55 protein-coding genes (1 of these 55 only partly in view) are annotated in these 54,855 nt (G+C 66.4%); 23 read left to right on the plus strand and 32 right to left on the minus strand.

The genetic code is table 11. The features are described 5' to 3' along the window. Positions 1 to 116 precede the first annotated feature (116 nt). The 18 genes from ACYCAX_RS18365 to desA all read right to left on the minus strand — a co-directional run bounded on the left by ACYCAX_RS18365 (position 117) and on the right by desA (position 23,673). Positions 117 to 1,475, minus strand: a complete 1,359-nt coding sequence (locus tag ACYCAX_RS18365) for an OprD family porin (RefSeq protein WP_015479468.1) — start codon at positions 1,473 to 1,475, stop codon at positions 117 to 119. A gap of 738 nt (positions 1,476 to 2,213) precedes the next feature. Continuing rightward, entirely contained in the window at positions 2,214 to 3,338 is a 1,125-nt protein-coding gene (locus ACYCAX_RS18370; protein ID WP_294971997.1) for a polysaccharide biosynthesis/export family protein, read from the minus strand. A gap of 42 nt (positions 3,339 to 3,380) precedes the next feature. Next, positions 3,381 to 4,781, minus strand: a complete 1,401-nt coding sequence (locus ACYCAX_RS18375) for an undecaprenyl-phosphate glucose phosphotransferase (protein ID WP_015479470.1) — start codon at positions 4,779 to 4,781, stop codon at positions 3,381 to 3,383. Between the two features lie 108 nt (positions 4,782 to 4,889). After that, positions 4,890 to 5,765, minus strand: a complete 876-nt coding sequence (gene rfbA / locus ACYCAX_RS18380; RefSeq protein WP_294972002.1) for a glucose-1-phosphate thymidylyltransferase RfbA — start codon at positions 5,763 to 5,765, stop codon at positions 4,890 to 4,892. 37 nt (positions 5,766 to 5,802) lie between these two features. Continuing rightward, positions 5,803 to 6,894, minus strand: coding sequence for a glycosyltransferase family 4 protein (locus ACYCAX_RS18385; RefSeq protein WP_294972005.1), 1,092 nt, complete (start codon positions 6,892 to 6,894; stop codon positions 5,803 to 5,805). A 32-nt stretch (positions 6,895 to 6,926) separates the two neighbouring features. Next, positions 6,927 to 9,551: a GH39 family glycosyl hydrolase gene (locus ACYCAX_RS18390; protein WP_460248554.1), complete on the minus strand. Its 2,625-nt coding sequence runs from the start codon at positions 9,549 to 9,551 to the stop codon at positions 6,927 to 6,929. Then, a complete protein-coding gene (locus ACYCAX_RS18395) occupies positions 9,520 to 10,755 on the minus strand; it encodes a glycosyltransferase family 4 protein (protein ID WP_015479474.1) in 1,236 nt (411 codons plus the stop codon). The genes ACYCAX_RS18390 and ACYCAX_RS18395 overlap by 32 nt, the downstream gene beginning before the upstream one ends. Beyond that, entirely contained in the window at positions 10,752 to 11,750 is a 999-nt protein-coding gene (locus tag ACYCAX_RS18400; protein WP_015479475.1) for a glycosyltransferase, read from the minus strand. Before ACYCAX_RS18400 ends, ACYCAX_RS18395 begins: the two co-directional genes overlap by 4 nt. 33 nt (positions 11,751 to 11,783) lie before the next feature. Next, a complete protein-coding gene (rfaH, locus tag ACYCAX_RS18405) occupies positions 11,784 to 12,290 on the minus strand; it encodes a transcription/translation regulatory transformer protein RfaH (RefSeq protein WP_015479476.1) in 507 nt (168 codons plus the stop codon). After that, positions 12,287 to 13,048, minus strand: coding sequence for a WbqC family protein (locus ACYCAX_RS18410; RefSeq protein ID WP_294972017.1), 762 nt, complete (start codon positions 13,046 to 13,048; stop codon positions 12,287 to 12,289). Before ACYCAX_RS18410 ends, rfaH begins: the two co-directional genes overlap by 4 nt. 21 nt (positions 13,049 to 13,069) lie before the next feature. Further along, positions 13,070 to 15,283: a polysaccharide biosynthesis tyrosine autokinase gene (locus tag ACYCAX_RS18415; RefSeq protein WP_460248555.1), complete on the minus strand. Its 2,214-nt coding sequence runs from the start codon at positions 15,281 to 15,283 to the stop codon at positions 13,070 to 13,072. Between the two features lie 31 nt (positions 15,284 to 15,314). Continuing rightward, positions 15,315 to 16,244: a glycosyltransferase family 2 protein gene (locus ACYCAX_RS18420; protein ID WP_015479479.1), complete on the minus strand. Its 930-nt coding sequence runs from the start codon at positions 16,242 to 16,244 to the stop codon at positions 15,315 to 15,317. Positions 16,245 to 16,246: 2 nt separating this feature from the next. Continuing rightward, positions 16,247 to 17,767: a lipopolysaccharide biosynthesis protein gene (locus tag ACYCAX_RS18425; RefSeq protein WP_294972022.1), complete on the minus strand. Its 1,521-nt coding sequence runs from the start codon at positions 17,765 to 17,767 to the stop codon at positions 16,247 to 16,249. A gap of 10 nt (positions 17,768 to 17,777) precedes the next feature. After that, positions 17,778 to 18,872, minus strand: a complete 1,095-nt coding sequence (locus ACYCAX_RS18430; protein ID WP_294972025.1) for a DegT/DnrJ/EryC1/StrS family aminotransferase — start codon at positions 18,870 to 18,872, stop codon at positions 17,778 to 17,780. A 53-nt stretch (positions 18,873 to 18,925) separates the two neighbouring features. Continuing rightward, positions 18,926 to 20,338 (minus strand): hypothetical protein, encoded by a 1,413-nt coding sequence (locus ACYCAX_RS18435; RefSeq protein WP_294972028.1) that lies wholly within the window; start codon positions 20,336 to 20,338, stop codon positions 18,926 to 18,928. 12 nt (positions 20,339 to 20,350) lie between these two features. Beyond that, a complete protein-coding gene (locus ACYCAX_RS18440; RefSeq protein ID WP_157883355.1) occupies positions 20,351 to 20,806 on the minus strand; it encodes a hypothetical protein in 456 nt (151 codons plus the stop codon). Positions 20,807 to 21,383: 577 nt separating this feature from the next. Next, positions 21,384 to 22,355: a GGDEF domain-containing protein gene (locus ACYCAX_RS18445; RefSeq protein ID WP_015479483.1), complete on the minus strand. Its 972-nt coding sequence runs from the start codon at positions 22,353 to 22,355 to the stop codon at positions 21,384 to 21,386. 136 nt (positions 22,356 to 22,491) lie between these two features. Beyond that, positions 22,492 to 23,673: a delta-9 fatty acid desaturase DesA gene (gene desA / locus ACYCAX_RS18450; protein WP_460248556.1), complete on the minus strand. Its 1,182-nt coding sequence runs from the start codon at positions 23,671 to 23,673 to the stop codon at positions 22,492 to 22,494. A gap of 168 nt (positions 23,674 to 23,841) precedes the next feature. Between desA and ACYCAX_RS18455 the strand changes: the two genes are divergently transcribed. The 6 genes from ACYCAX_RS18455 to ACYCAX_RS18480 all read left to right on the plus strand — a co-directional run bounded on the left by ACYCAX_RS18455 (position 23,842) and on the right by ACYCAX_RS18480 (position 30,438). Continuing rightward, positions 23,842 to 26,115: a putative bifunctional diguanylate cyclase/phosphodiesterase gene (locus tag ACYCAX_RS18455; RefSeq protein ID WP_460248557.1), complete on the plus strand. Its 2,274-nt coding sequence runs from the start codon at positions 23,842 to 23,844 to the stop codon at positions 26,113 to 26,115. 138 nt (positions 26,116 to 26,253) lie between these two features. After that, positions 26,254 to 26,436 (plus strand): sulfur starvation response protein OscA, encoded by a 183-nt coding sequence (oscA, locus tag ACYCAX_RS18460; protein WP_015479486.1) that lies wholly within the window; start codon positions 26,254 to 26,256, stop codon positions 26,434 to 26,436. A gap of 166 nt (positions 26,437 to 26,602) precedes the next feature. After that, positions 26,603 to 27,613 carry a sulfate ABC transporter substrate-binding protein gene (locus tag ACYCAX_RS18465; RefSeq protein WP_460248558.1) on the plus strand — a complete coding sequence of 337 codons (1,011 nt, stop codon included), beginning with the start codon at positions 26,603 to 26,605 and terminating at the stop codon, positions 27,611 to 27,613. Between the two features lie 123 nt (positions 27,614 to 27,736). Further along, positions 27,737 to 28,555: a sulfate ABC transporter permease subunit CysT gene (gene cysT / locus ACYCAX_RS18470; RefSeq protein WP_015479488.1), complete on the plus strand. Its 819-nt coding sequence runs from the start codon at positions 27,737 to 27,739 to the stop codon at positions 28,553 to 28,555. A 10-nt stretch (positions 28,556 to 28,565) separates the two neighbouring features. Further along, positions 28,566 to 29,438, plus strand: a complete 873-nt coding sequence (gene cysW, locus ACYCAX_RS18475) for a sulfate ABC transporter permease subunit CysW (protein ID WP_460248559.1) — start codon at positions 28,566 to 28,568, stop codon at positions 29,436 to 29,438. 10 nt (positions 29,439 to 29,448) lie between these two features. Further along, positions 29,449 to 30,438: a sulfate/molybdate ABC transporter ATP-binding protein gene (locus tag ACYCAX_RS18480; protein WP_015479490.1), complete on the plus strand. Its 990-nt coding sequence runs from the start codon at positions 29,449 to 29,451 to the stop codon at positions 30,436 to 30,438. A 111-nt stretch (positions 30,439 to 30,549) separates the two neighbouring features. On the opposite strand, the gene ACYCAX_RS18485 is transcribed toward ACYCAX_RS18480, so the two are convergent. Continuing rightward, the gene (locus ACYCAX_RS18485) at positions 30,550 to 31,131 is read right to left on the minus strand and encodes a TetR/AcrR family transcriptional regulator (RefSeq protein WP_460248560.1); all 582 of its coding nucleotides are present in this window, start codon (positions 31,129 to 31,131) and stop codon (positions 30,550 to 30,552) included. Positions 31,132 to 31,222: 91 nt separating this feature from the next. On the opposite strand from ACYCAX_RS18485, the gene ACYCAX_RS18490 reads away from it, so the two are divergent. Together ACYCAX_RS18490 and ACYCAX_RS18495 are read left to right on the plus strand one after the other, a co-directional pair. Then, positions 31,223 to 31,954, plus strand: a complete 732-nt coding sequence (locus ACYCAX_RS18490; protein WP_015479492.1) for an SDR family oxidoreductase — start codon at positions 31,223 to 31,225, stop codon at positions 31,952 to 31,954. A gap of 35 nt (positions 31,955 to 31,989) precedes the next feature. Continuing rightward, positions 31,990 to 32,580, plus strand: a complete 591-nt coding sequence (locus ACYCAX_RS18495; protein WP_015479493.1) for a 2-hydroxychromene-2-carboxylate isomerase — start codon at positions 31,990 to 31,992, stop codon at positions 32,578 to 32,580. 105 nt (positions 32,581 to 32,685) lie between these two features. On the opposite strand, the gene ACYCAX_RS18500 is transcribed toward ACYCAX_RS18495, so the two are convergent. Next, a complete protein-coding gene (locus ACYCAX_RS18500) occupies positions 32,686 to 33,087 on the minus strand; it encodes a hypothetical protein (protein ID WP_015479494.1) in 402 nt (133 codons plus the stop codon). Positions 33,088 to 33,231: 144 nt separating this feature from the next. On the opposite strand from ACYCAX_RS18500, the gene ACYCAX_RS18505 reads away from it, so the two are divergent. Then, a complete protein-coding gene (locus tag ACYCAX_RS18505) occupies positions 33,232 to 34,020 on the plus strand; it encodes an MmyB family transcriptional regulator (protein WP_460248561.1) in 789 nt (262 codons plus the stop codon). A 6-nt stretch (positions 34,021 to 34,026) separates the two neighbouring features. Here ACYCAX_RS18505 and ACYCAX_RS18510 read toward each other — a convergent pair whose 3' ends face one another. After that, positions 34,027 to 34,551 (minus strand): Mpo1 family 2-hydroxy fatty acid dioxygenase, encoded by a 525-nt coding sequence (locus ACYCAX_RS18510; RefSeq protein WP_015479496.1) that lies wholly within the window; start codon positions 34,549 to 34,551, stop codon positions 34,027 to 34,029. Between the two features lie 74 nt (positions 34,552 to 34,625). Between ACYCAX_RS18510 and ACYCAX_RS18515 the strand changes: the two genes are divergently transcribed. Next, on the plus strand, positions 34,626 to 35,315 hold the full coding sequence (locus tag ACYCAX_RS18515) for a Crp/Fnr family transcriptional regulator (RefSeq protein ID WP_460248562.1): 690 nt from the start codon (positions 34,626 to 34,628) through the stop codon (positions 35,313 to 35,315). A 143-nt stretch (positions 35,316 to 35,458) separates the two neighbouring features. Next, positions 35,459 to 36,226: a hypothetical protein gene (locus ACYCAX_RS18520; protein WP_460248563.1), complete on the plus strand. Its 768-nt coding sequence runs from the start codon at positions 35,459 to 35,461 to the stop codon at positions 36,224 to 36,226. A 4-nt stretch (positions 36,227 to 36,230) separates the two neighbouring features. Here the strand turns inward: ACYCAX_RS18520 and ppk2 are convergent, their stop codons facing one another. Both ppk2 and ACYCAX_RS18530 read right to left on the minus strand, forming a co-directional pair. Further along, complete coding sequence (gene ppk2, locus ACYCAX_RS18525; protein WP_162140841.1) at positions 36,231 to 37,112, minus strand: polyphosphate kinase 2; 882 nt, start codon at positions 37,110 to 37,112, stop codon at positions 36,231 to 36,233. 164 nt (positions 37,113 to 37,276) lie between these two features. After that, on the minus strand, positions 37,277 to 38,245 hold the full coding sequence (locus ACYCAX_RS18530; protein ID WP_460248564.1) for a magnesium transporter CorA family protein: 969 nt from the start codon (positions 38,243 to 38,245) through the stop codon (positions 37,277 to 37,279). Between the two features lie 87 nt (positions 38,246 to 38,332). Here ACYCAX_RS18530 and ACYCAX_RS18535 point away from each other — a divergent pair, with 87 nt between their 5' ends. The 3 genes from ACYCAX_RS18535 to ACYCAX_RS18545 all read left to right on the plus strand — a co-directional run bounded on the left by ACYCAX_RS18535 (position 38,333) and on the right by ACYCAX_RS18545 (position 41,852). After that, on the plus strand, positions 38,333 to 38,608 hold the full coding sequence (locus ACYCAX_RS18535) for a hypothetical protein (RefSeq protein ID WP_015479501.1): 276 nt from the start codon (positions 38,333 to 38,335) through the stop codon (positions 38,606 to 38,608). Positions 38,609 to 38,676: 68 nt separating this feature from the next. Further along, the gene (locus ACYCAX_RS18540; RefSeq protein WP_015479502.1) at positions 38,677 to 38,910 is read left to right on the plus strand and encodes a TIGR02647 family protein; all 234 of its coding nucleotides are present in this window, start codon (positions 38,677 to 38,679) and stop codon (positions 38,908 to 38,910) included. Between the two features lie 92 nt (positions 38,911 to 39,002). Continuing rightward, positions 39,003 to 41,852 (plus strand): class I adenylate cyclase, encoded by a 2,850-nt coding sequence (locus ACYCAX_RS18545; protein WP_460248565.1) that lies wholly within the window; start codon positions 39,003 to 39,005, stop codon positions 41,850 to 41,852. A 47-nt stretch (positions 41,853 to 41,899) separates the two neighbouring features. Here ACYCAX_RS18545 and rnk read toward each other — a convergent pair whose 3' ends face one another. The 4 genes from rnk to ACYCAX_RS18565 all read right to left on the minus strand — a co-directional run bounded on the left by rnk (position 41,900) and on the right by ACYCAX_RS18565 (position 44,052). Next, on the minus strand, positions 41,900 to 42,304 hold the full coding sequence (rnk, locus tag ACYCAX_RS18550) for a nucleoside diphosphate kinase regulator (RefSeq protein WP_294973672.1): 405 nt from the start codon (positions 42,302 to 42,304) through the stop codon (positions 41,900 to 41,902). 170 nt (positions 42,305 to 42,474) lie between these two features. Next, positions 42,475 to 42,681, minus strand: a complete 207-nt coding sequence (locus ACYCAX_RS18555; protein ID WP_294973670.1) for a DUF1289 domain-containing protein — start codon at positions 42,679 to 42,681, stop codon at positions 42,475 to 42,477. Then, entirely contained in the window at positions 42,659 to 42,994 is a 336-nt protein-coding gene (gene cyaY, locus ACYCAX_RS18560; RefSeq protein ID WP_015479506.1) for an iron donor protein CyaY, read from the minus strand. The genes ACYCAX_RS18555 and cyaY overlap by 23 nt, the downstream gene beginning before the upstream one ends. After that, entirely contained in the window at positions 42,991 to 44,052 is a 1,062-nt protein-coding gene (locus ACYCAX_RS18565; RefSeq protein WP_460248566.1) for an AraC family transcriptional regulator, read from the minus strand. Before ACYCAX_RS18565 ends, cyaY begins: the two co-directional genes overlap by 4 nt. A 153-nt stretch (positions 44,053 to 44,205) precedes the next feature. Here ACYCAX_RS18565 and lptM point away from each other — a divergent pair, with 153 nt between their 5' ends. From lptM to ACYCAX_RS18595, 6 genes are all read left to right on the plus strand, one after another. Further along, complete coding sequence (gene lptM / locus ACYCAX_RS18570) at positions 44,206 to 44,346, plus strand: LPS translocon maturation chaperone LptM (RefSeq protein ID WP_015479508.1); 141 nt, start codon at positions 44,206 to 44,208, stop codon at positions 44,344 to 44,346. Between the two features lie 11 nt (positions 44,347 to 44,357). Continuing rightward, on the plus strand, positions 44,358 to 45,605 hold the full coding sequence (lysA, locus tag ACYCAX_RS18575; protein ID WP_460248567.1) for a diaminopimelate decarboxylase: 1,248 nt from the start codon (positions 44,358 to 44,360) through the stop codon (positions 45,603 to 45,605). A gap of 13 nt (positions 45,606 to 45,618) precedes the next feature. Then, on the plus strand, positions 45,619 to 46,449 hold the full coding sequence (gene dapF, locus ACYCAX_RS18580; RefSeq protein ID WP_460248568.1) for a diaminopimelate epimerase: 831 nt from the start codon (positions 45,619 to 45,621) through the stop codon (positions 46,447 to 46,449). Between the two features lie 52 nt (positions 46,450 to 46,501). Next, positions 46,502 to 47,203: a DUF484 family protein gene (locus ACYCAX_RS18585; protein ID WP_015479511.1), complete on the plus strand. Its 702-nt coding sequence runs from the start codon at positions 46,502 to 46,504 to the stop codon at positions 47,201 to 47,203. Positions 47,204 to 47,291: 88 nt separating this feature from the next. After that, positions 47,292 to 48,209, plus strand: coding sequence for a tyrosine recombinase XerC (xerC, locus tag ACYCAX_RS18590; RefSeq protein WP_460248569.1), 918 nt, complete (start codon positions 47,292 to 47,294; stop codon positions 48,207 to 48,209). Further along, on the plus strand, positions 48,206 to 48,898 hold the full coding sequence (locus ACYCAX_RS18595) for an HAD family hydrolase (protein ID WP_294973660.1): 693 nt from the start codon (positions 48,206 to 48,208) through the stop codon (positions 48,896 to 48,898). Before xerC ends, ACYCAX_RS18595 begins: the two co-directional genes overlap by 4 nt. Positions 48,899 to 49,121: 223 nt before the next feature. On the opposite strand, the gene sutA is transcribed toward ACYCAX_RS18595, so the two are convergent. The 4 genes from sutA to glnK form a co-directional block, all read right to left on the minus strand. Then, the gene (sutA, locus tag ACYCAX_RS18600) at positions 49,122 to 49,454 is read right to left on the minus strand and encodes a transcriptional regulator SutA (RefSeq protein WP_015479514.1); all 333 of its coding nucleotides are present in this window, start codon (positions 49,452 to 49,454) and stop codon (positions 49,122 to 49,124) included. A gap of 78 nt (positions 49,455 to 49,532) precedes the next feature. Then, entirely contained in the window at positions 49,533 to 49,958 is a 426-nt protein-coding gene (locus ACYCAX_RS18605; RefSeq protein WP_294973657.1) for a secondary thiamine-phosphate synthase enzyme YjbQ, read from the minus strand. A 106-nt stretch (positions 49,959 to 50,064) separates the two neighbouring features. Beyond that, the gene (locus tag ACYCAX_RS18610; RefSeq protein ID WP_015479516.1) at positions 50,065 to 51,399 is read right to left on the minus strand and encodes an ammonium transporter; all 1,335 of its coding nucleotides are present in this window, start codon (positions 51,397 to 51,399) and stop codon (positions 50,065 to 50,067) included. 41 nt (positions 51,400 to 51,440) lie between these two features. Next, positions 51,441 to 51,779 carry a P-II family nitrogen regulator gene (gene glnK, locus ACYCAX_RS18615; RefSeq protein ID WP_003457590.1) on the minus strand — a complete coding sequence of 113 codons (339 nt, stop codon included), beginning with the start codon at positions 51,777 to 51,779 and terminating at the stop codon, positions 51,441 to 51,443. Between the two features lie 403 nt (positions 51,780 to 52,182). On the opposite strand from glnK, the gene ACYCAX_RS18620 reads away from it, so the two are divergent. Both ACYCAX_RS18620 and ACYCAX_RS18625 read left to right on the plus strand, forming a co-directional pair. Next, complete coding sequence (locus ACYCAX_RS18620; protein WP_015479517.1) at positions 52,183 to 52,467, plus strand: accessory factor UbiK family protein; 285 nt, start codon at positions 52,183 to 52,185, stop codon at positions 52,465 to 52,467. A 54-nt stretch (positions 52,468 to 52,521) separates the two neighbouring features. Further along, a complete protein-coding gene (locus ACYCAX_RS18625) occupies positions 52,522 to 54,012 on the plus strand; it encodes a YifB family Mg chelatase-like AAA ATPase (protein WP_294973647.1) in 1,491 nt (496 codons plus the stop codon). Between the two features lie 157 nt (positions 54,013 to 54,169). Here ACYCAX_RS18625 and ACYCAX_RS18630 read toward each other — a convergent pair whose 3' ends face one another. Next, positions 54,170 to 54,400: a DUF1127 domain-containing protein gene (locus tag ACYCAX_RS18630; RefSeq protein WP_015479519.1), complete on the minus strand. Its 231-nt coding sequence runs from the start codon at positions 54,398 to 54,400 to the stop codon at positions 54,170 to 54,172. A 186-nt stretch (positions 54,401 to 54,586) separates the two neighbouring features. Between ACYCAX_RS18630 and ACYCAX_RS18635 the strand changes: the two genes are divergently transcribed. Then, on the plus strand, positions 54,587 to 54,855 hold the start of the coding sequence (locus ACYCAX_RS18635; RefSeq protein WP_015479520.1) for an aminotransferase-like domain-containing protein. Its footprint extends 1,180 nt past the window's final position; only the first 269 of its 1,449 coding nucleotides appear in the window; it begins with the start codon at positions 54,587 to 54,589; its stop codon lies beyond the right edge, outside the window.

A 54,855-nucleotide genomic window follows, 5' to 3' on the forward strand; every position in this document is an offset into this window, starting at 1 on the left:
GGCCTGCGGCCGATACGGCGGGGTAGACATAGAATCTCCTACGAAAAGCAGCCGGCGCCCAAGAAAAAAACCGCCGCCTCTTGCGAGGACGGCGGCTTTCGGAGAGCCCGCCAGACTTACAGCAGCGGGATGGTGTAGCTGACGATCAGGCGGTTCTCGTCCTGGTCGCGCTGGGTCGCGGTGCCCGTGCCGCTGGTCGGCAGGCCACTGCGCAGGGCAGCGTTCTTCCAGGTGAAGCCCAGGCCCTTGAAGGTGCCGTCCGGGATCACGTAGGCCAGGGAGATGTCACGCTCCCACTCGCTCTTGTCGCCATACGCGGTGTCGATGTTGTCGCCGCGCAGGTACAGGGTCTGGAAGGTCAGGCCCGGCAGGCCGGACTGGGCGAAGTCGTAGCCGTAGCGGACCTGCCAGGTGCGCTCGCCGGCGCGCAGGAACTTGCCGATCTGCACGTCGGTGATCAGGTAGGCCGTGGCGCCGTCACCGTTGTTGATGAACGGGAAGTCGCTGTCGCCGCTGAGCTGCTGGTAGCCGGCGCCGAAACTGTGGCCGCTCACGGTGTAGGTGAACAGGCCGCTCCAGGCGCGGTTGTCGACCTCGCCCTTGGTCACGCCGCTGCCGTAGTAGCCGGTGGTGTAGAAGTTCTTGTCGTGGCCGTTCTTGCCGTCGTCGCTGCTGTGGAAGTAGCGCAGGTCGCTCTTGAGCACGCCCGGGCCGATCGCCCAGCTGTGCTGCAGGCCGAGGAAGTGCTGTTTGTAGAAGTCCTGCAGGTTGCCGTAGTAGTACTGCAGCGTCAGGTCCTTGGTCAGCTTGTAGTCGGCGCCGCCGTAGTAGAACTTGTTGACGAACTCGCCGGTGCGGGCGTTGTTGGCGCCGGCGATGGACAGCCCCTCGTTGTTGCTGGAGCTGCGGCCCTTCGTGTGTTCCAGCTGGCCGCCGATCAGGGTCAGGTCCTTGATCTCGTTGGAGGTGATCTGGCCGCCGTCGAAGGTCTGCGGCAGCAGGCGGCCGTCGTTGTAGGTGACCACCGGCAGCTTCGGCAGGAGGGTGCCGTAGCGCAGCTCGGTGGAGGACACCTTCACCTTGCCGGTGGCGCCCAGGTGGGCGAAATCGTCCACCGCACGGCCATCGCTGTCGGTGGGGAAGACAGTCCCGGAAAAGTTCGAGCTGCTCGGGTTGTAATGTGTGCCCTTGCCACTGTCGAGGCGAACCCCGAGCAGGCCCAGCGCGTCGACGCCGAAGCCCACGGTGCCTTCGGTGAAGCCGGAGGTGTAGTTGAGCAGGAAGCCCTGGCCCCACTCTTCCTGCTTGCTCGGCTCGTTGCTGCCGTTGCGGTTATCGGTGTTGATGTAGAAGTTGCGCAGGGTGAGGCTGGCCTTGCTGTCCTCGATGAACCCGCCGGCGACGGCCGACTGGGCCAGGCCTGCGGCAGCGATGGCGAGCGCCAGGCTCGATTGTGTGAGAGTGCGGCTTTTCATTGGAATTTCCCCATTTTATTGATCTTGAAAACAGGCCATTCAGCGCAACAGTCGGCTCCCCCGGAGCCCGCCCGAACGGCAAGCAGCGGCCACGGCGCGTACGGATGCGCGCGGCTGCGGTATTCACAGGTTTTCAGCGCTCCCCTAGGCAGGGGTGACGCGCAGGCAAGCAGGCGGGAAGGCGGAAGAAGGAAGGGAGTGCATGGATCGGGTCTCGTGTCTTGTTGTTGTGGCGCTGCACAGGGCATGCACCACTGGCTAGGCAATCCCCAGGCCAACCGGCCTCGCCTGCCCGATCCCCCGCCAGCTCAGCCTTTCAGGCTTGCCGGCCGACCCATTCCCTCGGACACATCAGCGGGAAACCGCCACGAACCTTGGTTCCGCTGGCGGATAACCGCCACCCCAACCGCACTGGCCAACCGTCCTCGCGGCAGCGCTGGGGTCACGATAAGAGATGCTCTATAAATCAAAAAAGAATTAATTATTAGAACGTAATATCCGTATGGAATATATGTTACCACGAGGCTCCGCCCGAGGCTGCTCCTCGGACGAGGTACCTCGAATCAGTACGAAATAGAGGGAAAGCGCGAAACAGCGCATAGCCGGATTCCCACGCCAATAGGCGGGATACCCTATGGCAGAAAAAAAGAAACCCGCCAACGCTGCAACGCTGACGGGTTATGGGCATTGCTAGGGGATGCCCAAGAAAAGACGGAACCGCGGGGTGGACGGTCCCGGTCAGTTATTTCCCACCGCCGAACTGGTGCCGATGAAGGACGCCGACGGCAGCAGTTGGCTGATGAAGCGGTTCCAACGGGTAATGTTGGCCGGCCCGATGAACACCACGTCCTGCGGCTGCATGGCGAAGTCGCGCGCCAGGGCGAAGGCCGTGGGCCGCTTCGCTTCCAGGTGGAAGACCTGTGCCGTGACGGCGGCCTGGGCGCCGTTGGCGCTCGGCTGCAACTGGCCGGCGCGGATCACGTAGACCGAGTCGCCGTCGGAGGTTTCCGGGCTGAGGCCGCCCGCGCTGCCCAACACTTCCAGCAGCGTCAGGCCGGTGGTGCGGTAGGTCACCACTTGCGGACGCTCGACCTCGCCCACCACGTAGACCTTCTTGCGATCGTTGTAGGGCAGGTGGATCTGGTCGCCGCTCTTCAGGTAGATGCCGCTCAGGGTGGAACCGGTGCGGTTGAGCGCATCGACGTCGATCAGGTACTCACGCCCACCGCGCCTGAGCGTCAGCCCCGACAGGTCGGCCTCGCCGGCGATCACGCCGGCCTTGCTCACGGCCTGCACCAGCGTCGTCGGCGTGTTGTTCAGCTCCATCTGGCCGCCGTTCTGGAAGGCCCCGGACATCACCACGTGCTGGCTCGCATAACGCAGCACGGTGACGTCCACCTGCGGGTCGACGATGCCCTTCCTGGCCAGTCGGCGGGCCAGTTCGCCGCGCAGCATCGTGGGCGTCCGGCCTTCCGCCGCCACGGTGCCGGCGTAGGGGAAGAAGATGTTGCCGTCGGCGCCGACCACGCGGCCGTTGGCTTCCATCTGCTGCGTCGAGCCGGGGCTGGTCAGTTCCGGGTGGTCCCAGACGGTGACCAGCAGGACGTCCCCCGCGCCGATCACGTATTCGCCCTGCTGCGGCCGGTACGACAGCAGCTCCGCCGGCAGCCCCGGATCATTGCCGCGGGCCATTTCCTGGCTTTGCAGCACTTGCGGCGTGATGGGGACGAGGGTGATGCGCATGCCCTCTTTCTGCGCCTCTTTTTCTATATCGGAATCCGTCATGTGCTGACCGGGGGAGAACACACAGCCTTGTAGCGTCAGACTGCCGACAACAAGACCGATCACGAACAGAGTTTTCATGGCGATCCTTCCTTGAAGCAGGGTGTTGGTAGGGGGACTGACTCAGAACGCGTTACGGTGGACGAACCCTTTGAACAGGGTCAGCCCAACGATCTTCAGGTCCCACCAGACGGACCAGTTCTCGATGTAGTCCAGATCGAACTCGATGCGTTTCTGCATCTTTTCCAGGGTGTCGGTCTCGCCACGCCAGCCGTTGACCTGGGCCCACCCGGTGATACCGGGCTTGACCTTGTGGCGCAGCATGTAGCGACTGACCTGACGGCGGTATTGCTCGTTGTGCGCGACCGCATGGGGCCGGGGCCCTACCACCGACATGTCGCCGCGCAGGACGTTGAAGAACTGCGGCAGCTCATCCAGCGAGGAGCGTCGCAGGAACGCGCCCAGGCGGGTGACGCGGCAGTCGTTGCGCGAGGCCTGGATCACCTGCGCACCGTCCTCCATGACGGTCATGCTGCGAAACTTCCACACGCGGATCGGCCGGCCATCCATCCCGTAGCGGGTCTGGCGGAACAGCACCGGGCCGCGCGAGGTGAGCTTCACCGCCACAGCGATCAGCAGCATTGGCACCGACACCAGCAGCAGGATCAGCGAGGCGAGGACCACGTCCTCGATGCGCTTGAGCACTGCGTTGGGCCCGTCCATAGGGGTGTCGAAGATGCTGATGGTTTCCAGGCCGTTGATGCTCTCGCTGCGCGCGTGCAGCAGGTCGAACATGAACAGGTCGGGAATCAGGTAGACCGACACCGTGGTGTCGGAGAGTTCGCGAATCAGTTCGTTGAGCAGCGGCTCGCGGGAGAGCGGCAGGGTCAGGTAGACCTTGTCGATCTGTCCGCTGCGCGCCGCCTCGATCAGCGCCAGGCGCCCGCCCTTGACCGCCACCCGCGTATCCAACGCCATCTGCTGCGGCCGGTCGTCGTAGAAACCGACCAGGCGCAACCCCATCCACGGTGCATCGAGGATGGTCGAGGCCAGGTGCGCGCCGACTTCCCCGGTGCCGTAGATGGCGACATTGCGGCTGTTGAAACCATGCCGGCGCGCCAGGCGCAGGAGGATGCGCAACAGCAGGCGGTACGCACACATCACCAGCAGCGCAACGGCGAACCAGACGAAGCGGGAGGCGTCGATGACGATGCCGTGGCGCACGGCCACGTCCAGCAGCAGCACGGCGAAGAACGTCAGCGACCAGTAGCTGGTGACGATCAGCGACTCGCGCAGCATCGATTCGCCGCGCCAGGAACCGTAGAGCCGGTTGAGCTCGCCCAGCCAGTGGAACAGCATCACGCACAGCAGCACCGACACCCAGGCACGGGAATCCGGCAGACCGCTGCCGTCACTCAGGAGAATCGCCCCGGAGAGGACGATGACCAGCAGATCGAGCAGACGGTGAGCCAGCGCCAGGAGTGACTGGTTGGCCCGCAGTATTCCCTTCGATCGAATGGACATGGAAAACCTCACAACACTCGGCGCCCATCCCGGCGCCGCTGCCACTCAAGGCAGACGGATCGATGACGCGCCGCCACGGCCGACCGGCCAGGGCGGCGGCGAGCGGGTTCAAGGGCGGGCATCCAGCAGCAGTTGCTGCAGGTAGCGGCCATAGCCGGTCTTGCCCAGGCGCTCGGCCTGCAAGGCCAGGCCCTCGGTGGAAAGCCAGCCCTGCTGGAAGGCGATTTCCTCCAGGCAGGCGACCTTCAGCCCCTGCCGCGCCTCGATGGTCTGGACGAAGTGACCGGCCTCCATCAGCGATTCGTGGGTCCCGGTGTCCAGCCAGGCGAAGCCGCGCCCCAGCAGGCTCACGCGCAGCTCGCCGAGCGCCAGGTAGGCATTGTTGATGTCGGTGATTTCCAGCTCGCCACGCGCCGAGGGGCGGATCTGCCGGGCCATCTCCAGCACCCGGTTGTCGTAGAAGTACAGGCCCGTGACCGCGTAGTTGGAGCGTGGCAGCCGTGGCTTCTCCTCGATGGAGAGCACGTTGCCGTCGTCGTCGAACTCCACCACGCCGAAGCGCCCGGGGTCGGCCACCTGGTAGCCGAACACCGTGGCGCCGCGCTCGCGCGAGGCGGCCTCGCGCAGGGTCTGGGTGAAGCTCTGGCCGTAGAAGATATTGTCGCCCAGCACCAGGCACACCGAGTCGTCGCCGATGAACTCCGCGCCGATCAGGAAGGCCTGGGCCAGGCCGTCCGGCGAAGGCTGCACCGCGTACTGCAGGTGCACACCGAAACGTTCGCCGTCGCCGAGCAGCGCGCGGAAGTTGGCCAGGTCGGCGGGCGCGCAGATCAACAGGATGTCGTCGATGCCGGCGAGCATCAGCACCGACAGCGGGTAATACACCATCGGCTTGTCGTAGATCGGCAGCAGTTGCTTGGACACCCCCAGGGTAATGGGATGCAGGCGGGTGCCGGAGCCTCCGGCGAGGATGATGCCTTTCATGGCAATTGCCTCCTTGGCGGAATCGCCCGGAACCGGGCTATTCGAGCGAGTTGAAGCGCGGCAGACAGTCCGCGCCTTCGGCTAGAAAGGAGTCGATCAGGCTGGAAAGACGCAGCGCGGAAAGGTCCCAGGAGTAGCGCAGGACGTTCTCCAACCCGGCGTTGCGCAGGCCGCCGCGCAACTTCGCGTCCCGCAGCACGCGGCGCATCGCCGTGGCCAGGGCCTGCGTATCGACGGGGTCGAAATACAGCGCCGAGTTGCCCAGCACCTCGGGTATCGAGGCGCTGCGGGCGGCGATCACCGGGCAGCCGCAGGCCTGCGCCTCCAGCGGCGGTATGCCGAAGCCTTCGTAGAGCGAGGGGAAGACGAAGGCCGCCGCGCCGCGGTACTCCTCGATCAGCCGGCGATCGTCGATGCGCCCCAGCCAGCGCACGCGTTCGTGCTGTTCGCTGGACTGCAGCCGGTAATCGACGAAGCTGCGGCTGGCCGAGCCGACGATATGCAGGTCGACGTCCAGGTCCCGCAGCAGGTCGAACGCCTCGATCATCCGGGCGAAATTCTTGTGCGCCGCCGGCGAGGACACCGCCAGCAGATAGGGTCGACCGCCCGTGGCCACGGGGCCGGGACAGAACGCGGCGGAGACCGCGTTGCCGATCACATGGATGCGCTCGGCGGGGAAGCGGTAGTGCGCGGCGATCTCCCGGCGGGAGAACTCGCTGACGCTGACCAGCGCCAGCACCCGCCGCAGCATCAGCGGGGTCAGCGTCCGGTACAGCGCGCGGAAGCGCCAGGAAAAGCTCTCGGGATGGCGCACATAGGCGATGTCGTGGTGCGTCGCCAACTGCCGGCCGTAGGCCAGCGGCGCGGTATTGCACAGCGACACCAGCAGCGGCCGGCCGTTGCGCGCCAGCCACAGCGGCAGGTCGACCTGCTCCCACAGGTGCCCGCGGTGACGCCCGATGCGCTCGACGTTCAGGCGCTGGGCGATCTCCTCCCGCGGCAGCGGGCCGGGTGGCGCGACGAAGCGCACATCGCCGCGCAGGCGCGCCAGCGACAGCGAGATCTGCTCGGCGAAGCGTTGCACGCCGCTGATTTCCTGGGACAGGAAACGCCCGTTGATCACGATCATGGAAGTCCTCTCGGCGAGTCGTCGCGTTGTGCTCAACGCAGCGACAGCTGGTAGCCCGGGGCGCTGCGCAGCAGCGTCGGAGCGTTATCGATACGGATGCTGGCCTGGCACGCACCACCGCCCGAGGGGCAGTCCCAGGGCACTTTCTCGCCCTGGCCGGTGCTCACGCCGTCGAAGTCGCGCAGGCGCCAGAGGGTGTCGGAACTGCCCGGCTGGCTGGTGATCTTCAGGCTCTGCTCGCGGCCCAGGGTCCAGGCCACCAGGATTTCGTCGTCGGCCTTGGCGAAACGCAGCAGATAGACGTTCGGGTCATCGTTGGGCACCCGGCCGGCGAAGCGGTAGTGGCCGATGATCGCGGCCACGCTGGTCATCGCGTGGTAGGCCGGCTTGGGCTGGCCGTCGGCGGTGAGCAGGCCGAAGTTGTGCTCCATGTCGCGGCGGTCGATGCCGTCGTCCACCAGGTCGTACCACCAGGAGCCCTTCACGTTCGGCAGGCTGCGCAACAGGAAGTAGGCGCGCGCCAGGTAGGCCGCCTGGCGTTCGCGGCTGATCCCGCAGGCGCCGTCATGGGCCGGCCAGCTGAACTCGGTGAAGTACAGCGGCACCGGCTTGCCGGCGGCGCGTTCGAGCGTCTGGTTGACGCCCTTGAACCACGCCAGCCAGTTCTCCGGCGTCGCCAGCTCGCCCTCGCAATACACCGACGGGTGCAGGGACAGGCCGTCGGCCACGTCCAGCAGCCCACCGGCGACCAGGCGCTCGGCGAAGCCCTGGCGGATGCCGCGCAGGGTCACCGCGCCGGCGATCACCTTGGCCTGCGGGTCCTCCTCGCGGATCGCCTGGGCGGTGGCGCGGACCAGGGTCAGGTAGTCGTCGCTGAATGCCTTGTCGGTGGGGTTTTCCACATCCCACTCGTTCCACACCTCGTAGATCGCCACCTGCCCCTTGAAGCTGCGCACCACGTAGCGCACATAGCGCAGGAAGGCGGCGCGGGAGGCCTCGTCGCGCGGCTTGGCGTTGCCGTGGAACTGATTCTCCAGGCCGAGGATCAGCAGGGTGCTGATACCCAGGCTGCGGGTGCTGCGCAGTTGCGCGCGCCAGCTGGCGTCGATGGACAGCACGTTGGCCTCGCGCTCGACGCTGGACCAGAAGGCGTCGTCGCGGAACGACAGGATGCCGGCCCGTTGCGCCAGGCGGTTGATGCCGTCGCGGTTGCCCGGACGGAGGTTCTGGTGCGTGCTGGCGCCGACGATGAATTCCGGCGCGTCCTGTCCGGCCGCCGGCGTCTGGCTGGCCAGCGCCTGGGGCGCCTGCCCTGCTCCGGCGAACAACAGTGCCCCGCCCAGCAGCAGGCTCAGCAGCCGTCCCTTGCCTTGCAGGCGCCAGGCCTGCGGCGCCGGCGGCGTGGCCAGCTCATCCGGCAGACGCAGCGCCCGGCCGATCGCCAGGCCGAGGAACAGGCTGGGCACCTGCGCCTCCAGCACGTCGCTGGTCCAGCCGACCAGCAGGGTGCAGTAGGCGATGCCCAGCAGCGCGCGCGCCTCGCTGCCCGGCTGGCGCTGCAGGCGCATCAGCATCGGTACCGCCAGCGCATAGAGCGCGACGCCGGCGACGCCGAACAGCAGCCAGAGGTACAGCAGCGAGTTGTCCGCCACCGCCAGTTGCTCGACGCCGAACACCGGGTACGCCCCGTAGGCGCTTCCGGTCATCCCCAGCCCGGCGCCGGTGACGGTCCAACCGTTGTATTCCATCACCTTGATCAGGCTCGGCCAGGTGTTGACCAGGCGATCCACCATCGAGCCGATCAGGTTGTCGCCGCTGGAGCTGGCCAGGTACGGCTCGATGCCCCCGAACAGGCCATAGAGCGGCAGCGCCAGCGCGCCGAGCACCACCACGAGGGCGGCCAGCAGGAACAGCAGGCGATTGCGGGCGACGCTCATCACCAGCAGGGCGATGACGAAGGCGACGGCGGAGGATTTGTTGGTGGTCAGGACGATCCCCGCCAGCGCCACCAGGTAGATCAGCCCGCGCACCAGCAACGGTAGCCGGAACGAGCCCAGGTACAGGCTGAAGATCGACAGCATGATCGCCAGGCTCGACGACATCCGTGAGAAGCCGGCGATGCGATCCAGTCCGTAGGCGCTCCAGGCGCGGTTGCCGCTGATCTCGACCCCGCCCATCGAGTAGGTGTATCCCTTCCACGGCACGTTGCCGAGGATGTCCAGCACGATGCCCGCCAGCGAGGCGACGAGACAGAAGACGATGGCCCAGCCTACCGCCTTGCGGTGCATCTCCAGGTAGGGTCCGCAGAGCAGGCCGAACAACAGCGGCGCGTAGATGAACACGCTGAACGCCCCGGCCTGCCACTGGGCGCCGTGCAACCGCCCGAGCATCAGCGAGGCGGCCGCCAGCACCAGCAGCAACCACAGGCCGCGCTGCTGCGGACGGGTGAACAGCTCCCAGCCCACCGCGATCACGCAGGCCACCTTCGGCAGGTAGACCAGCGCCGACAGACCGACCTGGTCGGCATAGAAACGCAGCGCCCCGCTGAACGTCTCCACCAGCAGCAGCGACACCAGCACCGCCAGCGCCAGCAGCGAGCGGTCGAAGGCGATCCCGCGCGAGGGCTCAAAGCGTGGATACGGCGATTGCAGATCCATGACGGACTCCACGGTTGAGCAGGGTGTGGCGCAGGATGGCTTCGTACTCGTCGAGCATCCGCTCGACGCTGAGCATCGACGCCACGCTGTCCCGCGCGCGGGAGGCCAGGCGCTGGCGCAACGGCGCGTCCTGGGCCAGGCGGCGGATCGCCTCGCCCAGCGAGTCGGGACGTTCGGGTGCGCAGTGCAGGCCGTTGAGCCCGTCGCGGACGATCTCGACGAGGCCGCCACGGGTCGAGACGATCACCGGCAGGCGATGGGCGCAGGCCTCCAGCGCCACCAGGCCGAAGGATTCGGGGCCGACGCTGGGCACCACGGCCACGTCGATCTCGGCGAAGAACTCCGAGGACTTGCGGTAGCCGACGAAGTGCACGCGCTGCGGGTCGGCGGAGGACTTCAGCGCATTCACGTAGGCCGCCTCGCCGCGCCCGGCGATCAGCAACGAGGCGTCCAGCGACTGTTTCTGGAACTGCTCGATCAGCCACTCCACGCCCTTGTTCGGGGTCAGCGAACCGATGAAGCCGAAGCGCAACGGGCGACGCGGCATCACGGCGGCCGGCGCACCCTGTGCCGGTGCGAACGGCGCGCTGTTGTAGACGACATAGCGCTGGCTGTGGGCGAAGTAGCCCGCCTCGACCAGGGCGGCCAACTGGTAGCGGCTGACACCGACCACCGCATCGACCCGCGCCGACGCCTCCGCATGGGAACGCCTGAGCAGCGCACAGGAACCGCACTGCCGCTGGCAATGCCGCCCCTTGTTGAAGCGCATCCCGCGCGGGCAGGTGAGGTACTGGTCGTGCAGGATCTGCACGATGGGCAGCCCGGCCTCGCGGATCGCATCCCAGGCGGCGATGGACCAGCCCGACAGGTTGTGGCACACCACCAGGTCCGGCTCGCTCTGCGCCAGCACCTGCGCCAGCACCTCGCGCATGCCCCGGTTGTAACGGTCCAGGGCATGCCAGGCGAGCCGCCGCAGCGGGCCCTGGCGCTGCTCGGAGAACGGCCAGTACAGGTTGCGCATCCCGGCGCGCAGCACCGGCACGCCATTGTGCGAGTCGCTCCGCAGGCCGGCGTCCGGGCCGGTGCTCAGGACCTGCACCGCATGGCCGCGCGCCTGCAGGCCCTCGACCATCGACTGCAGCATCACCTCCGCGCCGCCGCCGATGTGCGGGGCATAGAGGGTGTTGAGGAACAGGAGTCTCATAGCGGATACATCCGGCTCATGCCCAGCGCGCCGGCCTCACCGTCGCGAATGGCGCGCAGCAGCAGTTGCAGGCGTCCGTCGCGGCCATGCCGCCGGGCGAAGAAGTGCAGCAGGCGCAGGAACACCCAGCGGTTGAAGCGGTACATCAGCGGCGAGCTGACCCACAGGTTCTTGTCGAACCAGGCCTGGTTGCGCGCGGCGTAGTAGGCGCGCAGGTCCGAGCTGCCCAGCAGGTAGGTCTCGTAGATGTTGGAGGTGCGCTGCTTGAGGTTCCACGAGCGCTCCAGGTCATCCAGCCCGGCGTCGGGCACCAGGTAGAGATGCCCGCCCGTGGCGCTGATGCGGAAGGTGTATTCGGTATCGTCGGCATAGAGCACCAGCTCGCGGCGCGGCAGGCCGATGCGCTCGATCAGGCTGCGATGCGCCAGCAGTCCGCCGTAATAGGCGAACGGCAGTTCCAGCAGCGGCTCCACCGGACGCGGGTGCGGCTTGCCCCAGGGCGTGCGGCGCCAGAGCTTGTACGGCAGCTGGTGCACGTGGAAGCCGAAGTAACTGGAGCGCGGCGGCGCGATGAAGCGCGTCGGCACGCCGGCGACGACATCCGCCTGGTGCTCCGGGCGGAAGCCCAGCACCGCAGTCTTGTCCGCCCCGTGGCGTTGCATGCAGTCGAGCAGGCGCTGCTTGAGCAGGGGGAAGGCGCCCGGCATCGGCGCGTTGTCGTCGTCCATCAGCCAGATGTACTCGCAGCCGGTCTTCAGCGCGGCCGCGATGCCCACGCAATAGCCGTTGGCCGAGCCGGTGTTGCTGTCCAGCTCGATCACCTGGACGCGGTTGTGCCAGAGCCTGAACAAGCGGTCCAGTTCGGCCACCGAGGCGTTGCTGACGATGATCGCGCGGCCAATGTCCGGCTCCAGGAAGGCCCTGGCCAGCAACTCCTCCAGGTATTCCAGGCGGTCGCCATAGGTCAGCGTCACCAGTACAGTCGATCCACTCATGATGGTGCATCTCCCTCGTCGATTACCGGGCGCTCAGGCCCGCCATCTGTCCCCGTCGGCCGCCGAGAGCCGGCTCAGTGGAACGCGCACGCGCTGTTCGCGCTGCAACAGGTTGAGCAGGATCAGCGCCCGTTCGGCGCCGTCGTCGCAGAGGAAGATCGCCTCCACTTCGCAATCCCCGGCGCAGTGCAGCCGTACCGCCTGGCCTTGCTGGAAGCGGCTGGCCGGCCGCTCGGGCATCGCCCGCAGGCGCTGGCGGATGTCCTCCACCAGTTCGTCGGCCACCGGCAGCGGCTGCGGACCGAAGCTGACGATGCGCGCCACGCCGCGGGTCGAGCGGATCGGGAACCAGTTGTCGTGCTGCTGATCCAGGTGGATGAACAGGTAACCGGGGAACAGCGGCTGCGGCCGCGCACCCTGCCCGACCACCGGCCGGTAGCAGGCGAAGCCCTGGCGCGTCAGGTTTTCCTCGGCGCGCAGCTCCTGGTGCGGCTTGGTCTGGATCAGGTACCAGCGATGCAGCGGGTCGGCTTGGCTCATGATTCGTACTCCTCGACGCCGGGTCGGGCGCTGCCCGGGGACGGTGCGGGACGGTCCACGCTGTAGCGCCCCAGCAGGCGCTGCATTTCATCCGGCGGGTTGAACATCAGCACGTCGATGATCGACAGGCTGGGGACGAAGTTGTCGTCGAACTGCCGGTAGCTGAGCTCGTCCATGCGCAGGAAGCGCAGCTCGACGCCGTGGGTGTGGAAGAGGTCCGGGCAGTACAGGTGACGGCCGCCCTCCGGGTTCAGGTAGACGTCGCCGCCCGAGCGCCTCACCGCCTCGATCAGGCGCCGGTCGCGGTCGATGTCCGGAGCCAGGTCCAGCTCGGAGACCCGCTCGATCGGTGTGTCGATGCCCATGTAGTGGCAGATGCGGCGGATCGAGTGCTCGGCGAAGCGCGCCAGGTTGCGCTCCGGGTGCTCGAGGATTTCCTCCACCAGCGGGAACACCTGGCGATAGCACGGCGCCCGGCTGTAGGCGTGCCGGATGGTGTGCAGCAGACGCTGGCTGGTAGGGCGCATCTGCGTGCTGAGCAACCGCTCATTGATCGCCTGGCTGCGCGAGCCCTGCTCCAGCGGAAAGCTGAAGGACCAGGGCTGGCCACCGACCAGCAGGCGGTTGCGGTTGATCCATCCACGCCGCGTGTACTGCAGGCTGTCCCCCAGGAGGAACAGGCTGCTGGCGGCGATCAGCTGGAAGTACCCCAGGTAGGGGAACAGGTACGGCTGCATCAGGCTGACGATATGGGCCATGAGTTCATCCTTGTTCGCGTCTCAATCTCGCGAGTCGTAGCGGTAGGCGTAGGCGCCGTAGTCGTAGGCGGCCGTCGAGGCCTTGCGCTTGACCCCGTTGAGGATCGCGCCCTGCAGGTGGATGCCGTTCTGTCCCAGGCGGCGGCGTGCGGTGTCGATCTCGCTGGTCGGGCTCTGGCCGAAGCGGGTCACCAGCAGGCTGATGCCGCACAGCCGGCCGACCAGCGCCGCGTCGGTCACCGCCAGCACCGGCGGGGTGTCGATGATGACCAGGTCGTACAGCGCCGAGGCATCGCGCAGCAGCTGGGCGAAGTTGTCATGCATCAGTAGTTCCGACGGGTTCGGCGCGGCGAAACCGCAGGAGATGAAGTCCAGGTCCGGCACTTCGGTCGGCAGGATCACCTCGCTCAGCGGACGATGGCTGCTCAGGGCATCGGACAGGCCGTGCCGCGGGGTCAGGCCGAAGACGCGGTGCAGGTAGCCCTTGCGCATGTCGGCGTCGATCAGCAGGGTGCGCTGGCCGGACTGGGCGATGACCGCCGCCAGGTTGCTGGAGACGAACGACTTGCCTGCGCCGGGCGCAGGGCTGGTGAGCATCACCACGTTGTTGCGCGCTTCGAGCAGGGCGAAATGCAGGTTGGTGCGCAGGCTGCGCAGCGCCTCGTTGGCCAGGTCGCCCGGATGGGCGGCGGCCAGCAGCTTGGGCGTATGGGCGGCGATATCGCCCTTGCGCTCCCTTTCCAGGCGCTCCTGCTGGCGGGAATACGGCACCGCCGCGAGCACCGAGAGACCGAGCTGTTCGATCGCCTCGGGATTCTCCACGCCCCGGTAGAAAGCCTGGCGCAGGAACAGGATGCCCAGCGCGACGCAGAAGCCAAGCAGGGTGGCGAGCAGCACGATGACCTTGCGCATCGGCTTGGCGGGCTGTTCGACGTTGGCCTGGGCGGTGTCGATCACCCGTACGTTGCCGATGGTGCCGGCGCGCAGGATGTCCTGCTCCTGGGCCTTGTTCAGCAAGGTGGTGTAGGTCTGCTGGGTGACCCGCATGTCGCGGGAGAGGCGCAGCAGTTCCTGCTGGGTGGCCGGCAGGTTCTGGATGCGGCCCTGGAGCCCCTGCTTGCGGGCCTCCAGGCTGCCCATCTGCTTCATCAGCGCCTGGTAGGCCGGGTGGCTGGGAGTGTAGAGACGGTCGTACTCGGCGCGCTTGAGCTTGAGCTCGGAGAGCTGGTTGTCGATCGTCACCACCTGGTCCAGCACGCCACGGGTCTCGACGCTGATGTCGGCGGACTTGGCGCTGGTCTGGTAGGCGTTGTAGGCGCTCTCGGCGCGTTCCAGCTCCATGCGCACCATCGGCAGCTGCGAGCGCAGGAACTGCAGGCGCTGGGAGGCTTCGGCGGAACTGCGCTCGACGTTCTGCAGCACGTAGAGGTGGCTGATCTTGTCGAGGATGAGATCGGCCTGCAGCGGATTGGGGTCTTCCAGGGTCATGTAGATGATCCCGGAATCCTTGCCGGCCTCCACCACCTTGAGCAGCTTCTGGTAGGCCAGGGTGGAGCTGAGCAGGCGCTCGCGGGTGAGGACGAACTCGGTACCCGGATTCGCCACCAGTTGGTCCACCTCGATGGTGAAGCCCTTCTCGATCACGGTCTTGTTCAGCTCGCCGCGCAACAGCTGTTCACCGTCGGCATTGAGCAGGATATAGGCGTTGCCGCCCTCGGCGACCAGGGTCAGCGGCTCGCCGAGATAGTCCTCGGGCACCTCCAGCTGGAACACCTTGATCTGCTCGCCGCCCCAGCCATAGCTGCCCATGCCGAACAGCGGCGCGGCCAGCGGCTGCGCGGCGCTCGGTTTGAAGCGCCGCGCCAGGTAGTCGCCTATCAACGGCATATGCCTGGGCTTGGCAACGATATAGAGCTTGAGGATCTCCACCGCCTTGCCGAGCACCGCGCGGGACTTCAGCAGCTCGATCTCGGTGGCCGCCAGGGACACCGAGTCGGGACGGTTGATCACCTCGGGGGTGCCGTTGAGGCCGTTCTTCTTCTGCTCGACCTGGATCATCGCCCCCGATACGTAGATCGGGGTGGCGACCACCGCATAGAACAGCCCCAGGACCGCGAACAGTCCGGTGACGACGAGGATCATTCGCTTGTGGTCGAAGAGCAGGCGCAGCAGGCCGGCCACGTCGATACGGGTGTCCTGGAAAGTCTCCAGGGACGAGCGGGACATGATGCTCATGGATATCCATCCTCCGGTGACGTGACGCGGTTCAGCGCGCGTGGATCGGGTTCAGCCGCTTGAGCAGGTTCAGGCCGTGGTTGCCGACCAGCAGCAGGAAGGCCTCGATCTTGCGCGGCACGGGAATCGCGGCCATCGACAGGCGGCAAACCTGGACGAGGAAGTACTCGTGGAGCGCCTGGTCGCCGATGCGCTGGTAGTAGCGCGCCAGGCAGTAGTAGGTGTGCAGGGTCATCTGCTGCTGCACGCGCTCGGCCTGCATGGAGAAGATCCCGCCCTTGTGCCGGCGGTAGGCGGCGGGGCGGATCTGTTCGAGGAACTTGCCCTTGCCATAGGCGCCCAGCAGCGACCACCAGCACAGGTCCACCATGCGGGTAGTGCGCAGCTCCTCGGGCATCTCGCCCAGGACGTTGCGGAAGCAGGCGGTCAGGGTGGAAATCGCCCGCGCCTGCTGCAGCTCCCGACGGCTGGCGTCACGGCGGAAGCGACCGGTGAGCTGGCGCGGCTTGATCACGCCACCCTCGTTGAAGACGTAGGCGTCGTGATAGGTGATCACGTAGTCCGGGTTGCGCTCGAGGAAGTCGACCTGGAGCTGCAGCTTGTGCGGATCGGTCCAGAAATCGTCGCCCTCGCAGTAGGCGATGTAGCGGCCGCGCGCCTTGCGGAACGTCGCGATGCCGTGGGACAGGCCCTTGGAGTACTGGTTTTCCCTGTGCAGGATCGGCTTGATGATGTGCGGGTAGCGCGCGGCGTAGTCGGCGATCACCTCGGCGGTGCCATCGGTGGAGGCGTCATCGTTGACCAGCACCTCGAAGCGGAAGTCGGTGACCTGCTCGAGGAAGCTATCCAGCGTACGGCCGATGTAGTTCACCTGGTTGTAGGCCAGGCACACGACGCTCAGCAGCGGTTCAGGGGCTTCCGGCCAGTTGGAAAGGATCTGCAGCTCGGAGCGGATATCCATGTCTAGACACTCGGCTTTTGGGACGGTTTGAGCAGGCGCAGCAACGCCGGAGCGGAGCCCACGCCCACCAGGGTCAGGGTGATCAGGCCGCAGGCGGCCAGCGCCAGCAGCAGCGACAGGCGTTCGCCGGAGCGGGCCAGCAGCACGTAGACGGGTTCGCTGAGCAACAGCCCCGCGGCGCTCAGCGCGGCGATCTGCAGGGTGTCGCGCAGCCAGGGGCCGTGCAGGTCATCGCCGAAGCGACGGTGCACGATCGGCGGCCAGAGCAGGAACGACGCCAGGCGCAGGCCGAACCAGCACAGCGCCACGCCGAGCACGCCGTACAGGTAGGCACTGGCGACCACCAGCGGGATGCTCACCAGCGCGGACACCACGCTGTACCAGACATGCAGGTGCAACTGGCCGTGGGCGTACTGCAGGTAGAACTGGAAACTGCTCACCGCCATCAGGCCGGCGCCGAGCACGTACCAGACCAGCACCGGCTGGCACCAGCTGGCGGCCACGGCATCGCCGCTCCAGGCCAGGACCAGGTCATGACCATGAGCGGCGATCACCGCGACCATCGGGAACAGCAGCACACAGACGAAACGGTTCGCCTTCAGGTAGAGCTGCTGCATGTCGTCGTGGCGCCCCTCGGCGATCAGCATGGTCATGCGCGGCAGCAGCGACTGCGCCAACGGATTGACCAGACTGAGGATGCCGCCGCTGACCAGCGCCACCAGAGAGAAGTAACCGTAGTCCCGCAACGGCATCAGGCTCGACAGCAACACCTTGTCGAGCTGGGTGAGGATGATCCACAGGCCGGAGGTGAAGCTCATGCCCAGGGCGAAGGGAATCACCGGCCGCAAGGTGTCCCAGCAGAAGCGCGTGAGCGGCCGCACCTCCATCCAGCGGTAGGCCTTGGCGCCGAGCAACAGCGTTTCGAGCAGCGACACCGCCACCTGGAACTCGAAGAACACCAGCGGATCCTGGCTGACCCTGACCACCAGCAGCAGGCCGCCGAAGTAGCGCAGGGTGGTGATGAAGACGTTGATCCCGTTGATCCAGCCGTGCAGTTCCAGCCCCTGCAGCGCACTGCGGTACAGCGTGCCGTACAGGCGCAGGGCGACCAGCAGCCCCATCAGGCTGATGCACTGCGCCACCAGCTCGGGGCTCAGCGCCTGGACGTTCAGCCAGCGCCCGGCGATCCAGGAGCTGCCGGCGTACACCGCCAGCGAACTGAGCAGGGTCAGCGGCAGCAGGATCAGCTCGAAGGAGCGCAGCAGGTTCGCCTGGCCATACGTCTCGCCCTGGGTGCCGCGGACATGGGCCACCTGCCGTACCAGCGCCGGCGAGAGGCCGACGTCCAGCAGCAGCAGCCAGGTCTGCAGGACCGCGAAGAAACCGATCAGGCCGTAGGCCTCGGCGCCCAGGTGGCCGAGGTAGAACGGCTGGATCAGGATGCCGATGACGATGGCGTAGGCCTGCCCCGCATAGTTCAGCAGGGTATTCCTGATCATCGACAGCGAGCGTTTACCCGACATGACCGTCCCCTCATACCGCCACGGCGACCCGGCCGCTTTCCAGCAGCAGCACCTCGATCACCGCGCGCTGCACGTCCTGCGGCAGCCCCGGGTACAACGGCAGGCAGAGGATGCGCTGGCTCAGTTCCCGCGAGAGCACTTGCGGCGCCTGCGGCGCGAGGTAGTCGAGGGTGTCCAGCGAGGGATAGAAGTAACGCCGCGGGTTGACCCCGATGGCATTCAGCGCGCTGCGTACGCGCAGCACCTGCTCCTCGTTGCGCAGGCCGATCGGGTAGTAGCTGTTGTTCTGCCGGGCGCCGGCCTGGACGGCCTGCAGGTCGTAGTAACCGCTGAGGGCCGCGGTATAGCGGGCCGCGATCTCCTCGCGCTGGGAGAGGATGCTGTCGATGTCGTCGAGCAGGCACAGCCCCATCGCGGCGGAGATCTCGTTGAGCTTGGCGTTGATCCCCAGGCCGACGATCTGGTCCACCCCGGCAATGCCGAAGTTGCACATCAGGCGGACCTGCCGGGCCAGCTCATCGTCGGCCGTGACGATGGCGCCGCCCTCGATGGTGTGGAACAGCTTGGTGGCATGGAAGCTCAGGGTCGTGGCGTCACCCCAGGCCAGCACCGAGCGGTCGCGGTAGCGCGAGCCGAAGGCATGGGCGCCGTCGTAGATCACTTTCAACTGGTTGCGCTGGGCCACCGCCTGAATCTCCTCCACCGCACAGGGATTACCGAACACGTGGGTGGCGACGACGGCGGTGGTATCCGGCGCAAGGCTGGCTTCGATGCGCGCAGGGTCGAGGTTCCAGGTCCGCGCGTCGATGTCGGCGAAGCGCGGGCGGATGCTCTCCCACTGCAGCGTGCTGCTGGTGGCAACGAAGCTGAAAGGGGTGGTCACCGCGCTGCCGGTGACGCCCAGGGCCCGGTAGGCCACCTGCAAGGCGATGGTGCCGTTGCAGGTGAGGATCACATTGCGTACCCCCAGGTACTCCTGCAGACGTTCCTCCAGCGCGGTGGCGAAGGGCCCGTGGTTGGTGAGCCAGCCCGTGGCGTAGATCTGCTCCACGTAGCCTTTGAACTTTTCCAGATCGCCCAGGTACGTCTTGGTCACATTGATCACAGTCGCATCCCTCTAATGGATGAAAAGATCCCTGATAGCGGCCGGCGCACCGCCTAGCCCAGCGCGGAGAGCACGAAAGGCGTGCCCTCGAGCGGGGTGTCCGGCAACGACGGCGTCGCTTGCGGCGCATGGCCGGCCAGGTGTTCCTGGAGGGCTTCGATGACCCGGCCGCTGGCGTCGTGGTGGAACTGCCAGACACCGTAGATGCGGCTGTCGAAGGAACGCTCGCTGCCGAGCATCGGGTTGGCCGCCAGTCCCGAACCCAGGCCGAAGCTGTACAGCCCGTGAATCGGCTGACCGCTGAGGTCGTGCAGGCGGCCGGCGGCGTCGGAGTCCAGTCCACCCTTGCTCTCGCGTACCTGCAACGGTTCACCGTTGGCGCGGCGCAGCGCCGGCAGGCAGGGCTGGTAACCGATGGCCTGGACCATCACGCCCGGCTCGCTGCAGCACTGCTCCAGGCGCTCGCGGACGGCGGGCGAGCGGTCTTCCAGGCGCAGCAGCTCGACCTTCACCCGGGTGCCGCTGACATGGCCATTGGCGAGCACGTCGCTGCCCACCTGGTGGGCGCGATAACGCAACCCGCCGGAGCGGTTGACCCGGCCGGACACCGGGCACACGTCCATGCCCTCGTCCACCGTGTAGCCGGCGGCGCGGGCTTCCTCGGCGCTCTCGAAGAACAGGCGGATCGGCGCGCGATGCAACAGGGTCAGTTGCTCGAGTCCCAGGCAGTCGAGGGCGCAGGCCAGGTTGTCGAGCACCGAGAAGGCGCTGTGCGAACCACCGACCACGGTGAAGTGGCTACCCGGAGTCACGCGGTCGCTGAACAGCTCCACCAGCTCGGCGGGGCTGAGGCTGAGCAGCGCATCGGAGGAATAGACGATGGGGCCGTCGGACGTCAGGTGCAGGTCCTGCTCGGCAAGGCTCCAATGCAGGTACTCGCGGTTCTGCCGGCCACCGAGGTTGAGCACCAGGCCGCCCGCCGCCGCCTGCCAGGAGCAGGAACCGCTGCGCAAGGCCAACTGGAAGGTACCGTCGTCCTGGGCGGTGATCTTCTCGATACGGGTACCCAGCGCGACCTCGACACCCAGGTGACGGGTGACGTAGCGCATGAACAGCGTCGAGGCGTGGGCCAGCAGCTCGCCCACTTGCGTGAGCATCGGCGCGCCATGAGGGTCGTTGCGCAGGGCGCGGAATGCTGCGGAATGCTCCAGCGGCGCGAAGATCGGCAGCAGCGCCGGATCGCGCAGGCAGTCGAGGAACACGTCACCCACCGAGTTGGCGGTGATGTGGTAGTCCCCCAGCCGACCACGGCCAACCGCCAGCGCAGCATCCACCACCAGCAGGCCGGAGCGCGCCAGGCTGGCCAGCGCGCCGGTCTTGTAAGCGTTGAACAGGAAGCCCATGCCTGCCGGGCCTGCACCACCGACCACACAGGCATAGTTGGAGCGAAAGGATTGATCAGTCATCAGCCTGACTCCCTAGCGAGCGCGGGCGCAGCGGGCCGCGCGGCTCTCGTCGTGATGCCGGCTCGACCGGCCGGTAAGGGGCGCGCGCTCGCGCCGGAATCCCGTCACCCGCTTCGGGTGCTCGGTCATGGCAGGGACGGGGTGCGTGAACGGCACAGCGCGGGCGAGTGCCGGAGAGAAAACCTCGGAAACAGACCGAAGTTGCAGTTTCTGCGATAGGGGAAATCGCGATTGGTGCTTTTGAAGTTCAACTGGAAGTGCAAAACCCGTGGAACTTCGCAGAGAGGGATAAATACCTTTGGCGACACTTCCGCAGGCCCGATAGAACCTATTGGGAAACTCGTAAATATTGACGCCTGTCTTCCTGGCGGTTCCGCCGGAGGCGTACCGCTGCGCAATAGCGGGGGGATTACCGGCGGTTTCGACGGAATCTGAAGTTCCGTCCGCCGTCTTCTTCTCTTTGGTCATCGACAGTGGCTCCGCTCACGGAGGTCGCTGTGCGCCGGGCCTTTCGGCAAAATTCGAAGACAAGGCTACCGCCCGAGTTCGAATGGCCCGATTCAATCAACGATTGGTCAACTGCTTATCCCTGGATATGGCCGTTACTTTTCATCGGGCAAAGCTACCGCCCTTCGGCCAACTCCGAAAATCTGGAAAACGACAGCAAAAAATATCTCGCTTCCGTTGCGGCCAAGGCGACGGAAGTGCTCGTGCGGAGGACAGGAGGTGGCGGGAAGACAGGGGGTGGATCGAATCTTCCGTGACACGCTGCTCGTGTGACAAATCCCCTGGTGTCTCATCCAGACACCACACGATATTGCTATGTGATTAGTAATAGGGGGGTGCCTTGGGCATGTCAATCCATGAAACACGGAACCGCCAATAATCCGACAAGAGGCAACATGCGGCTTGTAACTTATTGATTTACAAGGTGCCAATTTAATGACACTTCAAGGCCAACGGCCCGACTTATCCACACCCTGATGCACACATGGTATTAGTCGAAAAGTATTAATCCTGCCACCCTGATACGGGCGGCAGTGTTTCATCCTTGAACCATGCGGTCCTTGCCGGTGCGTTTTGCCTGATACAACGCTGCATCGGCACGGCTGTAGAGAGCCGACAGGTTCTGATCGTCCGGCTGCAGCAAAGTCAGTCCCTGGCTGATGGTCACGCTGAAGAAATGCTCGGCCTCGTTGAAGCGCAGACGCTGAACTTCCCGTTGCAGGCGTTCGCCGATCTGCCGCGCCATCGTCTCGTCGCACCCCGGCAGCAGCACGGCGAACTCCTCGCCGCCGATACGGCCGAACAGATCCCCCCGGCGCAACGCGCCCGCGCCGCTCTGGGCGATGCGCTGCAATACCACGTCGCCCACCTGGTGGCCGTAGGCGTCGTTGATCTTCTTGAAGTCGTCGACGTCCAGCAGCAGGAATGCCAGCGAGGTGGACGTCGCCTTGCAGTCGCGGAACGCCTGCTCGGCGCTGTCGAAGAAGTAGCGGCGGTTGCTGCTCTGGGTCAGCACGTCGGTGGTGGCCAGGCGGTGCAGCTCGGTCTCCATGTGCTTCTTGTCGGTGATGTCGTCGGCGATACCGACGATCATCTGCGGCAGCCCGGCCTCGCTGTGCTGGCTGACGAAGCACTTGTCGCTCAGCCAGCGCACCTCGCCGTCGGCACGCAGGATACGGTACTCGCGATGCTCGATGGCGCCGCGTTCGAGCACTTCCCGCAGGCTGTCCTGGGCGTAGTCCAGGTCATCGGGATAGATGCAGTTGCGCCACTCGTTGTAGTCGGCCAGCAGCAGGGCCGCGGAACGCCCGAAGATGCGTTCGTAGGCGGGGCTGACATAGACCATGCGCTGGGCCTGCCAGTCGAGGGCCCAGAGTACCGAATTGACGCTGGCCAGCAGCGCGCTGAAGAGCTGCTCGCGCTCCTTGAGCCGCTGCACCTCGGCGCGGCTGTGCAGCAGCGCCAGCAAGGCTTCATCCTGATCCACAGGCATCTTGTTCTGTTCATCCATGTATGGGCGCCCTCCCGCTCATCGACCGGGACTATGACCGCACGCTACGCCAGAGCGTTGCAAAATAAACGAAAAGCCCGCCGAACGGCGGGCTTTTCGTCACTGGCTGCGCATCGCCCGAGGGCGATGTCGCGCGTTACATGGCGGGGCGCAGCGAGTAGGTCTTGAGCTGCTCGGCGAACTCCTTCAGCGACTGGATGCCACTGGCTTCCGCCTCCTGCACCCACTGCTTGATCGCCGCCAGCATGTCGTGGCCGTTGGCACTGGTCTTCACCCAGATCTGCTGCAGGGCCAGGCGCCTCTCGTAGATCACCTTCAGCGCCGCACTCTGGGCCAGCAGGTCCTGGATGCGCGCATGGTGGCGCTCTTCCAGCAGGCTGGTTTCACGCGACAGCAGGCGCTTGGCGCGGCGGAACAGGTGGCGCACCGACTCGTCGGCCTTGGCCAGCTCCTGCTTCACCAGCGGGCCGATCACCAGCTTGCGGTACTGGGCCATGATCTGGAAACGGTTGTTGAGGATGGCCATCGCGGTGTCCATGTCCAGGCTGCCCTTGCCTTCCACGCGGTGGGCAATCGGTGCCACGCGGGCCACCCTGGCCAAGCGCAGGAAGCTGAACAGCTTGATCCAGGCCCAGCCCAGGTCGAACTCCCAGGTCTTCACCGACAGCTTCGCCGAGTTCGGGTAGGTGTGGTGGTTGTTGTGCAGCTCCTCGCCGCCGATCAGGATGCCCCAGGGCACCAGATTGGTCGCGGCGTCGCGGCATTCGAAGTTGCGGTAGCCGATGGCGTGGCCCAGGCCGTTGATCACGCCGGCGGCCCAGACGGGGATCCACATCATCTGCACGGCCCAGACGGTCATGCCGAGGGAGCCGAACAGGGCGAGGTCGATGATCGCCATCAGCACGATGCCGCCGATGGGGAAGCGCGAGTAGAGGTTGCGCTCCAGCCAGTCATCCGGGCAGTTCTTGCCGTAGATGCGCAGGGTCTCCTCGTTCTTCGCTTCCTCGCGGTAAAGCTCGGCGCCACGGCGCAGGACGGTGCCCAGGCCCTTGTACACCGGACTATGCGGGTCGTCGGCGGTTTCGCACTTGGCGTGGTGCTTGCGGTGGATGGCGGTCCACTCGCGGGTGTTCATGGCGGTGGTCATCCACAGCCAGAAACGGAAGAAATGCTGCAGCGCCGGGTGCAGCTCGAGTGCCCGGTGCGCCGAATAGCGGTGCAGATAGACGGTGACGCTGACGATGGTGATATGGGTCAGGACCAGGGTGACCGCCACCAACTGCCACGGCGACAGATCAAGAAAACCGTTGTACCACATGGTCGATAATGAACCTCGAAAGGGGGTGTGAAAGACCGACCTCGTCAGACAAGGTCAGCTCGCATTATCACCAAGCGGGTGTGGAAAACCATCCGGTCTTTTAGATAAGAACGACCGTCACCGGGCATCCTTTATACTGCACAGCCAATATCTTCGCCTTGCCACTGCATGAACCCTCGTCTTAGCGCCCTTCGCATCAGCCTGCTGTACCTGGTGCTCGCTGCCCTCTGGATGCTGCTGGGTGACCATTGGTTACACATGGCCTTCAGCGAGCCGGCCCAGACCCTGCGTTGGATGACCACCAAGAAGTTCGTGTTCCTGGGCGTCAGCGCGCTGCTGCTGTTCCTGCTGCTGCACCAGCAGTTCCGCCGCCAGCAGGCGACCCTGAGCGCCCTGTCCGACCGCGAGGAACGCCTGAACCGCGCGCTGAACGTGGTCGAGGACGGCGTCTGGGACTGGGACCTGCGCACCCATCGCGTCTACTACTCGCAGGGCTACGCCAACCTGATCGGCCTGCCCAGCGAACGCCTGAGCGACGATTTCCTGCTCTGGGAAAACCGCCTTCACCCCGAAGACCGCAGCGCCACCCTCGCCGCCTACCAGGAGCACATCGACGGTCTGAGCGAACGGCTCGACTGCGTCTACCGCATCCTCCACAGCTATGGCGGCTATCGCTGGATCCACTCACGCGGCCGCGTCGAGCGGGGCGCCGACGGCGAAGCTCTGCGCATGACCGGCATCAGCCGCGACATCACCCGCCAGCGCAGCAACGAGGATCACCTGCGCCAGGCCGCGGCGGTGTTCGAGGCAACCCAGGAAGGCCTGCTGGTCACTGACAGCCGCGGCATCATCGTGCACATCAATCCATCGTTCTCGCGCATCACCGGTTACCAGGCAGAGGACGTGCTCGGCGCCCAGCCGTCGATCCTCAAGTCCGGACGGCAGGGCGCCGCCTTCTATCGCCGCATGTGGGAATCCCTGCTGCGTGACGACGTGTGGAGCGGCGAGATCTGGAACCGTCGCAAGAGTGGCGAGGTGTACCCGCAATGGCAGCACATCCGCGCGGTGCGCAACGAACAGGGCGAACTGACCCACTACGTGGCGGTGTTCTCCGACCTCAGCAGCCTCAAGCGCTCGCAGCATGAGCTGGACTTCCTCGCCCACCATGACCCGCTCACCGGCCTGCCCAACCGCCTGCTGCTGCGCGAACGCATCGAGCAGGCGCTGGCCCGCGCCGAACGCGAACAGGGCGGCGGCGCCCTGCTGAGCATCGACCTGGACCATTTCAAGCACATCAACGACAGCCTCGGGCACAGCACCGGCGACCTGCTGATCAAGGCCGTCGCCGAACGCCTGCAAACCTGCCTCGACGAGCGTTGTACCCTGGCGCGCCTGGGCGGCGACGAATTCGCGGTGATCCTCGAAAGCCCCCGGCAACAGCACGCCAGCAGCCTCGCCCAGCGCCTGCTGGAAGCGATGGATCCGCCCTTCGAGGTCAACGGGCAGACCATCTACATGTCCGTCAGCCTCGGCGTGAGCCTGTTCCCCGAGGACGCGCGCAACGTCGATCACCTGATGCAGCACGCCGACGCCGCGCTGTTCCAGGCCAAGGCCAGCGGGCGCAGCCTGTATGCCTTCTACACCCCGGAACTGACCGCCCGCGCGCGCTCCCACGTACAGGTGGAGGCGGCCCTGCGCCACGCGCTGGACCACAACGAGCTGCGCATCTATTTCCAGCCGGTCCACGACCTGCTCAGCGGGCGCATGATCGGCGTCGAGTCGTTGGTGCGCTGGCAACACCCGCAGCGCGGCCTGGTGTCGCCCAGCGAGTTCATCCCGGTGGCCGAGGAATGCGGGCTGATCACCGCGCTCGACGCCTGGATGCTCGACCAGGCCTGCCGGCAGATGCGCGCCTGGCTCGATACGGGCATCGCCCTGGACTACATCGCGGTGAACGTCTCCAGCCGCCTGTTCGGCCGTGGCGGGCTGGAGCAGCGGGTGGCGCTGGCCCTGGAGCAGAGCGGCCTGGAGCCCCATCACCTGGAGCTGGAGATCACCGAGAGCGCGGTGATGCAGAACTTCGACCAGGCCCTGGAACTGCTCTGCCAGCTGCGCCTGCTCGGCGTGCACCTGGCCATCGACGACTTCGGCACCGGCTATTCCTCGCTGATGCGCCTCAAGCGCATGCCGGTACACAAGTTGAAGATCGACCAGGGTTTCATCGCCGGGCTGCCCGACGAAGCCGAGGACGCCGCCATCGCCTGCGCGGTGATCGCCCTGGGGCAGAGCATGGGCCTGCGGGTAGTCGCCGAAGGCATCGAACGGCCGGACCAGGCCGCCTTCCTCCTCACCCATGCCTGCGATTTCGGCCAGGGTTACTGGTACGGCAAGCCGCAGCCCGCCGAAGCCCTGCTGGCGAAGCTGCCACGCAACCCCGGCTGAGCGCTTGTAAAACTTTCGGATATATAAAAATTCTTAAACATTATTTTTAAGAATATCCAGCTCCTGCCTAAGATGCGCTCACACCGCACGCGTCGTCAGTGAAACGGCCGGCGGTCAACCCACTAGGAGCAGATATCCATGAGCGCAACCCTCCGTAGCCTGGATGGCCAGGACGACGCCAACATCCTGCGAGAAGTGCAGAGCGCCCTGCGTGGCCTGCGTTTTGGCGCCGTCGAGATCACCGTGCACAACGGCCAGGTCGTGCAGATCGAGCGCAAGGAGAAATTCCGCCTGCAACAGAGCACCGGCAAGCCAGCCTGAGTACCCGAGCGTTCTCGACACGTGACATGACCGGACCACCGGAGCGTCGCCATGATCGCCCTGCCCCACCGGTACTGCAGCAGCCAGCCGCGAATGCGCGGCTGACATCGCCCCGAAAACCCTGCCAGACAAACACTAGAAGACCGCATTTTTTCAGGAGCTGCACATGTCCATCCGCCGTTTCGCCCTGGCCGCCCTGGCCAGCGCACTGGTTTCCACGCTGGTCGCAGGCCCGGTATCCGCCGCGACCCAACTGCTGAACGTTTCCTACGACCCGACCCGCGAGCTGTACCAGGCCTACAACGCCGCCTTCATCAAGCACTGGAAGGCCCAGGGCGGCGACGACCTGATCGTGCAGCAGTCCCACGGCGGCTCCGGCAAGCAGGCCCGCGCCGTGATCGACGGCCTGAAGGCCGACGTGGTGACCCTGGCCCTGGCCGGCGACATCGACGAACTGAACAAGCTGGGCAAGCTGCTGCCCGCCGACTGGCAGGCGCGCCTGCCCGACAACAGCACCCCCTACACCTCGACCATCGTGTTCCTGGTGCGCAAGGGCAACCCCAAAGGCATCAAGGACTGGGGCGACCTGACCAAGCAGGGCGTGGAAGTCATCACGCCGAACCCGAAGACCTCCGGCGGCGCCCGCTGGAACTTCCTGGCCGCCTGGGCCTGGGCCAGGAAGGCCTACGGCAGCGACGAGAAAGCCCAGGAATACGTGAAGAGCCTGTACAAGCACGTCCCGGTTCTGGACACTGGCGCCCGCGGTTCGACCATCACCTTCGTCAACAACAACATCGGCGACGTATTGCTGGCGTGGGAGAACGAAGCCTTCCTGGCCAAGAAGGAACAGGGCGGCGAGAACTTCGAGATCGTCGTGCCGTCGGTGTCCATCCTGGCCGAACCGCCGGTGGCCGTGGTCGACAAGACCGTCGACAAGAAGGGCACCCGCAAGGTCGCCGAGGAATACCTGAAGTACCTGTACAGCGAAGAAGGCCAGCGCATCGCCGCGCAGAACTTCTACCGCCCGCGCAACGAAAAGGTCGCCGCCGAGTTCGCCCAGCAGTTCCCGAAACTCAACCTGGTGACCATCGACAAGGACTTCGGTGGCTGGAAGGTCGCGCAGCCCAAGTTCTTCAACGACGGCGGCATCTTCGACACGATCTACCAGGCGCCGTGATGCGCCCGGCGCCCGGCCTCGCGTCGGGCAACACGATCCACGCAGGCGGCGCGCCGCTTGCGTGGAACGAAAAACCCTGGTCCCAAGACAAGGGCTAAACGCGTTCATGAGAAAGGACAGACGATGTCACGACGCATCTCCCCGGTCATACCCGGCTTCGGGCTGACTCTGGGCTACACCCTGGTGTATCTCAGCCTGTTGGTGCTGATTCCGCTGGGGGCCATGTTCCTCAAGACCACCCAACTGAGCTGGGGCGAGTTCTGGACCATCATCACCGCGCCACGGGTGATCGCCGCGCTCAAGCTGAGCTTCGGCACGGCGCTGATCGCCGCCCTGATCAACGGCGTGATCGGCACCCTGCTGGCCTGGGTGCTGGTGCGCTACCGCTTCCCGGGACGGAAGATCATCGACGCGATGATCGACCTGCCCTTCGCCCTGCCCACCGCCGTGGCCGGTATCGCCCTCACCGCGCTGTACGCGCCCAACGGCCTGGTCGGCCGCTTCGCCACCGAGATCGGCCTGAAGATCGCCTATACCCCGCTGGGCATCACCCTGGCGCTGACCTTCGTGGTCCTGCCCTTCGTGGTGCGCACGGTGCAGCCGGTACTGGCGGACATCCCGCGTGAAGTCGAGGAAGCCGCCGCCTGCCTGGGCGCCAAGCCGCTGCAGGTGTTCCGCCACGTGCTGCTGCCGGCGCTGCTGCCGGCCTGGCTGACCGGCTTCGCCCTGGCTTTCGCCCGCGGCGTCGGCGAGTACGGCTCGGTGATCTTCATCGCCGGCAACATGCCGATGAAGACCGAGATCCTGCCGCTGCTGATCATGGTCAAGCTGGACCAGTACGACTACACCGGCGCCACCGCCATCGGCGTGCTGATGCTGGTCGTCGCCTTCGTCCTGCTGCTGCTGATCAACCTGCTGCAACGCCGCATCGAAACGCCTTGAGGAGCGCGCCATGAGTACCGCAAGCCTTTCCGCCGCGGCCGCTGCCAACGCTGCTCGCCGGGGCAATGTCTGGGGCCGCCGGGCCCTGATCGGCCTGGCCTGGCTGGTCTTCACCCTGTTCCTCTTGCTGCCGCTGTTCGTGGTCCTGAGCGAGGCACTGAAGGAGGGCTTCGGCACCTTCTTCGCCGCCATCGCCGAGCCCGACGCCATCGCCGCGCTGAAGCTGACCCTGATCGCCGTAGGCATCTCGGTGCCGCTGAACCTGGTGTTCGGCGTCAGTGCCGCCTGGTGCGTGACCAAGTTCGAGTTCCCCGGCAAGAGCATCCTGGTGACCCTGATCGACCTGCCGTTCTCGGTCTCGCCGGTGATCGCCGGCCTGATCTACATACTGCTGTTCGGCGCCCAGGGCTACTTCGGGCAGTGGTTGAGCGACCACGACATCCAGATCGTCTTCGCCGTGCCCGGCATCGTCCTGGCCACCCTCTTCGTCACCTTCCCGTTCATCGCCCGCGAACTGATCCCGCTGATGCAGGAACAGGGCACCCAGGAGGAAGAGGCCGCACGCCTGCTCGGCGCCAACGGCTGGCAGATGTTCTGGCACGTGACCCTGCCGAACATCAAATGGGGCCTGATCTACGGCGTGGTGCTGTGCACCGCGCGGGCGATGGGCGAGTTCGGCGCCGTGTCGGTGGTTTCCGGGCATATCCGCGGCGTCACCAACACCCTGCCGCTGCACGTCGAGATCCTCTACAACGAATACAACCACGTCGCCGCTTTCAGCGTCGCCACCCTGTTGCTGCTGATGGCCCTGGTCATCCTGCTGCTCAAGCAGTGGAGCGAGTCGCGCCTGTCCCGTACGAAAGTCAAAGCTGACGAAGAGTGAGAGCCACGCCATGAGCATCGAGATCCGTAACGTCAGCAAGAACTTCCACGCCTTCAAGGCGCTGAACGAGATCAACCTGGACATCCACAGCGGCGAGCTGGTCGCCCTGCTCGGCCCGTCCGGCTGCGGCAAGACCACCCTGCTGCGCATCATTGCCGGCCTGGAAACCCCGGACGCCGGCAACATCGTGTTCCACGGCGAGGACGTTTCGCAGCACGACGTGCGCGATCGCAACGTCGGCTTCGTGTTCCAGCACTACGCGCTGTTCCGCCACATGACGGTGTTCGACAACGTCGCCTTCGGCCTGCGCATGAAGCCGAAGAAGGAACGTCCGAGCGAAGCGCGCATCGCCGAGAAGGTCCACGAGCTGCTCAACATGGTGCAACTGGACTGGCTCGCCGACCGCTACCCGGAGCAGCTCTCCGGCGGCCAGCGCCAGCGTATCGCCCTGGCCCGCGCGCTGGCGGTGGAGCCGAAGATCCTGCTGCTCGACGAACCCTTCGGCGCCCTCGACGCCAAGGTGCGCAAGGAGCTGCGCCGCTGGCTGGCGCGCCTGCACGAGGAGATCAACCTGACCAGTGTGTTCGTCACCCACGACCAGGAAGAAGCGATGGAAGTCGCCGACCGCATCGTGGTGATGAACAAGGGCGTGATCGAGCAGATCGGCTCGCCGGGCGAGGTCTACGAGAACCCGGCCAGCGACTTCGTCTACCACTTCCTCGGCGACTCCAACCGCCTGCACATCGGCGGTGACGAGCACGTGCTGTTCCGCCCGCACGAAATCTCGCTGTCGCGTTCCGAAGTGGCCGAGCACCGCGCCGCCGAAGTCCGCGACATCCGCCCGCTGGGCGCGATCACCCGGGTGACGCTCAAGGTCGACGGCCAGGACGAGCTGATCGAGGCCGAAGTGGTGAAGGACCACGACAGCCTGACCGGTCTCGCGCGTGGCGAGACGCTGTACTTCAAGCCGAAGGCGTTCCAGCCGGTGGCGAATATCTGATCAGCGACCCGCGCCGGGGCAACGGCGCTTTTCGTAGGACCGAGGGGGACGCCCAGTCCTTGCTCGCGAACCCGGCCCCGCAGCGGGGTTTGTTCGCGAGCAAGCTCGCTCCTACAGGGTTGAGTCCTGCGACGCCTCATCCAGATGCCGCAGCAGGAAGTCCCGGCTCGAGTCGATGATCGCCTTCTGCGTCTTCTCGCTGGCGACCATCCGCGCCACCACCAGCGCGCCGACGCACTGCGCCAGCAGCGCCCAGGCGTCTTCCGGCGAACCCAGCGCCTCGGCCCAGGCCTGCTGCAATTCCACCAGCGCATCCTCGGCGCTCTGCCGCACCGATTCATCCGCCCGGGCAATCTCCGCCCCCAGGGCAGGAATCGCGCAACCGGCGCCGGCGTCCTGCAAATGTGCGACACTCAGGTAGCGCTTGAGCCCACGCTCCAGGCGCACGCGATCGAGCACCTTGCCCTTGGCCGCCAGCCGCTCGACGCTCTGCCGCAACTCGCGCTCGACGATGGCGGCGAACAGCTCATCCTTCGAACCGAAGTGGTTGTAGAACGCCCCGCCGGACAACCCCACCGCCTTCATCAGCCCATCCACGCCAGTGCTAGCGAAGCCACCCTGCTTGGCGAGCGCACCGCTGCTGTCGAGCAGGCGCTGGCGGGTTTCTTCCTTGTGAGTGGCTGAGTAGCGCATCAGGGCGACTCCGGGAAACGGTTGACGATACGACGAAGATTAACATAACGTTCGTTTACCTAACGACCGTTTACCAAAGAGGAAAACGAGGATGTCGCAGAACAAGAAAGTCGTACTGGTGATCGGCGCCGGCGACGCCACCGGCGGCGCCATCGCCCGCCGCTTCGCCCGCGAAGGCTATGTCGCCTGCGTCACCCGGCGTTCGGCCGACAAGCTGCAGCCGCTGGTGGATGCGATCCGCGCCGAAGGCGGCGAAGCCCACGGTTTCGCCTCCGACGCGCGCAAGGAAGAGGCGGTGATCGAGCTGGTGGAAACCATCGAGCGCGACATCGGCCCCATCGAAGCCTTCGTCTTCAACATCGGCGCCAACGTGCCGTGCAGCATCCTCGAAGAGACTGCGCGCAAGTACTTCAAGATCTGGGAAATGGCCTGTTTCTCCGGCTTCCTCACCGGCCGCGAAGTGGCCAGGCGCATGGTCAAGCGCCAGCGCGGCACGCTCCTCTTCACCGGCGCCACCGCCGGCCTGCGCGGCGCCTCGGGCTTCGCCGCCTTCGCCGGCGCCAAGCACGGCATCCGCGCCCTGGCCCAGAGTATGGCCCGCGAGCTGGGGCCGATGGGCCTGCACGTCGCCCACGTGGTGGTCGACGGCGCCATCGATACCGAATTCATCCGCGAGACCTTCCCCGAGCGCTACAAGCTCAAGGACCAGGACGGCATCCTCGACCCCGAGCACATCGCCGACAGCTACTGGTACCTGCACAGCCAGCCGCGCGATGCCTGGACCTTCGAGCTGGACCTGCGCCCGTGGATCGAGCGCTGGTGATCCGCCCATAACGACAACCAGAAAGAGAGCCACTCATGAGCAAGAGCGTCGAGTTCTACTTCGATTTCGGCAGCCCGACTTCCTACCTCGCCTATACCCAGTTGCCGGCGATCTGCGCCGAAGCCGGCGCCGAGCTGGTCTATCGCCCCGTGCTGCTGGGCGGTGTGTTCCAGGCCACCGGCAATACCTCGCCCATCGCCGTCCCGGCCAAGGGCCGCTACACGATGATCGACATGCTGCGCTTCGCCCGCCGCTACGGCGTGCCGCTGAAGATGAACCCGCATTTCCCGATCAACACCCTCACCCTGATGCGCGCCGCCACCGGCGTGCAGCTGCGCCAACCGGAACGTTTCGAGGCACTGCTGGCCTGCGTGTTCAAGGGTATGTGGGTGGACGCGCTGAACCTGGGCGACCCGGCGGTGCTCGGCCCGTTGCTGGCCGAGGCGGGCTTCGATCCGCAGGCGCTGCTGGCGCTGACCGCCGAGCAGGAGGTGAAGGATGCACTGAAGGCCAACACCGAGGTGGCGATCAAGCGCGGGATGTTTGGCGCGCCGACGATGTTCGTCGGCGGCGAGATGTTCTTTGGCCAGGACCGTCTCGATTTCGTCCGCGAGGCGTTGGCGTAAAGCGCTTCTCCTTGAAGCGGTTCGCGAGCAAGCTCGCTCCTACAGGTCGGCGCCGATGCGCTCTTCGTAGGAGCGAGGGGGACGCCTAGTTCTTGCTCGCGAACATCACAGCGCAAGGACCGCCGACCGGCGCAGCCCGAAGAACTCCAGCTCGGCCAGCAGCAGGACCACCAGCGCCTGGCCGATGACGAAGGCGTAGCCCAGGGCGGTCGGCTGCACGTAGCCGGTCACCAGCAGGGCGACGCTTTCCACTACCCAGAGTGCGTTCAGGGCGATCACCGCCCAGACGCCAGTGCGCGACAGAATGCTCTGGTTGCTCATCCAGTAGAGCACTAGCGCCAGCGGCAGGAGCACGATACCGGCCACCAGCAGCAGGACGAACGGCAGGCCGAGCAATTGGCCCAGCGGTTGCGCGGCCAGCGCCATCAGCAACCCCACCGCGCCGCCGGCAAGGGCGTCCAGTTGCAGGGCACGGCGAAGCAGCGGGGACGGTTGCAGCAGAGTCATGGCGAAATCTCCCTCAACGATCGCCACCGGTTGGCGGCGTGTGACTGCAGAATCCGCCCGAGCCGTACGCACGTCGATTACCTGCCAGGTAATGGCCGCAACGCGGCCCGGGGTCTATCGTTCGATGCCATGACCAGTCCAGCCATGAATAATCCAGCCCAACCGGTCGGCGCCCTGCTCCGCCAATGGCGCCAGCGCCGCCGGCTCAGCCAGCTCGACCTCGCCTGCGACGCGGAGATTTCCACGCGCCACCTGAGCTTCGTCGAAACCGGCCGCGCCCTGCCCAGCCGCGAGATGCTCCTGCATCTGGCCGAACAGCTGGACATCCCCCTGCGCGAACGCAACCGCCTGCTCAGCGCCGCCGGCTACGCCCCGGTGTATTCGGAGAAGGGTCTGGACGACCCGGCGCTGACCGTGGCCCGGCAGGCCATCGACCAGTTGCTCAAGGCCCACGAACCGAACCCGGCGATGGTGGTGGACCGCCACTGGAACCTGCTGGCCTCCAACCGCACGGTGGATATCTTCCTGATCGGCGTCGCCCCGGAGCTGCTGCAGCCGCCGATCAACGTGCTGCGCATGAGCCTGCATCCCAAGGGACTGGCGCCGCGCATCCTCAATCTGGGGGCATGGAAGGCGCATGTGCTGGAGCGCCTGCAGCGCGACTTCGAGGCCAGCGGCGATCCCGCGCTGGCGGCGCTGCGCGACGAAGTGGCGGCCTATCCGGCTCCGCCCTACGACGAGGCGGCCAATGGCGACATGGTGCTGATCCCGGTGCAGCTGCAGACGGAGCTGGGCGTCTGCAGCCTGATCGGCACCATCACGGTGTTCGGCACACCGGTGGACGTGACGCTGTCGGAACTGGCGCTGGAAACCTTCTTCCCCGCCGACCCCGACAGCGCACGAATCCTGCACCAGCTCAGCGGCGCGGACTGAAAGGAATCAGGCGGTCGCCTTCTTCTCGCGGATGCAGGTCGGGCCGGCGCGCTCTTCCACGGCGTGGCGCACGTCATCGCGCATTCCCAGCAGGAAAGCGGCCTCGGCGGCGACGAACAGCGGGCCGACGATCAGCCCGGTGAGGTCATCGACGAACGCCGGCTTGCGCCCCTCGTACCAGTGGCCGACGAACTGGATGATCCAGCCCACCACGAACAGGCCGATCCCCCAGGCGAGCCAGTAGGCGGTGGAACCAGCGGCCAGTGCCGCGCCCGCCCAGAGCGACAGCCCCAGCAACGCGGCCATCAGCACGCCGAAGCGCAGGTCCAGGCGCAGGTAGAACATCACCGAGGCCAGCGCCAGCAGCGTGGCGGGCGCCAGGATCAGGCCGGCCAGTTCGACGCCGGGGCGCGACAACAGGGTGGCGATGGACAGCACGATCATCGGGATACCGATGAAATGGCTGACGATGTTCCGCCGGTCACGGTGGTAGGCGGCATATTGGGCAAGATGATCGACGAGCGTTTTCATTGTTGTTCTCCCGCAAGGTGCTGGCATGATGGCGTCGTACGCCTTCCCACTCTGTCAGCTAGACGACATTGCCCATGACCGACGCCAAGTCCTACCTGCCCCGCCTCAATGAGGGCCGCTGGTTCCAGACGCTGCCCGCAGGCCTGCGCCAGGCCCTGTGCGACGCCGCCACGGTGCGCCGCCTGCCGGCCGGGCAGCGGCTGTTCGCCCGTGGCGATGCGCCCTGCGGCCTGTATTGCGTGGTGGACGGCGCGATGCGGATCAGCGTGGTCGGCGAGACCGGCAAGGAAGCGCTGCTGGCGCTGGTGGAGTCACCCAACTGGTTCGGCGAGATCTGCCTGTTCGACGGCCAGCCGCGCACCCACGACGCCTGCGCCGAAGGCGCCACGACCCTGCTGCAGGTGCCCCTGGCGCCACTGCAGGCGCTGCTGGCGAAACACCCGGAGTACTGGCGCGACTTCGCCCTGCTGATGAGCCACAAGCTGCGTATCACCTTCGCCGTGCTGGAGGAGCTGTCGCTGCTGCCTGCCGCGCCGCGCCTGGCCCGGCGCCTGCTGATGATCGCCGAGGGCTACGGCGAGTCGGCCACCTGCAAGCGCGAGCTGCACCTGCCGCAGGAGCAGTTGGCGGCCATGCTGTCGCTGTCACGGCAGACCACCAACCAGATCCTCAGGGACCTGGAAACCCAGGGCATCCTGCGCCTGAGCTACGGCGGGATCGAGATCCTCGACCGCGAGCGCTTGCGCCACGCCGCGCATGCCTAGGCATTCGACCTGAAGAATCCCCCTTTGGGAGGGTTGCAGCGACGGCGTTCGGCGCTAGCCTAGGAGTAGCCGCGACGCTGCTGCCCGAACCCCTGCACCCGGCGCCTGGCGCGGCACACAATAACAATAAGGAAACTCCCGCCATGCTCCGAAAGCTCGATGTGCTTCGCGGTATCCTGCTGTGCTGTTTCGGACTTCTCGCCCTCTCCGCCCACGCCAACCTGCCCAGCGACGAACTGCAGGTGCAGACCCTGCAGGTCTATACCTGCCGCTCGATCAACAGCCTGCTGTTGCTGCGCGGCGAAGGGTTCCAGGAAAACCACGCGGCCAAGCTGGAAAAGGACCTGGCCACGCTGGACCAGGCGATCAGGACCTACCCCAGGTCCGACGAGGCGCTGAAGAAGGCCCACGCCAACTTCGTTACCCAAATACGCAATGGCGTTTCCTATGGCCCCAAGGAAGAGAATCTGCCCTGGCGCTACAACCAGGACCTCAGCCGCGCCCTGCGTGAACTGCTGACCCAGATCGAACGCTTCGTTCCGGTCAGCGCCGACGCCAGCCAGGTTCCGCTGTGGGAGCTGCCGGTACGGGTCGAGTTCCTCGCCACCCAGTACCTGGGCCGCGCCTACCTGAGCGGCCTGGAGCTGGCGCGCGAGCAGCCCCAGGCCTACCTGGGGCAGGACGAGAGCGTGCTGGTGCCGCTGCTGTCGCAGCGCATCGCGCAACTGCCGGACAACGACGCGACCCGCAAACTGCGCACCCGCTGGGAGTACCTGAGCACGGCGCTGCAGGACATGAACAGCAAGAGCAACGCGGTGGTCAGCGCCTCGGGCCGGCCCTGGGCGCCGATCATCGTCGAGCGCAACGCCCGGGCGGTGTCCGGCCAGTTGATGCAGCTCAGCCAGCAGTAAGGGCTCAGGCCGGTATCGGCTCCGCCACCGGAGCCGGTATCGGGCGCTCCAGCTCGTCGCGGTCCAGTTCGGCGGCCCGGCCCACCAGCCGGTCGTCCGGGGCGCGGGCGATCCTCAGGTCCTTGCCGGGGTAGTCCAGCACGTGCAGGAAGTGGCGCAGGCAGTTCAGCCGCGCGCGCTTCTTGTCGTCGGACTTGATCACCACCCAGGGCGCATCGGCGGTGTCGGTGTGGAAGAACATCGCCTCCTTGGCCTGGGTGTACTCGTCCCAGCGGTCCAGCGACTGGATGTCGATGGGCGACAGCTTCCAGTGCTTGAGCGGGTCGTCGCGGCGCGAGACGAAGCGGCGCAGCTGCTCTTCCCGGCTCACCGAGAACCAGTACTTGAGCAGGTGGATGCCGTTGCGCACCAGCATCCGCTCCAGCTCCGGGGTCTGCTGCATGAACTCCAGGTACTGGCGCGGCGAGCAGAAGCCCATGACCCGCTCGACCCCGGCGCGGTTGTACCAGGAGCGGTCGAAGAAGACGATCTCGCCGGCGGTGGGCAGGTGCTGGATGTAGCGCTGGAAATACCACTGCCCGCGCTCGGCGTCGCTGGGCTTCTCCAGCGCCACGACGCGGGCGCCGCGCGGGTTGAGGTGCTCCATGAAGCGCTTGATGGTGCCACCCTTGCCGGCGGCGTCGCGGCCCTCGAAGAGCACGACGATGCGCTGGCCGGTTTCCTTCACCCAGCTCTGCACCTTCAGCAGCTCGACCTGCAGTTGCGCCTTCTGTGCCTCGTACTCCTTGCGTTGCAGGCGGCGGCGGTAGGGATAGCCGGCGGGCAACTCGGCGGAGGTGGAGTCCTCGTTGCTGCCGCGCGGGGCCAGGGCGACGGTCAGCGCCACCGGGCCGTGGCTTTGCGCGCGGATTTCCTCGCCACCCACGGTGGGTGCGCTGGCGGGAGCGGGCTTGTTGGAGTCGGGCTGCGGCATGGTCTCCTCCTGTGAGACGGGGTCGGCTCTCCACTGTGCACCCGTGTTGCCGTGCCTTCTTGACCCGCATCAACGCCTTACAGCCAGCCTTTGTACTTGAACCAGTAGTAGGGAATGATCGCCGAAACCACCATCGCCACCAGCGCCATCGGGTAGCCGGCCAGCCAGGCCAGCTCGGGCATGTGCTGGAAGTTCATGCCGTACACGGTGCCCACCAGGGTCGGCGGCAGGAACAGCACCGCCGCGATGGAGAACACCTTGATGATGCTGTTCTGCTCGATGTTGATCAGGCCGAGGGTGGCGTCCAGCAGGAAGGTGATCTCCCCGGACATCTTCGACTGGTACTCGCTGAGCGAGCGCACGTCGCGCTCCACCGATTTCATGCCCAGCTTCACCTCCTCGCTGATCCAGCCGTTGCTGCCCTGGCGGAAATAGGCCAGCGGCCGGCTGATGCTCAAGAGGCTTTCGTTGAGCTTGGACAGCAGCGAGTTGCTGCGCCCCAGTTGCTTGACGATACCCTGCAGATCGGTCTTGCCGCCCTCGGCCTGGCCTTCGCGGAAGATGCCGTTGGACAGCGAGTCCAGTTGCTTCTGCACCGTTTCCAGCACGTCGGCGATACGGTCCACCACGCTGTCCATCAGGGTCACGAACAACTGGTCGCTGGCGCGCCGGCAACCGCCGCGCTGGGTGCGCGTCTCGAAGGTACGGAAGGCCAGCAGGTCGGTGTAGCGCACCGTCACCAGCCAGTGCGGGGTCAGCACGCAGGTGACCTCCGAGGAGCTCGGCTTGTGCTCGCGGATGCCGCCGACCACGGTGGTGGTCATGTACAGCGCGCCGTTGTTCTCGTAGAAGCGCGAGGAGTCCTCGATCTCGGCCATCTCCTCGCGGGTCGGTACGTCCACCGCGATGATCGACTCCAGCAACTGCTCCTCCTCGGGAGTGGGCTGGAACAGGTCGATCCACAGGGTATCGCTGGGCATGCCGTGGCATTCGTTGCCGTTGTGGCGCACCAGGCGGTCGCCGACGAGGGTGTAATAGGTGATCATGTCGCCCGACGATCCTTTCACAGCCGGAAGTTGCCCGCAGGTTGGCCAACTTCCCGCCGCTTCACAAGCCCATCGGAGAGCAATGCGATGACCGACCAAGACGACGGCGAAGAGTCCTTCGCCGAGGAAACCCTGATCCAGGCCATCGAGAACCAGATCGACAGCGAGAGCCCGCCGGCCGCCCGCGCGGTATTCAACAAACTCTCCCTGGTCGGCTACGAACGCGAGGACGCCCTGCACCTGATGGCCCTGGTGCTCGCCCATGAGATCGAGGCCATGCTGGCCGAAGACCGCGCCTTCGACGGCGAATGGTACGAGCAGGCGCTGCGCGCGCTGCCGACCCTGCCCGGCGAGGATGAGTGACGGCGCTTGCCGAACGGGCCGGACTTGGGACTACACTGGGGCCTCATTGACCATTGGGAGTTGGGTGTATGGCTTTCACGAAAGATATGGTTGCGGAACTGGACCTGCTGGCGCTCTTCGATCTGGAGAACAGCCAGGCGGGCTTGAAAGTCCACCATGACGCCTCGCGGGACACGGTCGCCGCCGCCGAACGGCTGCACGCCAAGGGCCTGATCGACAAACCCGACGGCGGCTACCTGACCAGCCTGGGGCTCGACGCCGCCGAGCACGCCCAGGTCCTGCTGGGCATCCTGCGCGGCTGACCTCAAGATTCGCCACGAGCGGGCGATAACCTGGCAAATTTCCGGGCGCCGCACCTCCCGATGCGGCGCCGCTGGCCAGGCAGCAGTACGCCATGACGCTCACCCCCGAGATTCGCCCGGACATCGACGACGGCATCGACCGCAAGGTACTGGCACAGCTGCGCCAGCGCTTCCTCAAGGTCAACGCCGGCCGCCTGCGACGCGCCAGCGAGGCGCTGTCCAGCCGCCAGCAACTGGTGCTACGCCTGTTGCCGCTGCTGCTGGACGTCAATCATCCGCTGCTCCCTGGCTATGTGTCGGCCGCAACGCCGGCGGGCCTGTCCGGTTTCGTCCCGGACGACGAGCTCCTGGCCGAGGCCCAGCGCCTGACCCGCTCCTTCAGCTACAAGCCGCGTCGCGGCAACCCGGCCTTGCCGATCCACGGCCTGTTCCTGATGGGCAGCCTGGGCACCGTCGCCCAGGCCGAGCAGAGCGACCTGGACCTGTGGATCTGCCACGCCGCCGACCTCTCCCCGCAGGCACTGGGCGAACTGCGCCGCAAGTGCGACCTGCTGGAACAATGGGCCGCCACCCAGGGCGCCGAAGTGCACTGCTTCTTCATCGAGCCGCAGCGCTTCGCCCAGGGCGCGCGCGACGCCCGCCTGACCTCCGACGATTGCGGCACCAGCCAGCACTACCTGCTGCTCGACGAGTTCTACCGCACCGCCCTCTGGCTCGGCGGTCGCACACCGCTGTGGTGGCTGGTGCCGGTCTACGAGGAAGGTCGTTATGCCCAATACTGCGAAACCCTGCTGAGCAAACGCTTCATCCGCGCCGACGAAGTCCTCGACCTCGGCCACCTGGCGCGCATCCCACCGGGCGAGTTCATCGGCGCCGGCATGTGGCAACTGTTCAAGGGCATCGAGTCGCCCTACAAGTCGGTGCTCAAACTCCTGCTTACCGAGGTCTACGCCAGCGAGCACCCGGACGGCGCCTGCCTGAGCCTGCGCTACAAGCAGGCGATCTTTTCCGGCCGGCTCGACGAGGACGAGCTCGACCCCTACGTGATGCTCTACCGCCGCCTGGAGGAGTACCTGGCGGCGCGCGGCGAACGGGAGCGCCTGGAGCTGATCCGCCGCTGTCTGTACCTGAAGGTTGGCAAGAAGCTCAGCCGACCGCCGCGCCTGGGCCGCAAGAGCTGGCAGCGCTCGTTGATGGAGCGCCTGTCCGCCGAATGGAACTGGGACAGCCGCACCTACGGCCTGCTCGACAGCCGCAGCCAGTGGAAAGTCCGCCAGGTGCTGCTGGAGCGCCGCGCACTGGTCAACGAACTGACCCACAGCTTCCGCTTCCTCTCGCAGTTCGCCCGCCTGCAACAGGCCGCCAGCGGCATCAACCCGCGCGACCTGAGCGTGCTCGGCCGCCGCCTGTACGCGGCCTTCGAGCGCAAGGCCGGCAAGGTCGAGTTCATCAACCCGGGCATCGCGCCGGACCTCGCCGAAGACACCCTCACCCTCGCCCAACTGCCCGCCAGCGAGGCCGGCAAGCCGCCATCCTGGGCGCTGTTCAACGGCAGCCTGTCGCTGCAGGAAATGGCCGACTTCGCCCCGCTGCGCCGCGCCCGCGACCTGATGGAGCTGCTGGCCTGGAGTCACCGCAACGGCGTGATCGACGCCACCACGCGCCTGTCCCTGCAACCGGGCGCCAGCGACCTGAGCGAGTTCGAGCTGCAGAACCTGCTGGGCTGCCTGCAACAGGCCTTCCCGCTGCCGCTCGCCGAGGTGCCGGAAAGCGCCCTGCTGCGCAGCAGCGTACCGGCGCAGACGCTGATCCTGGTGAACGTCGGCCTCGACCCGCTGCGCCAACACAGCCAGATGAACGTGCACATGACCACCGAGCGCACCGACGCCCTCGGCTACTCCGGCGTGCGCGACAATCTGGTACTGACCCTCGACCAGCTCACCCTGAACAGCTGGAACGAGCTGGTGGTCAACCGCTTCGCCGGCCCCCACGCACTGCTCGACTGCCTGCGCGACTTCCTCAACGGCCTGCCCGCCGACGCGCCGCCGCCACGCTTGCTGGTGCGCTGCTTCTGCCGCAACCGCGCGGTAGCCATCGCCCAGCGCGTGGAAGACCTGATCCGCGATGCCCACGGGCAACTCGCCGGCGGACGCGGCGGGCGCTACCTGCTGCAGGTGCGGCAACACTTCCACCTGCTGCAACTGATCCCCGGCGAGGTCAGCCACCGGGTGGTGGAAGGGCTGCCGGCGCTGATCGAACATTTGGGCGACACCCCGCAGGACGGCGGCTTCCTGCAACTGGACCGGCACGCCCTGGAAGGCGAAGACCTGGCGCTGATCCTGCCGCTGGGCCGTGTCGACTGCGTCCAGGTGTTCTATCGCCTGGACGAAGGTCATGCCGAGATCAGCGTTCTCGACGAGCGCAACGCGCTCTGGCGCCGCCGCCAGCCCTACGACAGCGAGGAGAGCCTGCTGCTGCCGCTGCAGCGCTTCCTGCAGTCGGTGCAATATCGGCGCAACGCGATGCTGCCGCTGCAGGAAGGCCAGGGCACGGTGGGTGCGGAAATACTCTTCTACGAGGTGCTGCCCAACGGGCACCCGCGCACGCAGCGGATCGAACGGCGCAGCGCCCCGCAGGCGCTGGAGGCGCTGCCGTACTACAACGTGCAGGCGATCATCGAGCCCGGTGACTGGCAGCGCGCACGCACCACGCTGTACTGCAACCACCGCGAGTTCTCCGAACTGGAGTACGGCGACGGGCTGTTCCAGGCGGTGGCGAAACACATCCTTGGCCAGCGCAGCGGCCAGGAACGCTACCCCTGCTACATCACCGACCTCGACCTGACGGCGATGCAGGATGGCGGCGAACTACAGACAGTGCACTTCCTGCGTTACAAGCAGAGCCTGGAGCAGGCACTGAACCGGGCACTGGCCGAGGCCTGAACGGCCGCGCCAGGCACCCGGTGGAGAGGCATCGAGCAGGCGGCGGATCAGCGATCGAAATCGCCGGCCGCTTCCGGCTGGTATTCCACTTCCAGCAGGGTCAGCTTCAGGGTCTTGCCGCCGGGCGCCGGCCAATCGATGCTCTGGCCGGTGGTCAGGCCCAGCAGCGCGGTGCCGACCGGCGCCAGGATCGACACCTTGCCTTCGCCGCCGAGATCGGCCGGGTAGACCAGCGTCAGGTGGTATTCCTTGCCGCTGCCTTCCTCGCGGCAGCGCACGGTGGAGTTCATCGTGACCACGCCCGGCGGTACCTCGTCGTGGCCGACGACCGTGGCACGGGACAGCTCGGCTTCCAGCGCTTCGGCAGCGGGGCCGTACTCATCCAGACTGTCGAGCAGGCGCTCCAGACGTTGCAGGTCGAGTCGGGTAACGGTGATGGGTGTCGTGGTCATGATGGTTGGCAGTCTCCTTACAGGAGAGCCCCGGACGCTCGCGCGTTCGGGGCCCTGGTTCAATCTTGTGGTGAAAGCGATCGGGTATTCGGAAAAATGAAAAAACCCCGCCCTAAGGCGGGGTTTTTCCGGACACTAACACAGTGCAGAAAATAAGCAACACCGTCCCGTCAGCACTTCGGCAAGTGGTTGTTTCGGCGCTTTTCGCAGTCCGCCAGGATCGCCCGGCGGCGCTCGCCGTCCGCCTCGTTCCACTCCAGGATCTCGCCCAGGGTCCGGCCGCAGCCGACGCAGACGTCCGCCTCGTCCAGGCAGCAGCGCCGGCAGCACGGCGAGGCGACGCTCGCCCTCGGTTCAGATGCCGGGGAAGTCGACATCCTCACCCGCCTGCTCCAGCGTGGCGCGGTTGAGCAGCGCGCCCAGCGGCTCGCGGGTGCTGTCGCTGATCCACAGCGAGCCGGATTCGTCATAGTCGAAGTGGAAGCCGCCGGAGCGCGCCGCCACCCACAGCTGGCGCAGGGCAGGCTGGCGGCTGAGGATCAGCTGGGTGCCGTTCTCGAAGCGTACGGTCAGCACGCCGCTGGAATTCTCCAGGTCCACGTCCAGGTCGCTGTCGTCGAAAGCGTCCTCCACCGTTACCTGTACGGCGTCCACCAGGTCATGGAAGCGGGCTTCGCTCAAAGTGCTCATGCATCGTCCTCGGGATCGGTCAAAGGCACCAGTTTACGCCGGTATTGGCCCAGACTCTGCCCCGTCCAGCGCCGGAATGCGCGGGCGAGCGAGCCGGCCTCGCTGAAACCCAGCAGGTAGGCGAGGTCGGCATTGTCCAGCGCCGGGTCGCGCAAGTAGTGGAGCACCAGTTGCTGGCGGGTTTCGTCCACCAGGTCGCTGAACGACAGCCCGGTATCGCGCAGGCGGCGCTGCAGGGTGCGCGGGCTCAGGGCGAGGGTCTGCGACAGGCGCTCGAGGTCCGCGCCCTGCTCCGGCAACTGGCGCGCCAGCTCCAGGCGTGCGCGATCGAGCACGCTGTCGCCCTTGTTGATCTGTGCCAGCAGGCGTTCGGCGTAGGCGTCCAGGGTGCGCTGCACCTGGGCGTCGGCCTGGCCCAGGGGCAGCGAAAGCAGGCGCCTGGGAAAAACCAGGGCATTGTCCGGCTGATCGAACAGCACCGGGCAGCGGAAAATGCGCTGGTGCTCGCGGGTATCGGCCGGCGCGCCGTGGCGGAAACGCACCTCGACGGGGGGTTCGTCCACACCGCTGACCCAGTGGCCGAAGCTGACCCAGCCGGCCAGCGTCTCCTCGCTCATCTGCCGCTGCTGTTGTGGCAGCAGCGGCTCCCAGCTGTGCTTCACCAGCGCCTCGAAGCCCGCGCGGGGTGGCTCGTCGGCCAGCTCGACGCGGCCCAGGTTGCCCACCAGCGCGGCGTAACGGGCCTGGCGGTGCAGCGCCTCGGCGAGGGTCGCGCAGCTCATGATCAGGTAGCCGAGCACGCCGTAGTAGCCGGGACGCACCGCCTCGCCCAGGTGCAGGCCGAGGTTGTCGTCGCCGCTCAGCCGCACGCCGGCGCCGATCAGTTCCAGGTACGCGCTGGCGGCGATGCGCTGGTCGCGCTGGGCGAGGATCGAGGGTTCCAGGTGCACTGTCGCCAGCAGCCGCGCCGGCTCGACATCCAGACGTTGCAGATGCTCCACGAGGCCCTGCAGGTAGGCCACCGACACCGAACTGGGCAGGGGATCGCGATAGTCCATCGGGCTTTCCGTTTTTTGTCCGCAATCATAGGGCCAGTTGCCCGCCCCGCGCGACCCGCAAGCCCCGCCAGGCGGGAGTCCGCTTGAATAGGCAAGGCGGCGGGGGGTCGGTATACTCCGGTCCAATTGACGCTTTATTACAAGGATTCCGCCATGAAGCGACTGCTGCTTCCCTTCGTAGCGCTGGCCGTGCTGACCGCCGCGCTGGCCGGCTGCGGCCAGAAAGGTCCGCTGTACCTGCCGGACGACGAGAAGGCCAAGAGCGAACACAGCAAGGACCGCTACGGTCTCTGAGGGCAGCTCCGATGGACGCCTTCACCGTCCGCGACGGGCAACTGTTCGCGGAGGACGTGCCGCTGTCGGCAATCGCCGAGCGCTTCGGCACGCCGACCTACGTCTACTCCCGCGCGCACCTGACGCAGCAGTACCGCGCCTACGCTGATGCCCTGGCGGGCGTCGAGCATCGGGTTTGCTTCGCGGTAAAAGCCAATTCCAACCTCGCCGTGCTGAACGTGCTGGCGCGCCTGGGCGCGGGTTTCGACATCGTCTCCCGTGGCGAACTGGAGCGCGTGCTGGCCGCCGGCGGCGATCCGGCGAACGTGGTGTTCTCCGGCGTCGGCAAGACCCGCGAGGACATGCGCCGCGCCCTGCAAGTCGGCGTGCACTGCTTCAACGTCGAATCCGACGTCGAGCTCGAGCGCCTGCAGCAGGTCGCCGCCGAGCTGGGCGTGAAGGCACCGGTGTCCCTGCGGGTGAACCCGGACGTCGACGCGCAGACCCACCCGTACATCGCCACGGGCCTGAAGGAAAACAAGTTCGGCATCGCCATCGACGCCGCCGAGGCGGTCTACGCCCGCGCCGCGCAACTGCCGAACCTGGACGTGACCGGCATCGATTGCCACATCGGCTCGCAGCTGACCAGCCTGGAACCCTTCCTCGACGCCCTCGACCGCCTGCTGACACTGGTGGATCGCCTCGCCGCGCGCGGCATCGCCATCCGCCACCTGGACCTGGGCGGCGGCCTCGGCGTGCGCTACCGCGACGAGACACCGCCTGCGCCTGCCGAGTACATCCGCGCCCTGCGCGAGCGCCTGGGCAACCGCCCGCTGGCGCTGGTGTTCGAACCGGGCCGCAACATCGCCGCCAACGCCGGCGTGCTGCTGACCCGCGTCGAGTACCTGAAACACACCCCAGACAAAGACTTCGCCATCGTCGATGCGGCGATGAACGACCTGATCCGCCCGGCGCTGTACCAGGCCTGGATGGATGTCACGCCGGTCGTCGCCCGCGATGGCGAAGCGCGCGCCTACGACCTGGTCGGGCCGATCTGCGAAACCGGCGACTTCCTCGCCAAGGATCGCAGTCTCGTCCTGGAAGAAGGCGACCTGCTGGCCGTACGTTCGGCCGGCGCCTATGGTTTCGTGATGAGTTCCAACTACAACACCCGGGGCCGCGCCGCCGAGGTGCTGGTGGATGGCTCGGCCGCGCACGAAGTGCGTCGCCGCGAGACGATACAAGAGCTGTTCGCCGGCGAAAGCCTGCTGCCGGACTGAGGCCGAGACGACGATGCTTCTGCGCTTTACCAAGATGCATGGGCTGGGCAATGACTTCATGGTCCTGGACCTGGTCAGCCAGCACGCCCATGTGCAACCGCGCCACGTGAAACAGTGGGGCGACCGCAATTTCGGGGTCGGTTTCGATCAACTGCTGATCGTCGAGCCGCCGAGCACGCCGGAAGCGGATTTCCGCTACCGCATCTTCAACTGCGACGGTACCGAGGTCGAACAGTGTGGCAACGGCGCGCGCTGCTTCGCCCGCTTCGTGATCGACAAGCGCCTGACCGCGAAGAAGAGCATCCGCGTGGAAACCAAGGGCGGGATGATCGAGCTGACCATCGCCAACGACGGCCAGGTCACAGTGAACATGGGCGCGCCGCGCCTGGCGCCCGAGCAGGTGCCGTTCCAGGCCGACGCCGAGGCGCTGAGCTACGGCGTCGAAGTGGACGGCCAGAGTTATCAGCTGGCGGCGATCTCCATGGGCAACCCGCACGGCGTGCTGCGCGTGGATGACGTGGACAGCGCCCCGGTGCGCACCCTGGGTCCGAAACTGGAAGTCCACGAAAGCTTCCCGCAGAAGGCCAACATCGGTTTCCTGCAGGTGGTGAGCCCGAACCAGGCGCGCCTGCGCGTCTGGGAACGCGGCGTCGGCGAAACGCTGGCCTGCGGCACTGGCGCCTGCGCCGCCGCGGTCGCCGGCATCCGCCAGGGCTGGCTGCAATCGCCGGTGCAGATCGAGCTTCCCGGCGGACGGTTGTCCATCGAGTGGGCAGGACCGGGTCAGCCCGTTATGATGACCGGGCCCGCGGTGCGGGTGTTCGAAGGCCAGGTACGTCTATAAGGCCTGTTTCCAACGCCGCATGAACAGGCGCAGGCAATAAACCGGGACGCTTATGACCGATACTCCGCAGGAACCCACCGTTACCCTCGAAGCCGACCAGGTCGCCGACTATCTCCGTCGGCACCCTGAGTTCTTCGTCGACCATGACGAGCTGATCCCGGAGATGCGCATCCCGCACCAACCGGGCGATGCCGTGTCGCTGGTGGAACGCCAAGTGCGCCTGCTGCGCGAGCGCAACATCGAGATGCGCCATCGACTGTCGCAGTTGATGGACGTGGCCCGCGACAACGACCGGCTGTTCGACAAGACCCGCCGACTGGTGCTCGACCTGCTCGACGCCACCAGCCTGGAAGACGTGGTCAGCACCGTGGAAGACAGCCTGCGCCACGAATTCCAGGTGCCCTACGTCAGCCTGATCCTGTTCAGCGACAACAACCTGCCGGTGGGCCGTTCGGTGAGCAGCGCCGAGGCGCACCAGGCCATCGGCGGCCTGCTGTCGGGCGGCAAGACCGTGAGCGGCGTGCTGCGCCCCCACGAGCTGGCCTTCCTGTTCTGCGAAAACGAACGCGAGCAGGTCGGCTCCGCCGCCGTGGTGCCGCTGACCTTCCAGGGCCTGCACGGCGTGCTGGCGATCGGCAGCCCCGATCCGCAGCACTACAAGAGCTCGCTGGGCACCCTGTTCCTGGGCTACGTCGCCGAAGTCCTCGCGCGGGTCCTGCCGCGTTTCGCCACGCCGCTGCGTTCGGTGCGCTAGCGCGAAGCCGCAAGCTATAAGCTGCAAGTCGTAAGCGGTCGCAGTACGGTGGGTGGGAACGGCGCTTTTCACTTGGAGCTTGTAGCTTTTGACGCTTGAAGCTGGCATCGATGCCTACCTGGAACACCTGCGCAGCGAACGCCAGGTGTCCGTCCATACCCTCGACGGCTATCGCCGCGACCTGCTGCGCCTGGCCGCACTCTGCGAGAAAGCCTCGATCACCGTCTGGCCGGCGCTGCAGGTGCGCGATCTGCGCCTGTTCGTCGCCCGCCTGCACCAGCAGGGCCTCGCCAGCCGCAGCCTGTCACGCCTGCTCTCGGCGACCCGTGGGTTGTTCCAGTACCTGATCCGCGAAGGGCGCTGCCGGCACAATCCGGCGGACGGCCTGTCCGCCCCCAAGGGCGCGCGCAAGCTGCCGCGCACCCTCGACACCGACCGTACCGCGCAGCTGCTCGACGGTGGCGTCGAGGACGACTTCATCGCCCGCCGCGACCAGGCCGTGCTGGAGCTGTTCTATTCCTCCGGCCTGCGCCTGTCCGAACTGGTCGGCCTGGACCTGGAATGGCTCGACCTCAAGGACGGCCTGGTGCGCGTGCACGGCAAGGGCAACAAGGTGCGCGAACTGCCCGTGGGCCGCGCCGCGCGGCAGGCCATCGAAGCCTGGCTACCCCTGCGCGCGCTGGTCTCGCCGCAGGACAACGCGGTGTTCATCGGCCGCAGCGGCAAGCGCCTGACGCCGCGCGCCATTCAACTGCGAGTGCGCCAGGCCGGCGTACGCGAGCTCGGCCAGCACCTGCACCCGCACATGCTGCGGCACTCCTTCGCCAGCCACATGCTGGAGTCATCGCAGGACCTGCGCGCCGTACAGGAGCTGCTCGGCCATGCCGACATCGCCACCACGCAGATCTACACCCACCTGGATTTCCAACACCTCGCCACGGTCTACGACCAGGCGCACCCGCGGGCGCGCCGCAAACCCGACGGCGAGCCGGGAGCTGAAGAATGAGTATCCGTCTGGTCACCTTCGACCTCGATGACACGCTGTGGAACGTCGCCCCGGTGATGAACAGCGCGGAAGCCACCCTGCGCGAATGGCTGGCGGTGAATGCCGCACAGCTCGGCCCGGTCCCCATCGAACACCTGTGGGCGATCCGCTCGCGCCTGCTGGGCGAAGACCCGATGCTCAGGCACCGCCTGAGCGAGCTACGCCGGCGCATCCTGTTCCACGCGCTGCTCGATGCCGGTTATCCACAGGCCGAGGCCGGCGACCTGGCCGAAGCCGGCTTCCAGACCTTCCTCCACGCGCGGCATCAGGTGGCGCTGTTCCCCGAGGTGCATCCGACGCTGGAGCGGCTGGCCAACCAGTTCATCCTCGGCGTACTCACCAACGGCAATGCCGACGTGCGTCGTCTGGGCCTGGCCGACTACTTCCAGTTCGCCCTGTGCGCGGAGGAACTGGGCGTCGGCAAGCCGGATCCGCATCCGTTCCAGGAAGCGCTCAAGCGCGGGGGCGTGGCGGCGGATCACGCGGTGCACATCGGCGACCACCCCAGCGACGACATCGCCGGCGCGCGACGCGCGGGCATGAAGGCGATCTGGTTCAACCCGGCTCGCAAGGTCTGGGACGGCGAGGAGGAGCCCAGCGCGGTCATCCACAACCTTTCCGAGCTGCCGGGAGTTCTGGCGAAGCTCTGAGGCTTTGGCTCTTCGTAGGAGCGAGCTTGCTCGCGAACAGGATTTCCCGGTCACATTGATGTTGGGCGGTTCGCGAGCAAGCTCGCTCCTACAAGGGCAGCTACCCAACTGGTTGAGCTAGGTGCTCAGGCCAGGAGACGGCAATACACTCAACAGACGGCCATGAAAAAGCCCCGCCGCTCCCTCTCGGGAACGGCGGGGCTTTTTCATGTCGCGTCGGATATCAGATGGGGCGGCTGCCGTATTTGCTATCCGGCTTCTTCGGCGGATCGGCGACCACGTTGGGTTCGATCTCCTGCACCTTGCCGCCACGATTGAGGAAATCCTCCATCGCCTTGGCCAGGGCATCGCGCTCCTTCTGCTTGGCTTCGACCGAGGGCAGTTCCTCTTCTTCCGCAGCGGCCTTGGCTTTCTTGCCACCGCCCTTGGGAGAAGGGGCTTCATCCCCATCGCCGCTGTCTGCTTCGGCGTCGCTGTCGTCCGCTGCGACGAGCTCCTCGCCATCGTCCTCGTCAGCGCCGTCCAGCTCGTCCTGTTCCAGTTCTTCGTCGCTCATTGTTCAACCTCTGTGGTGCTGCAAAGCACGTTAGTTATAGCCCAGCTGCGCGCTTTGACGAACGCAGCCGGAAAAAATTCATACAAGCTCGCCCTGCCAGGTCGCCAGTATCCTGCGCGGGCCTCCGTGGTCACGGTGCTCGCCGAGATAGATACCCTGCCAGGTGCCCATTGCCAAGTGGCCATCCTGTATCGGCAGGGTCAGCTGGCAGCCCAGCAGGCTGGCCTTGAAGTGCGCGGGCAGATCGTCCGGGCCTTCGTAATCATGTTCATAGCCGCCCTCGCCCTGCGGTACCAGGTGATTGAAGAATCGCTCGAAATCACGGCGCACCGAGGGATCGGCGTTCTCGTTCACCGTCAACGACGCCGAGGTGTGCTGCAACAGCAGGTGCAGCAGGCCGACCCGGCACCTGGCAAGCTCCGGCAGCGCGGCCAGGATCTCGTCGGTGACCAGGTGGAAACCTCGCGGACGCGGGTGCAGGGTGATGGACTTCTGCTGCCACATGGCGGGCTGACCTCCGTCTGAAGCGGTGATGCGCGCGCATTCTAGCGTGATGTTCAAAAAAGCAAAGGGCGCCCGAGGGCGCCCTTCGTCGAACATGCACGAACCCTTACAGGTTGTAGCCGCGCTCGTTGTGCAGGGAGAGGTCCAGACCCATCGTTTCCTCTTCCTCGGTGACGCGCAGCCCCATGATCAGGTCCAGGACCTTGAGGATCACGAAGCTGACGATACCGGTGTAGACGATGGTGAAGGCCACACCCTTGAACTGGGTGAACAGCTGCGCGCCGATGTCGGTGACGGTGCCGAAGCCGCCCAGGGCGGGCGCGGCGAACACGCCGGTGAGCAGCGCGCCGACGATGCCGCCGACCGCGTGCACGCCGAAGGCATCCAGGGAATCGTCGTAGCCGATGGCGCGCTTGAGGCTGGTGGCGGCGAAGAAGCAGATCACGCCAGCGGCCAGGCCGATCACGATGGCACCCATCGGACCGCAGGTGCCGGCGGCCGGGGTGATGGCGACCAGACCGGCGACCACGCCGGAAGCGATGCCCAGGGCGCTCGGCTTACCGTGGGTGATCCACTCGGCGAACATCCAGCCCAGGGCGGCGGCGGCGGTGGCGATCTGGGTGACCAGCATGGCCATGCCGGCGGTGCCGTTGGCGGCGGCGGCGGAGCCGGCGTTGAAGCCGAACCAGCCGATCCACAGCAGGGCGGCGCCGATCAGGGTGTAGCCCAGGTTGTGCGGCGCCATCGCGGCATTCGGGTAGCCCTTGCGCTTGCCCAGCACCAGGCAGGCGACCAGGCCCGCGACACCGGCATTGATGTGCACCACGGTGCCGCCGGCGAAGTCCAGCACGCCCCAGTCCCACATCAGGCCGCCATCACCGCTCCAGACCATGTGGGCGATCGGTGCGTAGACCAGGGTGAACCACAGCGCGGTGAAGATCAGCATGGCCGAGAACTTCATGCGCTCGGCGAACGCGCCGACGATCAGGGCCGGAGTGATGATCGCGAAGGTCATCTGGAACATCACGAACACGCTTTCGGGGAACAGCGCGGCGGCGGAGGTCAGGCCGGTGTTGGTCAGGCCGGCGAGGAACGCCTTGTCCAGGCCGCCGACGAAGGAGGCGAAGTTGATCACGCCCTTTTCCATGCCCACGGTGTCGAAGGCCAGGCTGTAGCCGTAGACGACCCAGAGGATGCTGATCAGCGCGGTGATCGCAAAGCACTGCATCATGATCGACAGGACGTTCTTGGCGCGCACCATGCCGCCGTAGAACAGCGCAAGGCCAGGGATGGTCATCAGCAGCACCAGGGCACTGGAAATCAGCATCCAGGCGGTGTCGCCGCTGTTCAGGACGGGGGCCGCGGCCTCGTCGGCCAGGGCCAGTCCGGGCATTGCGAGAGGCAATAGGGCGCCTAGCCCTGCGTATCTGCGCAGAGTCATTGTTGTTTCTCCTGGGGCGTGGGGTTCGGTGTGGGCTTGGCTTAGATCGCGTCGGTGCCGGTTTCGCCGGTACGGATACGGATGGCCTGTTCCAGATTTACGACAAAGATCTTGCCGTCACCGATCTTCCCGGTGTTGGCAGCCTTGGTGATGGCTTCGATAACGCGATCCAACTGGTCATCGGCGATGGCGACGTCGATCTTCACCTTTGGCAGGAAGTCGACGACGTATTCCGCGCCACGGTACAACTCGGTGTGGCCCTTCTGCCGGCCGAAGCCCTTGACTTCGGTCACAGTAATGCCCTGCACGCCGATCTCGGACAGCGACTCACGAACGTCGTCCAGCTTGAACGGCTTGATGATGGCTGTGACTAGCTTCATGTAACTCTCTCCCGTGTTTTGGTGGACCCGCCCCAGGAAGAACGAACCCGAGGACAAGTCTAAGCGCAGTGTCTGGCTTTTGTAATGCGCCGGCCGCCCTACCTCAGCACTCCGACTGCCTTGATCGAAGCAATCCACCGCCTCGCCTGCCGCACCGGAACTGCGTCGGTGCACGCCATATCTGCCCCAAAGCATGAACCTTGCCAGCTCTATGAAATGCCCGTGGTTTCAGTCACTTGGTGAAAATTCGCGGTCCCTGGCCAATCGCCAGCTGCCATCCCGCGCACCGAAAGCGCGCATATGCAGCGGGCATACTGCTCAAAAAGCGTGCAATCCTCCGCGCCGCAGCCGGTACCGGCTGCGTGATAGACTGCGCTCTGATTCAATCCGGAACCCATGAACCATGCTGCCGCCCAAAGCCTTCCTCGACGCCATCAGCCAACAAGCCGGACGCCTGTTCGGCGGCGAATCGCCCCTGCCGAAGGCCGAGCTGGAAGCCCAGTTCAAGGTTCTGATGCAGAGCGCCTTCAGCAAGCTCGACCTGGTCAGCCGTGACGAGTTCGACAGCCAGATGGTGGTGCTCGCCCGTACCCGCGCCCGCCTCGAGGCCCTGGAAGCCAAGGTCGCGGAAATGGAAGCCAAGCTCTCGCCGCCCGCCGACGCCGCCCCGGCCGCCCCAGCCGAATAAAGGGCAGGCAGGGAAGCCCCGCCGGCGGGGCGGCATGTGATCAAGGAGTGATCCATGTCCCTCGCCATCGTCCACAGCCGCGCCCAGGTCGGCGTCGAAGCACCCGGCGTCACCGTCGAGGCGCACCTGGCCAACGGCCTGCCGTCGCTGACCCTGGTCGGCCTGCCCGAAGGCGCCGTGAAGGAGAGCAAGGACCGCGTGCGCAGCGCCCTGCTCAACTCTGGCTTCGACTTCCCCGCCCGCCGCATCACCCTCAATCTCGCCCCGGCCGACCTGCCGAAAGACGGCGGCCGCTTCGACCTGGCCATCGCCCTGGGCATCCTCGCCGCCAGCGGGCAGTTGGCCGATGCCAGTGGCCTGGAGGACCTGGAATGCCTGGGCGAACTGGCGCTCTCCGGCACCCTGCGCCCGGTGCCGGGCGTACTCCCTGCCGCGCTGGCCGCCCGCGCCGCCGGACGGGCACTGGTGGTGCCCAGGGAGAATGCCGAGGAAGCCAGCCTTGCCAGCGGGCTGACGGTCTATGCCGTCGGCCACCTGCTGGAGCTGGCCGCGCACTTCAGCGGCCAGGAGCGCCTGCGGCCTTATGAGGCGAACGGCCTGCTGCGCAGCACGCCACCCTATCCCGACCTCGCCGAAGTGCAGGGCCAGACCGCCGCCAAGCGCGCCCTGCTGGTGGCCGCCGCCGGTGCGCACAACCTCCTGTTCAGCGGCCCGCCCGGCACCGGCAAGACACTGCTCGCCAGCCGCCTGCCCGGCCTGATGCCACCGCTGGAGGAAGACGAAGCGCTGCAAGTCGCAGCGATCCATTCCGTGGCCGGACGCGGACCGCTGACCCACTGGCCGCAACGTCCGTTTCGCCAGCCGCACCATACGGCATCCGCGCCCGCCCTGGTGGGCGGCGGCAGCCGTCCTCAACCCGGAGAAATCACGCTGGCCCATGAAGGCGTGCTGTTCCTGGATGAACTGCCCGAGTTCGACCGCAAGGTCCTGGAGGTCCTGAGGGAGCCCCTGGAGGGTGGCGAGATCGTCATCGCCCGCGCCAGCGGTCGCGTGCGTTTCCCGGCGCGTTTCCAGCTGGTGGCGGCGATGAATCCGTGCCCGTGCGGCTACCTCGGCGACCCCAGCGGACGCTGCCGTTGCTCGCCCGAGCAGGTCCAGCGCTACCGCGCCAAGCTCTCCGGGCCGCTACTGGATCGTATCGACCTGCACCTGACGGTCAGCCGCGAAAGCACCAGCCTCGCGCCTGGCGGCCCCAGCACCAGCAGCGCCGAGCTGGCCGTGCAGGTTGCCGCCGCGCGCCAGCTCCAGTTGAATCGCCAGGGCTGCGCGAACGCCTTTCTCGATCTGAAGAAGATGCACCAATTCTGTGCATTGAGCGCCGAAGACCAGCTCTGGCTGGAGAAGGCCGGCGAACGCCTGAACCTGTCGCTGCGCGCCCTGCACCGGATTCTCAAGGTGGCGCGCACCCTGGCCGACCTGCAGCAGACGCAGGCCATCGGCCGGGCGCACCTGGCCGAGGCGCTGCAGTACCGCGCTGGGCACTAGTGGCCTGTACGGTTAATTCGGCAATTGAAGTTCGAGTGCCAGGGTTTGCCAGACAAGGCGCCGCGACGAGTCGTAGCAGGGCTACGGTGAGGAGCGGCAACGCAGTATGGCGAAGCCTGGCGCCGAAATTGATTAGTCGAATTAGCCACACAGGCCACTAGCAACGCCAAAACGGCCGCATCGCCTCCAGCCGCGCCTGTTCGCGGCTGACGCCGATGTCCCGCAGTTGCTCGTCGGAGAGCTCCAGCAGTTGCTTGCGGGTGCGCACGCGGCGCCAGAACTGCTGCCAGCGACTCTCCTGCGATCCACGCGCGGCTACGCGGGTACCCGGGATTTCCAGCAGTTCCTGTTGGTACAGGGTCAGGCGTACATCGCTCATGCCGGTCATGTCGTTGCTCCTCCACTCTAGGGTTCACCAGACGTGGGGATAGCGTGACGAATCGACCAAAAGCATTACAGATTCAACACATCTGAATTTTTCCCATACAGACAGGCGCGAAAAACCTCTGAATGGCGTATTTTTGCGCAATCTGTACTGCACTCGAACAGCCACCGACGACTTTGGAGATCTGTCATGACGCGCTATGCGCAGCTCGCCGCCACCCTCGGCGAACGCATCGAGCAGGGGCTGTACCGCCCCGGTGACCGTCTGCCCTCGGTGCGCGCGCTGAGCGAAGAGCACGGCGTCAGCATCAGTACGGTACAGCAGGCTTATCGCGTGCTGGAGGACTCCGGACTGGTGGAGCCACGACCGAAGTCCGGCTACTTCGTGCCCGAGCGCCGGCACCTGCCGCCGCTGCCCGCGATGACCCGGCCGGCACAACGGCCGGTGGATGTCTCGCA

The sequence above is a fragment of the Pseudomonas sp. MT3 genome, from assembly GCF_054720805.1.

Excerpts from the sequence above, each read along its gene's own strand:
- ACYCAX_RS18390 (WP_460248554.1), bottom strand. The coding sequence starts at position 9,551 with ATGGATCTGCAATCGCCGTATCCACGCTTTGAGCCCTCGCGCGGGATC.
- ACYCAX_RS18595 (WP_294973660.1), top strand. The coding sequence starts at position 48,206 with ATGAGTATCCGTCTGGTCACCTTCGACCTCGATGACACGCTGTGGAAC.
- ACYCAX_RS18395 (WP_015479474.1), bottom strand. The coding sequence starts at position 10,755 with ATGAGACTCCTGTTCCTCAACACCCTCTATGCCCCGCACATCGGCGGC.
- ACYCAX_RS18420 (WP_015479479.1), bottom strand. The coding sequence starts at position 16,244 with ATGGATATCCGCTCCGAGCTGCAGATCCTTTCCAACTGGCCGGAAGCC.
- cysW (WP_460248559.1), top strand. The coding sequence starts at position 28,566 with ATGAGTACCGCAAGCCTTTCCGCCGCGGCCGCTGCCAACGCTGCTCGC.
- rfaH (WP_015479476.1), bottom strand. The coding sequence starts at position 12,290 with ATGAGCCAAGCCGACCCGCTGCATCGCTGGTACCTGATCCAGACCAAG.
- ACYCAX_RS18445 (WP_015479483.1), bottom strand. The coding sequence starts at position 22,355 with ATGGATGAACAGAACAAGATGCCTGTGGATCAGGATGAAGCCTTGCTG.
- cysT (WP_015479488.1), top strand. The coding sequence starts at position 27,737 with ATGTCACGACGCATCTCCCCGGTCATACCCGGCTTCGGGCTGACTCTG.
- glnK (WP_003457590.1), bottom strand. The coding sequence starts at position 51,779 with ATGAAGCTAGTCACAGCCATCATCAAGCCGTTCAAGCTGGACGACGTT.
- ACYCAX_RS18610 (WP_015479516.1), bottom strand. The coding sequence starts at position 51,399 with ATGACTCTGCGCAGATACGCAGGGCTAGGCGCCCTATTGCCTCTCGCA.
- rfbA (WP_294972002.1), bottom strand. The coding sequence starts at position 5,765 with ATGAAAGGCATCATCCTCGCCGGAGGCTCCGGCACCCGCCTGCATCCC.
- ACYCAX_RS18630 (WP_015479519.1), bottom strand. The coding sequence starts at position 54,400 with ATGACCGGCATGAGCGATGTACGCCTGACCCTGTACCAACAGGAACTG.
- ACYCAX_RS18625 (WP_294973647.1), top strand. The coding sequence starts at position 52,522 with ATGTCCCTCGCCATCGTCCACAGCCGCGCCCAGGTCGGCGTCGAAGCA.
- rnk (WP_294973672.1), bottom strand. The coding sequence starts at position 42,304 with ATGACCACGACACCCATCACCGTTACCCGACTCGACCTGCAACGTCTG.
- ACYCAX_RS18505 (WP_460248561.1), top strand. The coding sequence starts at position 33,232 with ATGAATAATCCAGCCCAACCGGTCGGCGCCCTGCTCCGCCAATGGCGC.
- ACYCAX_RS18455 (WP_460248557.1), top strand. The coding sequence starts at position 23,842 with ATGAACCCTCGTCTTAGCGCCCTTCGCATCAGCCTGCTGTACCTGGTG.
- cyaY (WP_015479506.1), bottom strand. The coding sequence starts at position 42,994 with ATGAGCACTTTGAGCGAAGCCCGCTTCCATGACCTGGTGGACGCCGTA.
- ACYCAX_RS18535 (WP_015479501.1), top strand. The coding sequence starts at position 38,333 with ATGACCGACCAAGACGACGGCGAAGAGTCCTTCGCCGAGGAAACCCTG.
- ACYCAX_RS18480 (WP_015479490.1), top strand. The coding sequence starts at position 29,449 with ATGAGCATCGAGATCCGTAACGTCAGCAAGAACTTCCACGCCTTCAAG.
- lysA (WP_460248567.1), top strand. The coding sequence starts at position 44,358 with ATGGACGCCTTCACCGTCCGCGACGGGCAACTGTTCGCGGAGGACGTG.
- ACYCAX_RS18545 (WP_460248565.1), top strand. The coding sequence starts at position 39,003 with ATGACGCTCACCCCCGAGATTCGCCCGGACATCGACGACGGCATCGAC.
- ACYCAX_RS18465 (WP_460248558.1), top strand. The coding sequence starts at position 26,603 with ATGTCCATCCGCCGTTTCGCCCTGGCCGCCCTGGCCAGCGCACTGGTT.
- ACYCAX_RS18440 (WP_157883355.1), bottom strand. The coding sequence starts at position 20,806 with ATGACCAAAGAGAAGAAGACGGCGGACGGAACTTCAGATTCCGTCGAA.
- ACYCAX_RS18400 (WP_015479475.1), bottom strand. The coding sequence starts at position 11,750 with ATGAGTGGATCGACTGTACTGGTGACGCTGACCTATGGCGACCGCCTG.
- ACYCAX_RS18435 (WP_294972028.1), bottom strand. The coding sequence starts at position 20,338 with ATGACTGATCAATCCTTTCGCTCCAACTATGCCTGTGTGGTCGGTGGT.
- ACYCAX_RS18620 (WP_015479517.1), top strand. The coding sequence starts at position 52,183 with ATGCTGCCGCCCAAAGCCTTCCTCGACGCCATCAGCCAACAAGCCGGA.
- ACYCAX_RS18425 (WP_294972022.1), bottom strand. The coding sequence starts at position 17,767 with ATGTCGGGTAAACGCTCGCTGTCGATGATCAGGAATACCCTGCTGAAC.
- ACYCAX_RS18565 (WP_460248566.1), bottom strand. The coding sequence starts at position 44,052 with ATGGACTATCGCGATCCCCTGCCCAGTTCGGTGTCGGTGGCCTACCTG.
- ACYCAX_RS18555 (WP_294973670.1), bottom strand. The coding sequence starts at position 42,681 with ATGTCGACTTCCCCGGCATCTGAACCGAGGGCGAGCGTCGCCTCGCCG.
- ACYCAX_RS18370 (WP_294971997.1), bottom strand. The coding sequence starts at position 3,338 with ATGAAAACTCTGTTCGTGATCGGTCTTGTTGTCGGCAGTCTGACGCTA.
- oscA (WP_015479486.1), top strand. The coding sequence starts at position 26,254 with ATGAGCGCAACCCTCCGTAGCCTGGATGGCCAGGACGACGCCAACATC.
- ACYCAX_RS18375 (WP_015479470.1), bottom strand. The coding sequence starts at position 4,781 with ATGTCCATTCGATCGAAGGGAATACTGCGGGCCAACCAGTCACTCCTG.
- ACYCAX_RS18410 (WP_294972017.1), bottom strand. The coding sequence starts at position 13,048 with ATGGCCCATATCGTCAGCCTGATGCAGCCGTACCTGTTCCCCTACCTG.
- ACYCAX_RS18415 (WP_460248555.1), bottom strand. The coding sequence starts at position 15,283 with ATGAGCATCATGTCCCGCTCGTCCCTGGAGACTTTCCAGGACACCCGT.
- dapF (WP_460248568.1), top strand. The coding sequence starts at position 45,619 with ATGCTTCTGCGCTTTACCAAGATGCATGGGCTGGGCAATGACTTCATG.
- lptM (WP_015479508.1), top strand. The coding sequence starts at position 44,206 with ATGAAGCGACTGCTGCTTCCCTTCGTAGCGCTGGCCGTGCTGACCGCC.
- ACYCAX_RS18510 (WP_015479496.1), bottom strand. The coding sequence starts at position 34,551 with ATGAAAACGCTCGTCGATCATCTTGCCCAATATGCCGCCTACCACCGT.
- ACYCAX_RS18500 (WP_015479494.1), bottom strand. The coding sequence starts at position 33,087 with ATGACTCTGCTGCAACCGTCCCCGCTGCTTCGCCGTGCCCTGCAACTG.
- ACYCAX_RS18385 (WP_294972005.1), bottom strand. The coding sequence starts at position 6,894 with ATGATCGTGATCAACGGGCGTTTCCTGTCCCAGGAAATCAGCGGCGTG.
- ACYCAX_RS18495 (WP_015479493.1), top strand. The coding sequence starts at position 31,990 with ATGAGCAAGAGCGTCGAGTTCTACTTCGATTTCGGCAGCCCGACTTCC.
- ACYCAX_RS18540 (WP_015479502.1), top strand. The coding sequence starts at position 38,677 with ATGGCTTTCACGAAAGATATGGTTGCGGAACTGGACCTGCTGGCGCTC.
- sutA (WP_015479514.1), bottom strand. The coding sequence starts at position 49,454 with ATGAGCGACGAAGAACTGGAACAGGACGAGCTGGACGGCGCTGACGAG.
- ACYCAX_RS18515 (WP_460248562.1), top strand. The coding sequence starts at position 34,626 with ATGACCGACGCCAAGTCCTACCTGCCCCGCCTCAATGAGGGCCGCTGG.
- ACYCAX_RS18605 (WP_294973657.1), bottom strand. The coding sequence starts at position 49,958 with ATGTGGCAGCAGAAGTCCATCACCCTGCACCCGCGTCCGCGAGGTTTC.
- ACYCAX_RS18485 (WP_460248560.1), bottom strand. The coding sequence starts at position 31,131 with ATGCGCTACTCAGCCACTCACAAGGAAGAAACCCGCCAGCGCCTGCTC.
- desA (WP_460248556.1), bottom strand. The coding sequence starts at position 23,673 with ATGTGGTACAACGGTTTTCTTGATCTGTCGCCGTGGCAGTTGGTGGCG.
- ACYCAX_RS18585 (WP_015479511.1), top strand. The coding sequence starts at position 46,502 with ATGACCGATACTCCGCAGGAACCCACCGTTACCCTCGAAGCCGACCAG.
- ACYCAX_RS18365 (WP_015479468.1), bottom strand. The coding sequence starts at position 1,475 with ATGAAAAGCCGCACTCTCACACAATCGAGCCTGGCGCTCGCCATCGCT.
- ACYCAX_RS18530 (WP_460248564.1), bottom strand. The coding sequence starts at position 38,245 with ATGATCACCTATTACACCCTCGTCGGCGACCGCCTGGTGCGCCACAAC.
- ACYCAX_RS18490 (WP_015479492.1), top strand. The coding sequence starts at position 31,223 with ATGTCGCAGAACAAGAAAGTCGTACTGGTGATCGGCGCCGGCGACGCC.
- ACYCAX_RS18520 (WP_460248563.1), top strand. The coding sequence starts at position 35,459 with ATGCTCCGAAAGCTCGATGTGCTTCGCGGTATCCTGCTGTGCTGTTTC.